This window comes from Pseudoalteromonas prydzensis (assembly GCF_001661495.1).
Classification (GTDB): Bacteria; Pseudomonadota; Gammaproteobacteria; order Enterobacterales; family Alteromonadaceae; genus Pseudoalteromonas; species Pseudoalteromonas prydzensis.
This window is the reverse complement of sequence record NZ_BDDT01000002.1, coordinates 1-57671: the sequence shown is the minus strand read 5'-3', so window position 1 is coordinate 57671 and position 57671 is coordinate 1. Positions and strand designations below refer to the sequence as shown.

At 39.5% G+C, this 57671-nt stretch carries 50 protein-coding genes, 2 tRNA genes and 2 pseudogenes (1 of these 54 running past the window's edge); 18 read left to right on the top strand and 36 right to left on the bottom strand.

The features are described from left to right. Positions 1 to 578, top strand: partial view of a hypothetical protein gene (locus A7968_RS04650; RefSeq protein ID WP_064665429.1) — the 3' portion only. 10 nt of this gene lie to the left of the window's left edge; only the last 578 of its 588 coding nucleotides appear in the window; the start codon falls outside the window, past its left edge; it ends in the stop codon at positions 576 to 578. A 16-nt stretch (positions 579 to 594) separates the two neighbouring features. Further along, the gene (locus A7968_RS04645) at positions 595 to 924 is read left to right on the top strand and encodes a 5-carboxymethyl-2-hydroxymuconate Delta-isomerase (protein WP_064665428.1); all 330 of its coding nucleotides are present in this window, start codon (positions 595 to 597) and stop codon (positions 922 to 924) included. Here the strand turns inward: A7968_RS04645 and A7968_RS04640 are convergent. Beyond that, a complete protein-coding gene (locus tag A7968_RS04640) occupies positions 921 to 3065 on the bottom strand; it encodes a winged helix-turn-helix domain-containing protein (protein WP_064665427.1) in 2145 nt (714 codons plus the stop codon). The genes A7968_RS04645 and A7968_RS04640 overlap by 4 nt on opposite strands. Positions 3066 to 3408: 343 nt before the next feature. Between A7968_RS04640 and A7968_RS04635 the strand changes: the two genes are divergently transcribed. After that, entirely contained in the window at positions 3409 to 6435 is a 3027-nt protein-coding gene (locus A7968_RS04635; RefSeq protein ID WP_064665426.1) for a TonB-dependent receptor domain-containing protein, read from the top strand. A 117-nt stretch (positions 6436 to 6552) separates the two neighbouring features. Here the strand turns inward: A7968_RS04635 and zapE are convergent, their stop codons facing one another. Continuing rightward, complete coding sequence (gene zapE, locus A7968_RS04630) at positions 6553 to 7665, bottom strand: cell division protein ZapE (protein ID WP_064665425.1); 1113 nt, start codon at positions 7663 to 7665, stop codon at positions 6553 to 6555. 58 nt (positions 7666 to 7723) lie between these two features. On the opposite strand from zapE, the gene rsuA reads away from it, so the two are divergent. Together rsuA and A7968_RS04620 are read left to right on the top strand one after the other, a co-directional pair. Continuing rightward, complete coding sequence (gene rsuA, locus A7968_RS04625; protein ID WP_064665424.1) at positions 7724 to 8422, top strand: 16S rRNA pseudouridine(516) synthase RsuA; 699 nt, start codon at positions 7724 to 7726, stop codon at positions 8420 to 8422. Positions 8423 to 8547: 125 nt separating this feature from the next. After that, a complete protein-coding gene (locus A7968_RS04620; RefSeq protein ID WP_193330410.1) occupies positions 8548 to 10176 on the top strand; it encodes a methyl-accepting chemotaxis protein in 1629 nt (542 codons plus the stop codon). 81 nt (positions 10177 to 10257) lie between these two features. On the opposite strand, the gene A7968_RS04615 is transcribed toward A7968_RS04620, so the two are convergent. Beyond that, a complete protein-coding gene (locus A7968_RS04615) occupies positions 10258 to 11031 on the bottom strand; it encodes a YggN family protein (RefSeq protein WP_064665423.1) in 774 nt (257 codons plus the stop codon). 134 nt (positions 11032 to 11165) lie between these two features. Beyond that, positions 11166 to 13595, bottom strand: coding sequence for a zinc-dependent metalloprotease (locus A7968_RS04610; protein ID WP_064665422.1), 2430 nt, complete (start codon positions 13593 to 13595; stop codon positions 11166 to 11168). Positions 13596 to 13757: 162 nt separating this feature from the next. Here A7968_RS04610 and A7968_RS04605 point away from each other — a divergent pair, with 162 nt between their 5' ends. Beyond that, entirely contained in the window at positions 13758 to 14726 is a 969-nt protein-coding gene (locus tag A7968_RS04605) for a class 1 fructose-bisphosphatase (RefSeq protein WP_064665421.1), read from the top strand. Between the two features lie 139 nt (positions 14727 to 14865). Here A7968_RS04605 and rpmG read toward each other — a convergent pair whose 3' ends face one another. The 3 genes from rpmG to radC form a co-directional block, all read right to left on the bottom strand. Next, positions 14866 to 15021, bottom strand: a complete 156-nt coding sequence (gene rpmG / locus A7968_RS04600; RefSeq protein ID WP_004335545.1) for a 50S ribosomal protein L33 — start codon at positions 15019 to 15021, stop codon at positions 14866 to 14868. 11 nt (positions 15022 to 15032) lie between these two features. Then, entirely contained in the window at positions 15033 to 15269 is a 237-nt protein-coding gene (gene rpmB, locus A7968_RS04595) for a 50S ribosomal protein L28 (RefSeq protein ID WP_016708423.1), read from the bottom strand. Positions 15270 to 15545: 276 nt separating this feature from the next. After that, positions 15546 to 16220, bottom strand: coding sequence for a RadC family protein (gene radC / locus A7968_RS04590; RefSeq protein WP_064665420.1), 675 nt, complete (start codon positions 16218 to 16220; stop codon positions 15546 to 15548). Between the two features lie 154 nt (positions 16221 to 16374). Here radC and coaBC point away from each other — a divergent pair, with 154 nt between their 5' ends. From coaBC to A7968_RS04575, 3 genes are all read left to right on the top strand, one after another. After that, positions 16375 to 17592: a bifunctional phosphopantothenoylcysteine decarboxylase/phosphopantothenate--cysteine ligase CoaBC gene (gene coaBC / locus A7968_RS04585; RefSeq protein WP_193330409.1), complete on the top strand. Its 1218-nt coding sequence runs from the start codon at positions 16375 to 16377 to the stop codon at positions 17590 to 17592. A gap of 115 nt (positions 17593 to 17707) precedes the next feature. Then, complete coding sequence (gene slmA, locus A7968_RS04580; RefSeq protein ID WP_064665419.1) at positions 17708 to 18295, top strand: nucleoid occlusion factor SlmA; 588 nt, start codon at positions 17708 to 17710, stop codon at positions 18293 to 18295. 142 nt (positions 18296 to 18437) lie between these two features. Then, complete coding sequence (locus A7968_RS04575; protein WP_064665418.1) at positions 18438 to 21212, top strand: S9 family peptidase; 2775 nt, start codon at positions 18438 to 18440, stop codon at positions 21210 to 21212. A 54-nt stretch (positions 21213 to 21266) separates the two neighbouring features. Here A7968_RS04575 and A7968_RS04570 read toward each other — a convergent pair. The 12 genes and pseudogenes from A7968_RS04570 to A7968_RS04515 form a co-directional block, all read right to left on the bottom strand. After that, positions 21267 to 22268: pseudogene (locus A7968_RS04570) on the bottom strand (DUF3362 domain-containing protein); the annotation flags it as partial. Positions 22269 to 22618: 350 nt separating this feature from the next. Further along, the gene (locus tag A7968_RS04565) at positions 22619 to 24037 is read right to left on the bottom strand and encodes an argonaute/piwi family protein (RefSeq protein ID WP_064665417.1); all 1419 of its coding nucleotides are present in this window, start codon (positions 24035 to 24037) and stop codon (positions 22619 to 22621) included. Next, positions 24027 to 25430 (bottom strand): SMEK domain-containing protein, encoded by a 1404-nt coding sequence (locus A7968_RS04560; RefSeq protein ID WP_064665416.1) that lies wholly within the window; start codon positions 25428 to 25430, stop codon positions 24027 to 24029. The genes A7968_RS04565 and A7968_RS04560 overlap by 11 nt, the downstream gene beginning before the upstream one ends. Before the next feature lie 256 nt (positions 25431 to 25686). Next, positions 25687 to 26166, bottom strand: a complete 480-nt coding sequence (locus A7968_RS04555) for a toll/interleukin-1 receptor domain-containing protein (protein ID WP_064665415.1) — start codon at positions 26164 to 26166, stop codon at positions 25687 to 25689. Then, entirely contained in the window at positions 26166 to 27197 is a 1032-nt protein-coding gene (locus tag A7968_RS04550; RefSeq protein WP_208855830.1) for a caspase family protein, read from the bottom strand. Before A7968_RS04550 ends, A7968_RS04555 begins: the two co-directional genes overlap by 1 nt. Next, positions 27139 to 27540 (bottom strand): TIR domain-containing protein, encoded by a 402-nt coding sequence (locus tag A7968_RS04545; RefSeq protein ID WP_064665414.1) that lies wholly within the window; start codon positions 27538 to 27540, stop codon positions 27139 to 27141. The genes A7968_RS04550 and A7968_RS04545 overlap by 59 nt, the downstream gene beginning before the upstream one ends. 109 nt (positions 27541 to 27649) lie before the next feature. After that, positions 27650 to 28186, bottom strand: coding sequence for a hypothetical protein (locus A7968_RS04540; protein ID WP_064665413.1), 537 nt, complete (start codon positions 28184 to 28186; stop codon positions 27650 to 27652). Positions 28187 to 28231: 45 nt separating this feature from the next. Further along, positions 28232 to 29317: a hypothetical protein gene (locus A7968_RS04535; protein WP_064665412.1), complete on the bottom strand. Its 1086-nt coding sequence runs from the start codon at positions 29315 to 29317 to the stop codon at positions 28232 to 28234. Positions 29318 to 29373: 56 nt separating this feature from the next. Then, entirely contained in the window at positions 29374 to 31881 is a 2508-nt protein-coding gene (gene hsdR / locus A7968_RS04530) for an EcoAI/FtnUII family type I restriction enzme subunit R (protein WP_064665411.1), read from the bottom strand. Next, positions 31881 to 33110, bottom strand: coding sequence for a restriction endonuclease subunit S (locus A7968_RS04525; protein ID WP_064665410.1), 1230 nt, complete (start codon positions 33108 to 33110; stop codon positions 31881 to 31883). Before A7968_RS04525 ends, hsdR begins: the two co-directional genes overlap by 1 nt. After that, positions 33110 to 34576 carry a class I SAM-dependent DNA methyltransferase gene (locus A7968_RS04520; protein ID WP_064665409.1) on the bottom strand — a complete coding sequence of 489 codons (1467 nt, stop codon included), beginning with the start codon at positions 34574 to 34576 and terminating at the stop codon, positions 33110 to 33112. The genes A7968_RS04525 and A7968_RS04520 overlap by 1 nt, the downstream gene beginning before the upstream one ends. Positions 34577 to 34728: 152 nt before the next feature. After that, on the bottom strand, positions 34729 to 34965 hold the full coding sequence (locus tag A7968_RS04515; protein WP_064665408.1) for a helix-turn-helix domain-containing protein: 237 nt from the start codon (positions 34963 to 34965) through the stop codon (positions 34729 to 34731). A gap of 100 nt (positions 34966 to 35065) precedes the next feature. On the opposite strand from A7968_RS04515, the gene A7968_RS04510 reads away from it, so the two are divergent. From A7968_RS04510 to A7968_RS04500, 3 genes are all read left to right on the top strand, one after another. Continuing rightward, positions 35066 to 35590 carry a VspR family transcription factor gene (locus A7968_RS04510; protein WP_064665407.1) on the top strand — a complete coding sequence of 175 codons (525 nt, stop codon included), beginning with the start codon at positions 35066 to 35068 and terminating at the stop codon, positions 35588 to 35590. Then, positions 35587 to 37020 (top strand): DEAD/DEAH box helicase, encoded by a 1434-nt coding sequence (locus tag A7968_RS04505; RefSeq protein WP_064665406.1) that lies wholly within the window; start codon positions 35587 to 35589, stop codon positions 37018 to 37020. The genes A7968_RS04510 and A7968_RS04505 overlap by 4 nt, the downstream gene beginning before the upstream one ends. 543 nt (positions 37021 to 37563) lie before the next feature. Next, positions 37564 to 37956, top strand: coding sequence for an antitoxin Xre-like helix-turn-helix domain-containing protein (locus A7968_RS04500; RefSeq protein WP_064665405.1), 393 nt, complete (start codon positions 37564 to 37566; stop codon positions 37954 to 37956). A 497-nt stretch (positions 37957 to 38453) separates the two neighbouring features. On the opposite strand, the gene A7968_RS04495 is transcribed toward A7968_RS04500, so the two are convergent. The 6 genes and pseudogenes from A7968_RS04495 to A7968_RS04470 form a co-directional block, all read right to left on the bottom strand. After that, on the bottom strand, positions 38454 to 38873 hold the full coding sequence (locus A7968_RS04495) for a hypothetical protein (RefSeq protein WP_064665404.1): 420 nt from the start codon (positions 38871 to 38873) through the stop codon (positions 38454 to 38456). Further along, positions 38870 to 41026, bottom strand: a complete 2157-nt coding sequence (locus tag A7968_RS04490; protein ID WP_064665403.1) for a hypothetical protein — start codon at positions 41024 to 41026, stop codon at positions 38870 to 38872. The genes A7968_RS04495 and A7968_RS04490 overlap by 4 nt, the downstream gene beginning before the upstream one ends. Beyond that, on the bottom strand, positions 41008 to 42792 hold the full coding sequence (locus A7968_RS04485; protein WP_064665402.1) for a hypothetical protein: 1785 nt from the start codon (positions 42790 to 42792) through the stop codon (positions 41008 to 41010). Before A7968_RS04485 ends, A7968_RS04490 begins: the two co-directional genes overlap by 19 nt. Then, positions 42789 to 44030 (bottom strand): tyrosine-type recombinase/integrase, encoded by a 1242-nt coding sequence (locus A7968_RS04480; protein WP_084448035.1) that lies wholly within the window; start codon positions 44028 to 44030, stop codon positions 42789 to 42791. The genes A7968_RS04485 and A7968_RS04480 overlap by 4 nt, the downstream gene beginning before the upstream one ends. Before the next feature lie 86 nt (positions 44031 to 44116). Beyond that, a pseudogene (locus A7968_RS04475) lies at positions 44117 to 45298 on the bottom strand (YgiQ family radical SAM protein); the annotation flags it as partial. Positions 45299 to 45403: 105 nt separating this feature from the next. Further along, positions 45404 to 47599, bottom strand: coding sequence for a bifunctional diguanylate cyclase/phosphodiesterase (locus A7968_RS04470; protein WP_064665400.1), 2196 nt, complete (start codon positions 47597 to 47599; stop codon positions 45404 to 45406). 269 nt (positions 47600 to 47868) lie between these two features. Here A7968_RS04470 and A7968_RS04465 point away from each other — a divergent pair, with 269 nt between their 5' ends. Together A7968_RS04465 and A7968_RS04460 are read left to right on the top strand one after the other, a co-directional pair. Next, positions 47869 to 48372: an SRPBCC family protein gene (locus A7968_RS04465; protein ID WP_371850142.1), complete on the top strand. Its 504-nt coding sequence runs from the start codon at positions 47869 to 47871 to the stop codon at positions 48370 to 48372. Then, positions 48341 to 49228, top strand: coding sequence for a TIGR03899 family protein (locus A7968_RS04460; RefSeq protein ID WP_064665398.1), 888 nt, complete (start codon positions 48341 to 48343; stop codon positions 49226 to 49228). Before A7968_RS04465 ends, A7968_RS04460 begins: the two co-directional genes overlap by 32 nt. Before the next feature lie 28 nt (positions 49229 to 49256). Here the strand turns inward: A7968_RS04460 and A7968_RS04455 are convergent, their stop codons facing one another. The 9 genes from A7968_RS04455 to A7968_RS04415 all read right to left on the bottom strand — a co-directional run bounded on the left by A7968_RS04455 (position 49257) and on the right by A7968_RS04415 (position 55404). After that, positions 49257 to 50018 (bottom strand): TIGR04219 family outer membrane beta-barrel protein, encoded by a 762-nt coding sequence (locus A7968_RS04455; protein WP_064665397.1) that lies wholly within the window; start codon positions 50016 to 50018, stop codon positions 49257 to 49259. 3 nt (positions 50019 to 50021) lie between these two features. Next, on the bottom strand, positions 50022 to 51008 hold the full coding sequence (locus tag A7968_RS04450; RefSeq protein WP_064665396.1) for a DUF2333 family protein: 987 nt from the start codon (positions 51006 to 51008) through the stop codon (positions 50022 to 50024). 8 nt (positions 51009 to 51016) lie between these two features. Continuing rightward, the gene (locus A7968_RS04445; RefSeq protein ID WP_064665395.1) at positions 51017 to 51535 is read right to left on the bottom strand and encodes a copper chaperone PCu(A)C; all 519 of its coding nucleotides are present in this window, start codon (positions 51533 to 51535) and stop codon (positions 51017 to 51019) included. Between the two features lie 102 nt (positions 51536 to 51637). Then, complete coding sequence (locus tag A7968_RS04440; RefSeq protein ID WP_064665394.1) at positions 51638 to 51961, bottom strand: hypothetical protein; 324 nt, start codon at positions 51959 to 51961, stop codon at positions 51638 to 51640. A 9-nt stretch (positions 51962 to 51970) separates the two neighbouring features. Continuing rightward, positions 51971 to 52174, bottom strand: a complete 204-nt coding sequence (locus A7968_RS04435; protein ID WP_064665393.1) for a PspC domain-containing protein — start codon at positions 52172 to 52174, stop codon at positions 51971 to 51973. An 11-nt stretch (positions 52175 to 52185) separates the two neighbouring features. Further along, entirely contained in the window at positions 52186 to 52854 is a 669-nt protein-coding gene (locus tag A7968_RS04430; RefSeq protein ID WP_064665392.1) for a PspA/IM30 family protein, read from the bottom strand. 234 nt (positions 52855 to 53088) lie between these two features. Beyond that, complete coding sequence (dusA, locus tag A7968_RS04425) at positions 53089 to 54048, bottom strand: tRNA dihydrouridine(20/20a) synthase DusA (RefSeq protein WP_084448033.1); 960 nt, start codon at positions 54046 to 54048, stop codon at positions 53089 to 53091. A 160-nt stretch (positions 54049 to 54208) separates the two neighbouring features. Then, entirely contained in the window at positions 54209 to 54676 is a 468-nt protein-coding gene (locus tag A7968_RS04420) for a hypothetical protein (RefSeq protein WP_064665390.1), read from the bottom strand. A gap of 104 nt (positions 54677 to 54780) precedes the next feature. Continuing rightward, positions 54781 to 55404, bottom strand: a complete 624-nt coding sequence (locus A7968_RS04415) for a MarC family protein (RefSeq protein WP_064665389.1) — start codon at positions 55402 to 55404, stop codon at positions 54781 to 54783. Positions 55405 to 55499: 95 nt separating this feature from the next. Between A7968_RS04415 and A7968_RS04410 the strand changes: the two genes are divergently transcribed. From A7968_RS04410 to A7968_RS22830, 4 genes are all read left to right on the top strand, one after another. Then, on the top strand, positions 55500 to 55934 hold the full coding sequence (locus A7968_RS04410) for a transcriptional repressor (RefSeq protein ID WP_064665388.1): 435 nt from the start codon (positions 55500 to 55502) through the stop codon (positions 55932 to 55934). A gap of 80 nt (positions 55935 to 56014) precedes the next feature. Further along, a complete protein-coding gene (locus tag A7968_RS04405) occupies positions 56015 to 56482 on the top strand; it encodes a chemotaxis protein CheX (RefSeq protein WP_064665387.1) in 468 nt (155 codons plus the stop codon). Next, positions 56479 to 56904: a secondary thiamine-phosphate synthase enzyme YjbQ gene (locus A7968_RS04400; protein WP_064665386.1), complete on the top strand. Its 426-nt coding sequence runs from the start codon at positions 56479 to 56481 to the stop codon at positions 56902 to 56904. Before A7968_RS04405 ends, A7968_RS04400 begins: the two co-directional genes overlap by 4 nt. After that, the gene (locus A7968_RS22830; RefSeq protein WP_084448031.1) at positions 56858 to 57046 is read left to right on the top strand and encodes a hypothetical protein; all 189 of its coding nucleotides are present in this window, start codon (positions 56858 to 56860) and stop codon (positions 57044 to 57046) included. Before A7968_RS04400 ends, A7968_RS22830 begins: the two co-directional genes overlap by 47 nt. A gap of 147 nt (positions 57047 to 57193) precedes the next feature. Here A7968_RS22830 and A7968_RS04395 read toward each other — a convergent pair. After that, positions 57194 to 57269, bottom strand: a tRNA-Gly gene (locus A7968_RS04395). A 46-nt stretch (positions 57270 to 57315) separates the two neighbouring features. Continuing rightward, a tRNA-Gly gene (locus tag A7968_RS04390) sits at positions 57316 to 57391 on the bottom strand. Between the last annotated feature and the right edge of the window lie 280 nt (positions 57392 to 57671).

Genomic DNA, 57671 nt, shown 5'->3' with positions numbered 1-57671 from the left:
TATTCTCATTACTTTGTTTACTGCTAATAAGTCACGGCGCAGTCGCAGGTTACTCACTCAGTGTTTACACGGGTAAAAGTTTTAATCAATCATTACAGACCGAAGAAGGCTTAGCGATTGAACTTGAAGATAGTAATCACCTGGCTTTTAGCATTGATAGAACTATCGATTCTGCTCGTTATGGGTTTTATTTTTCGAATACCAAAAGCGACTTTCAATCATCCCCTGGGCTTGATGTAGAAATGCAGTATTTTTTATTTCAAAATGCCGTTGAAGTCCCTTTAGGCAACCGTATCAACGGTTATGTTGGGGCACAAATTGGCGCAAATTATGTAAAGCCTAATTTTGCCAGCTCAGATACATTTTTTGCCAGTGGCTTATATGGCGGATTTGAATACCTATTTAACGACCAAGCACGGGTTTTATTTGAAACTCGTTGGCTAGCTACTATCGTTAATAACGCCAGTAACGTTTCTTGTACCTTACCGACAGATGAAGACAATCAATGTTTATGGCATTTCGATGGTGACGTACTTAATCAATTTCAAACAAGCTTAGGCTTCACATACCGTTTCTAAGGGAAGTAACTAGATCATGCCGCATATTATCATTGAACACTCAGAAGATTTACCGGTATTACCACAAGTGTTGGTTGAAAAAATACACAATGCCGCATTTGCGACCGGCTTGTTTGAACTGCCAACCATTAAAACTCGCGCTATAGCTTACACCCATTATCAACTAGGTGACGGTAAGGAAGGGTTTATCCACATTGCCGTGCATATTATGGCTGGACGCAGTATTGAACAAAAACAGCAGCTCAGTGAAAGCTTACTGCATTGCTTGCAAATTTATTGTCGGGACTCTGATAGTTTAAGTGTCAACGTACATGATATGCAGCACGAAATTTACCGTAAATGCTAAGGTAAATACTCCGCTTTAATACGCTTTATATCTATTTGCGGTGATTTATACGAGGTATACACCAACCAGTCCATCTCTTTGATATAAGTTAAGCCTGAGCTGCGGCTAAATGCCCGCTCAGGTAAACGCATTACATCATGGTGTGAGTGGCTCGTGAAGTCATAATAACTTATGCGATAATCCCCCTGTTCCACATTAAAATAATACACTCGCGAAGCCGTTTGGGTTGTCCCCTCATCGTAATACCATGAAAGGTGGTTCGATAAATTAATAGACTCAACTAACAGCTCTGCTTGGTCACTATCAGGGGGCTTTATCCATAGCTGCTGAGCATCAAGATTTGCAAAAATGATTGCGCCACGTTGGTCTTCATACCCATACAGTGTGGCTTGTTCTATAACCTTGCCTAAATTATTCCCCTTGAGGTCAAAACGATATAGCTCAGTGCCATTTGAGATCAAAATACTGCTACTGTCTTGGGCCCAACTAGGCTTACTGTGATAAGTAAAGTCTGTTTTAAGCTCTGTGGTCATTTGCGTAGTAAAGTTATAAAGCTGGAGAGTATTTACGCCGTTTTTCGAAGCATTAAAAGCAATATAACGTCCATCAAAAGACCAAACAGGATTGTAAATAGTGGCATTTAATTGGCTAAGTTTTTTTCGCTGCGTGCCATCTTTATTGGCTATCCACAACTCAGTAGTTCCTGATTCATTCGACACGAATGCCAATTTCTTTTTAATACTACTGTAATTAGGAAAGCGCGTATTAAAGTGAGTAGATAAAATCGGAAATGGCGAACTGGCAACAGCATTGTTAGTCTCTACCCGCATCAATGCTGAGTCGATATGCCATTGATGAAAATACAAACTACCATCTTGGCCATATTCGGGATAACTTAAGCCATCGATTTTCGAATCAATTAACCGCCCTGTTGCTAACTCATAAAAATAGCCATGGCGTTTGCCTTGCTCAACCCCCGAAAAAACCAATAACCCTTTGCTTGGGTGCCAGTCAACGCCGCGAATATCAACAAATCCAGAGGTTAATTGTTTCGCTTGGCCGCTAGCAATATCAACTAAAAAGAGTTCTTCATAGCCTGATGCTAAATTACGCGACACCAGCAGCTCATCACCTGCAGGGGAAAATACCACCGATTCATCATTAAACTGGCAATCACTCGGGCATGGCACTTGTTTAATTACTTTTTCAGCATTTTGTAAATCAACAATATTTAGCTGCGTCTGGCCTTTCGCTTTATTATTCTCACTTATAAATACCAGCTGGTTACCTGCTTTATTAATATCTAGATCAGAGCTACCACCTTGCCCACACGACGCTAATACGGTGATTTTTGCAGTCGCGATTTGTTGTTTTACTATTTCACAGCGAGCGTGTTCATCAAGGCGAAAATAAAAAATATCGTTAAGATCATCACTAAATACTGCGCGCCCTTCCACATAAGGGCTGTCAGTTAGCGCAATTGCGGCCTGCTCAGGAGAAAATAAATCCCGTAAATAAAGGTTTGTATATTGCCCAGGGCGACGCCATGAATAAGCCAGAAAATGACTGTCGTTTGAAATAGCCGGAAACAACTCACGTCCAGGGCTGGTGGTGATGGTCTCAATATGCTCGGATAACGGTGCCACAACTAGCGACTCTGAAATCGCTGGCGTACGTTGCAAATAAAAAAACGCAATGCATACCAAAGCCAAGGCTAACACTGTGACTATTTTAAAGTCACTCGCTCGCCCTTGCTGAGGGAGAGTTTCAATCGGTGACTGTGGCTTATCGAGTGCCGACTCACACTCTTGTGTCTCGTCAAATACTGGCGCTTGTGCTAAACGGTAGCCAGTCTTACGTAAAGTAGCGATATACGTGTGCTCTGGGTCGAGCTCTTTAAAGGTTTTACGTAGATGCCATATTGCATTCGTCAGCGCTTTTTCACCAACAAATTGATTACCATCCCACACTCCTGCAATTAGCTCTTCACGGGTCACAGCTTCTGGGTACTGTTTCACTAAAAAGCACAGTAACTCAGTAAATTTAGGTTGTAAAATGCGTTCTTGATCAGCGCAACTAAGCTTATTTTCAAACGCACAAAACAGGCACTGTCCAACAAGAAATGGCTGATTAGTTTTCATAAATAACGCTTTTATACCTTAATGTTTAGCAGTCTAGAAGGTTACCCCATTGTTAGTAGCAAAAGCAAAACAACACGATAAACAACACAATTATAATTTACTGGCATATTAATTAGAACAGCATAAGCACCTGATTAAAAAGAAATAGATATAAAATAGATGTAAAATAGGGATATAAACGAGATACCTTTCATTGTGTTTATGTTCACGATTACTTAAAACAGCTAACGAGTATGAATATACCCAAACCCATCCGCTGATGCATTAGTCGAAGTCGTTTGAACTGCCCGTCAAACGTGGCTAATGCATTAGCTTTATAATATTAAAAATATAAGGGAAATCTGTGAGCAAAATATCAACAAGAAAATGCGCACTAGCACTGGCGATCACAGCAAGTTTTTCAGGCCAATCATTAGCAAACAATGCTCAAATTGAACGCCAACTAACGCCTAACCAAACAACAGTAAACGAAGCTAAGCAAGAAGCGCCTGAAAAAATCGTGGTAACTGGTTCACGCCTAAAGCGCGATAGTTTTTCCGTTGCTACACCGCTAGTCACCATGGATCGCTCTGCAATTCAAGATACGGGTCTAGGTAACCTATCTGATGTACTGGTCGATAACATGCCAGCACTAAGTCAAAGTATTGGTAATAATACAAGTCAATCAAGCATTTCTGGCACAGGGCTTTCAACGGTGCAGCTACGTGATTTAGGTGCCAATCGTACTCTAACTCTTATTGATGGGCGTCGCGTGGTATCTAATAGTTACGGCGGTAACTATGTCAGTTTAAATACTATTCCAAGCGGTATGGTTGAGCGCGTTGAAATCATCAGCGGTGGCGCATCAGCAACTTATGGCGCCGATGCCGTAGCAGGTGTGGTTAATATCATCACCCAATCTAAGAAAGAAGGTTTTGATTTTCAAGCACGTGGTGGGCAAACGACCGAAGGCGGAGGTAAAGAGTTTACCTTAGATTTAAATTACGGTGATTCATTTGCTGATAATAAAGGCTATGTGTTTTTTAGTGCAAACTGGGATCGTGATTTTGGCATTAGCTACTATGATCGTGACCGTGCAAAAATAGAAGCGGCACATAGTTATAATAACGACTTAATGTGCAACCAAATGGTGACCGCAAGCGGCCCGCAATGTATGCGAGATATTACTCAAGCTGATTGGGTGAGTAAAAGCGATGGTACTTTAGGTGGCGTTTTTTTAGAAAATAGCAATAACGACACTCAATTTTGGTATGACGGCCAAACACTACGTGATGATTGGAAAGGGAACGAGGAAATATACGGGATTAACTCCAACCAGTATGTAATGCTGGAAGTACCCAGTGATAACTTTTCAACGGCTGTAAAAATCGATTTTGATGTCACTGACGACATCATGAGTTACTTTCAACTGCAATACAGTAAAAGTGGCTCATTCAACGATAAATCTCCTGAAGATGAATATGAAGGTGCATATGTTCCTCGCTATGACGCTGTAACAGGCGATCCGATTGCAGATATAGCACCAGGTTACATCCCAATTGATAATCCTTATGTACCGCAACAAATTTTAGATGCAAACCCGTACAAAGATCGCATTTATTGGGATCGTCGCTTTGGCGAAGTGGGTAATATCAGCACTGATAATGACCGTACTACCATTCGTACTTGGGCAGGCTTACAAGGTACTATGTTTGACCACCAATGGGATTGGGATGTATCAGCTGGTTACGGACAGTTCAAGCAACACCAAATTCGTAGTAACGAGTTAAATGTAGTTAACCTAAATCAAGCATTACAAGCTGAAAAGTTAGCTGATGGAACTATTCAATGTATTGATGACGCTGCACGTGCTGCAGGCTGTGTACCTATTAATTTATTCGGTGAAGGCTCTATCACACCTGATATGGCCAATTGGATCCGTGCCAATCCAATTATTGATACTAAAATTCAGCAATACACAGTGATGGGTTACATCACCGGCGATTTATTTGAGTTGCCAGCAGGTAATGTGTCTGCTGTATTTGGTGCTGAATACCGTAAGGACACCCAAAGTCTAGACACGAGTGATGATATGAAAGTCGGTGGCATTACGTTTAACGTGGTTCCTTCATTTTATGGTGAAGTTGAAGTTTATGAAGCTTTTGCAGAGCTAGCGATCCCTCTTTTACAAGATGCGCCATTGGCAAAAAGCTTATCTGCTGAAACCTCTTTACGTTTAGCAAATTACAGTATGGAGAACGTTAACACGGTAGCCAGCTATAAACTGGGTTTGCTATGGCAACCAATTGATGGCTATATGGTACGAGCTAATTATGCTCGTGCGCAGCGCGCACCAACTATCACTGAATTAATGTCACCACCACGTGGAGACTTCGATTCATATGATGACATTTGTGATGGCTTAACTGCCACTTCAACTAAACCGGGTCACGCTAATTGCCGTTTAGAGCCAACCTTGGCTAAACAACTAGCTGAAAATCCAGATTTCGTATTCGACAGTGAAGATAACAACTATTCACCGGGCACTGGTAATCCAAATCTTAAAGAAGAAACCGCTGATACCTACACCTTTGGGGTGACATTATCTCCAGAGTTCTTCCAAGGCTTTAACCTTGCGGTAGATTACTACGACATTGCTATCGTGGATGCCATTGACGAGATCAGTAACGAAAACATAATGCGTGAGTGTTACGACTCAGAAGCAGCGTGGGGCAGTGACAATGAGTTCTGTAATGATATTACCCGTAATAACGAAGGTAACATCATCAAAATTCTCCAACGCGAATATAACTTAGATGAGTTAACAGCCCGTGGTTATGACGTAGTTGCTACCTATGACTTTGAGCTAGGTAGCTATGGTAACGTCGCGTTAAAACTTGATTACAACCACGTTATTGAAAACTCACAAACTTATGAAGGTTTAGATGGTAACGATGTTGTAACTCAATATGCTGGATATGGCCGCAGTAAAGATAAAGCTGCAATGTCTATTGCGTGGAGCTTAGATGATCTACGTATTCGTTGGCGCACGAACTTCTTGGGCTCTTTTAAAGCAGATCAGCAAGACGAGAAAGACTACCTATTGGCTGTGGCAGACAACGATGAAAACTGTGCTGCTGCACAAGCAGACTGTATTACTAACCCTGAGCCTCTAGCTTATCAAGACTACGGGTCATACATAAAACATAGCCTATCAGCCTCATACACAATGGCATTAACGCCAAAAAGTGATTTACGTGTATTCGGCGGCGTTAATAATATTTTTAACAATCAAGGGGCATTCTACCCAAGCGGCAACGGCAACTACTACAGTGGATACGGCGGTGGCGCAGGTCGTTATGTGTACTTAGGTGCGCAATATAGTTTTTAAATGATAGCGTCTAAAATTTATTGCTAACGAAGCATTCTCATTCGTTAGCTCTATTCCTACTAGGTTGTTGTCAAAGGCACGTCTCGCAAGAGCGTGCCTTTTTTAGTTTAAAAAAGGCTAACGCCAATTTTGCATTTCAATTAATCGTGATTCTGTACGCGCATATTCAAAGGCTAACTTTTTCCCTTGATATAAATCAGCAATTCCTACCTCGCTACTTAGCACCAACAGCTTGCCACGATCGTAAAACTCATCTACCAGCGCAATAAAGCGGCGCGCTTCATCATCAAGTGTATGCTCTTGTAAGTCTTGATGTTCACGTTGATAACTGTCTTCAATACCATGCACTATTTGTTTTCCCGTCGCAGCCAACCCCATTACTGGAATATCACACACATAAATGCGTTGGTAATGCTGCGCTAAATAAATGTAATCTGCGGTGCTGCGCGGGCCTGAGCACAGCGCCATAAAATCGAACATAATGGCATTATTACTGCGTTGTAGACATGCAATGTTACGGCCACAAATAGTCACGCGCTTAGCTGTGAGTAGTTGATCTGCAAAAGCTAAAAAATTGCTGTGTAACTGGTTTTCAACAGCGCTATTAAAGTAATAAGTTGCATGCTTGCCAAATCGAAAACGGTGATCAACAACGCCTGCAATATTAATAATATGGCAATGAGTTTTTAATAATTCGATGGTGGGTAAAAATCGCGCGCGCTGTAAACCGTTATAATAAAGCTGATCTGGCTGGCAATTTGACGTAGCCACTAATACCACCCCTTTGGCAAATAGCGCCTTAAACAGCCCAGCCATGATCATCGCATCACCAATATCAGAGACAAAAAACTCATCAAAACAAATAAGCTTTAATGTTTTTGACCACTCTCGGGCTATTTGCTCTAGGGGATTTTGTAAGCCTTGTAATTGTCCTAATCGGGTGTGAACTTGCGCAATAAAATGATGAAAATGCAATCGTGTTTTTTGCTCAATTGCGACACGCTCATAGAACGAGTCCATTAGCATCGATTTACCCCGCCCTACTGGACCATATAAATAGATACCGCGCGGACTCACCGACTTACGCCACCAAACTTGTGGCCGTTGTAGCGCTTGAGCAAGTTCATCAAGCGCCTTTACAGCATTAAGTTGGGCATCATCGTGCTGAAGTTTGCCACAATTAATTTGCGTATAATAATGCTGTAATATTTGCCCGCTTGGCACTGTCATAGACTGTACTGATTGGTTATACTCGCCACCATTGTAGCTGACTAAAAATGTGAACCCAATGAAATTCCCTTGCCGCTTAGATAAATTTATTAGCCATTTAGCTGAAATACCGCGCACTAAGGCCAGAGCGGGCATTAAACGCAAAGAGGCAACAGTAAATGGCGAAGTGATCACCGCTTATGATCATCAAATTACAGCCGCTGATGCTATTGTTTTCCAAGGTAACTCTTTGGCATTTTTAGGAAAGCGCTATTACATGCTCAATAAACCAGTTGGCTATGTGTGCGCCAATAGTGATGATTTACATCCCACCGTATTTGAATTACTGGACGAACCTAACATGAGTGATTTTCATGTTGCAGGGCGTCTAGATCTGGATACCACAGGGCTGGTCTTAATCACTAATGATGGCGATTGGTCGCATAAGATCACCTCACCTAAACACAATAAATTTAAAACCTACTTAGTTGAAACACAAGAAGCACTCACTGATGAGGCACTAGAACAACTGCGCCAAGGTGTGCAATTACATAACGAAAAAGAGCTAACTCGCCCGGCAATCGCAGAGCAACTGGCCACTTACAGCTTACGGTTATCAATTTGTGAAGGTAAATATCACCAAGTCAAACGTATGCTCGCTGCGGTTGGAAATAAAGTAGTTGAATTGCATAGAGAAAAAATAGCAAATATTGAACTTGATGGCACTCTTAGCAGTGGCGAATATCGACTTTTAAGCGCCGCAGAGATCACGCTTTAGCGATCGAAAAGGGAAACTTGAGTAAAAGTCACGTCAAAATCCCTTATTATTATTAATTAAAACTAACATCTAGCCGATAAACATGGTAGAAATTTAAGGTCAATAAAAATAATAAGGGGCGCAATGTGCTGTCAGGTTTAGCATTAAGAACTAAAATAATCTTGTTTGCTGGAGCGATGTTTATAGCACTTAATGCTATTGCATTACTGGGTTTACAATCTCTTCGTCACGCCAGTGAAAACGATAATATCGCTCGTATCAATCAGCTGATGAAAAGCACTGCTAATATTGTTGAGCAGTTTGAATTACTCGCAAAAAATGGCCAGTTAAGTGAACAACAAGCGCGCGAATTTGCCACCCAAATGTTGCGTGAAAATAAATACCACGACAGCGAGTATGTCTATGTCGTTAATGACAAGCTCGACTTTATTGCCACCCCACACGATCCGCAGCTGCATAACACCAGCTTTAATGATTTTAAAGATGCCAGTGGTAATAGTATTGGCCGTATGGTTGAACAGTTAGTTGGCAGCCAAACCAATAAAATTATTACCTATCACTGGGATTCAGTGCGCGACGGTGAAACCGTTGATTTAACTTCTGTAGTACAAAAAACCCCGTACTTTGGCTGGTATGTGGGCACCGGGATCAGTGAAAAAGAAGTGGATGAGCGTTACTGGAATACCGCTAAGTGGTTAGTAGGTTTGTCACTTATTATTGCACTTGCTTTAACTGCTGCAATTGCGCGTTTTGGTATTTCACTCAGTAACGCATTAGGCGGTGAAGTAAATGAAGTTATTGATATTGTTAAGCAAGTTTCACGCGGCAATCTCAATTCACAGATCCGCACCGATGCCCAACCAGAAAGTATTATTGCCGCTATGCACTATATGCAACAAGGCTTGCGTGGCGTAGTTGGCGGCATTAAAGATGTCACTGACAGCTTAAAAAATCAAAGCCTCGATAACGAATCACGCTCTACGGAGCTGGATAAACTAACGCGCAGCTTGAATGAAGAAACCCACATGGTCGCATCAGCTATCACAGAGTTAACCGCATCCGCACAAACCGTTGTTGAACATGCCGAGCAAGCCGCTTACTCAGTGCAAGAAGCTGAACGCCAAGGCCAAAGTGCAAACCATTTGACAACGGAGGCAGCAGATACCATTGCTCTTTTAGAGCAACAAATTGACAGCGCTGGTAATAACATCCAACTCCTTGATGATGAAGTAAATAATATCGCAAATGTGTTAAGTGTGATTCAAAGTATTGCCGAGCAAACTAATCTCTTGGCACTCAATGCCGCGATTGAGGCAGCCCGTGCTGGGGAGCAAGGGCGAGGCTTCGCGGTAGTTGCTGATGAAGTACGTCAACTAGCGCAACGTACGCAAACCAGCACTGAAGAAATTCGCACTATGATAGGTAAGTTACAATCTGCGACCAAAGATGCTAAAACATCGGTAAATTTAAGTATTACTACCAGTGAACAAACCGTTGCTAAGTCTAAAGATGCCAGCGAAGAGCTGCAACGTGTTGCTTCATCGCTCAGTGCGATTGCTCAAATGAGCCATCAAATAGCGATTGCAGCCAAAGAACAACTGGATGCCGGAGAAGATACCGCAAGACGTATTGTGACCATCTCTGATACCGCGTCACAAACCGCTGATGTATCACATCAAGCCCATGCTGCAACAGACTTAATTAAAGGCTTAACCAACAACCTAGAGACTGAAACAGACAAATTTAGTTCTTAATCGGTTATTCACACAACAAAAAACCCGCATCGCCTGCGGGTTTTTTATATATCTAGCTTTTTATCAACGGTACAAATTAACCTAAGATTTAATCTGCACCAGATCAAAGTCAGCCATACTTGGCACGATCATTTGTAATCGCGATTCGGTGACATCCAGTGAGTTTAAGCATTCGCAGTATTCTGACGCTTTAAGCTCTAATTGTTGGGCTTTCTTCTGTAGTGACTTATCGATTTCTTTAGAAATAATATCCATGCGCAGCCCCATGTCATTGATGCGATCTTCGATATTACCTTCACGGGATTTAAACGCATCGCCAAGGGACACTAAAATAGCACCTAGAGAGCCGTGCACGGCAGAGTGAATTTTTTTGCTGATCTCTTCTGTAAAAAAATCATCAATCTTTGAAAGCGATTGTGGCGCGATAAAAAAGAAGTCATCACCACGTTTAAACTTGTCCATTAACGCACGTTCAACATATTGCAGTTGTGTTTTCAGCACTTCAGGCTCTTTGTCTGACATGCCTTCAACAACTTGCTCTATGGCACTCAAACCAAGATTCACGCCATCAGTTGCCAGCTCCACCAGCTCCGGCACAGTATCGCGAATACCCGCACTAAACTGCATTAACACTTGGCTTTCTTCAGGGCTCAAATCGATCCAATAACCGCGAATAAACAATTGATTATCGTTGTTGATTTGCACACGTGTTTGGCCTTTATCAACAATACGAATGACATCATCGGTGATGATCAAACCATGTCCTAGTTCAACTTCGCACACGGCTTTAGCGCAGACATGAAAGCTTGATAGTGCTATGGACATCGCCAATATTGAACGAGATAAAAACGCCATAAACACCTCAAAAAGACTAAAAATGGAAGGCGGCTAGGTTAACAAAAAACCAGTTTTATGCAAGAAAAATGGTAAGCGCGGTTTTACATCGCGCCTGGATGCCTCAAGTACGCGGGATAAACCCGCGCCTACATTTAAATAGGTGAGCCCGGAGGGATTGGTAATGCTTTAAAGTTTGTAGGCCAATTACCCGTTGTTAAGAATTGTTTAACTTGATCAGCTAAGTATTGCTTAAAAGCGCTTTCGCCAACATCCGCACTGCTAAGTAGCGATTCTTGTTGATAGGCCTTAGCAAGTTTTGTTAAGTAATAACGCAACTGAGCTTGCACTTCTGGAGCCACTTTATCACTGGCCACTAAGTCAGCAAATTGCTTAGCGGTAAGTAATTGCACTCGTTGCTTGATCTTCCCTGCCATGCCCTTTTTACTTTGGCTCAAAAACACCTGCTGATATACTTTTTCAAGCAGTTCATCCAAGCTAAAAAATGCCTCGCTACGCGCTTGCTGTTGCGCTAAACGGTTTAACCGCTGGCTATTTAGTAATAACCCCAAACTATGCTGTGCAGCGACTTCAGGCAGCGCCATTGCATCAAGGGTAAGCCCAGTGCGGCCAACAACACTTTCTCGGCTTTTCGATTCGCCATACGCTTTCGGCGGAATTAACGCTAAGACTGACTCTGGTAGCACCAAGTTGTCGGCATTTAAAGTCGTTAATAGCGCATTGAGTGCTTGCTGTTGAGTTTGTTTAGCGACCACTTGTGCACCTTTGACAGCGCCTTCCCCACGCACTTCGTAATCATAATCAACACCTGCTATCAGTTTTACTGCTGATTCAACTTGATAACGATGAAATAAATACAGTGGTACTAACATTTCTTCAAGCTGCGATAAAGAAGTACCAAACTTGATATTGTTAATGCCAAAATTAGCCAATGCTTGTTGTCTTACTTTAAGCACCCTTAACAGCTCTTCGCTTGCAGAGCTACCGTTATCCCATAAGTGAGCGGTTGGATGCGCCCCACCAGCAGCGCGTGCGTCACTGTCGGAAATAAACTCCAGTCCTTTGGCTTGGTTATCAGCTAAAATTGCAGCAAGTTCGGCAGCTTCATCAAGATTAGTAAAATCACTGTAACCATACTTGATCACTTGGTTGTCCCATTGCCCCATGCCATGCGCATAACCACGGCTAACATCCAGCTTTCCTTTGTCATTAAAGCCCACTAATGGGTGCGGGTAATCCATCACAGAAGCACGATCTGCTACTGACGCTGAGAAGTTATGCGCAATACCAAGAGTGTGGCCAATTTCATGGGCGCTTAACTGACGAATACGATCAAGCGCCATCGCCTGCAACGTTTTAGCAACTTCATTGCCTTGTAAATAAGGAGCGGCTAGCGCTTCGGCAATTAAAATATCTTGGCGGACACGCAGTGAGCCTAAGGTCACATGGCCTTTTAAAATCTCACCCGTACGCGGGTCAATCACTGAACTTCCGTATGACCAACCACGGGTTGCACGATGCACCCATTGGATCACGTTATAACGAATATCCATAGGATCTGCGTTATCTGGTAATACTTTAACAATAAAAGCATTTTTATAACCAGCTTGAGCAAAGGCATCATCCCACCATTTTGCCCCCTCGAGTAATGCTGTTTTTACCGGCTCTGGTACGCCAGGATCTAAATAATAGGTAATAGGTTCAATCGGTTCACTAATTGGTAAGCTTGGGTCTTTTTTACTAAGGCGATGACGCGGGATATAACGTACCGACATAGACTGATCTAATGGCGCAGCATAATCCTTATGTTCAATACTCCAATAACCTGATTGCGGGTGAAATGCCCGAGGTGTGTAATTGCCATCAGGTAATTCAATTAAAGAGTGATGCATATGCACAGTTAACGCATAAGGATCTGCACTAACTTGACGAATATATTCACCAGGTTGACTACCGTTAAAGGTCAATACCGCTTCCAATTCGGTGTTTTTCATAAAGGCTTTAGAGCGGTCCATATTTACCGCACTGCGACTTTCATCAAGACTAAAGCTACCTTGCTTACGTGCAGCTAACGTTCGGCTCACGCCATGCACATCACTTAATAAATACGGCGTGTAATCAATCAGTACGGCTTGCGGGCTTTGTGCCACCACTTTAAAGCCCGCTAAAATACTTGAAGCAAACGCTTCTTGAATACTTTTTTGCTCTGCTTTATTGGTCGTATTTGCGCGGTAATAAGTATTAATTGCTCGCAGCATCACTTTGTCACCAAAGCGTTCAAACTGCACTAAATGCGTATTACCCAATTGACCACGGTCAAGACCAATATCATTTGAGCCAACTCCATAAGGTAGGCTTTGCTGCAATAGAAACTGCTGTTCGAGTTTATCTACTTTTAAGTAGATTTTGCCATTTTGAGTATCATAATAAAAAGAAAAATAGCCCGGAAAATGATTCATTTGTTCAGTAAAATCATTAATAGACTTAATTGCTGCGTGCGCTTGGGTTATCATAGTCAGCAACACAGTAAAGAGTATGTAACGTATCGATGGTATTTTTTGCATAATCTTATCTTTGTTATTCGCGTTTTAAATACTTTCAAGGTGTCTCCAGTATAGGATATTGCACCTAAAATACAGTTATTTAAGACGAAATTCAGCGCTTGCTTTAATGATCCCTCTCACCCTTATGATCATTTCAGCTCAGAACGTTATCAGGAAAATAGAATGCGTAGACTACCTCCAGTATTACTTGAAGACGGTTGCCCAAGAGAACTAATCTCATTGATCCGAACAGTTTTAGCAGCTTGTAAGGAAATTTCTTTTCGCGTAGGCCAAGGTGCCCTATCGGGTGTACTCGGTTCCACACTTGATGAAAACATCCAAGGCGAGACACAAAAGAAACTCGACGTGCTAACTAACCAACTGTTAAAAGATATATTACTGGAATCAGGCTACGTAAAAGCCATCGCCTCAGAAGAAGAAGATTACACTGTTGCCGGTAACCCAGACGCTAAATATATCGTGGCTTTTGACCCATTAGATGGCTCGTCAAACACAGACATCAATTCATTGGTCGGCACGATTTTCTCTATCATGGAAGCGCCTGAAGGCTCTGATCCAGCAGATCAAAGTATCTTTATGCAGCCGGGTAAAAACCAAGTTGCGGCGGGGTATGTTTTATATGGCCCATCAACTGTACTTGCGCTAACCACAGGTAAAGGCACACGCTTCTTTACACTAGATAAAACGCACGGCACCTTTTTACTAACCCAAGATTTTGCCCAAGTGCCTGTTGATACCAACGAATATGCCATCAATGCGTCAAATCAACGCCACTGGCAACCGGCGATGCAAAACTACATTAATGACTTAATCGCTGGTGACACAGGCCCACGAGCGCGTAACTTCAACATGCGCTGGATTGCCGCCATGGTCGGCGATGTGCATCGTGTATTATGTCGCGGTGGTATTTTTACCTACCCTACCGACACTAAAGATCCAAACAAACCAAATAAACTGCGCCTACTTTACGAAGCTAACCCAATGGCGATGCTAATCGAACAAGCCGGCGGTATTGCATCAACTGGTACTGATCGCATTATGGACATTCAACCTGATGCCATTCATCAACGGGTAGCAGTGATTTTAGGTTCGAAAAACGAAGTAGAGACTTGTTTGGGATATCATAAGTAACTAGCTGTAAGCTGTGAAAATATAACCTTGTGGGTTTTGCCTGCAAGGTTTTTTTATATCTGAAGCTCGAGACTGACGGCCAATTTAAAACAAAAAACCCAGCCTAGGCTGGGTTTTTGATATTCATAGAAAACTAAAATTACTTGATTTTAGCTTCTTTGAAAAGAACATGTTTACGGATTTTTGGATCAAACTTTTTGATTTCCATTTTTTCCGGCATGTTACGCTTGTTCTTGTCGGTAGTGTAGAAAAAACCAGTACCAGCTGTAGAAACTAAACGGATCTTATCACGCATGACTCAGGTCCTTAAACTTTTTCGCCGCGAGCACGGATTTCAGTAAGAACCGTGTCGATGCCTTTTTTATCGATAATACGCATACCTTTAGTAGTAGTGCGTAATGTTACAAAACGTTTTTCACTTTCAACCCAAAAACGGTGTGTTTGTAGGTTAGGTAGGAAACGACGTCTAGTCGCGTTTCTCGCGTGTGAACGGTGATTACCAACCGCAGGACGCTTACCTGTAACTTGACATACTTTAGACATGTCTATATATCTCCAATAACTTCGCTCGAGCTTAATTTTCCCCTAGGCTATGTATTTTGTGCCCCAGGGATAAATCGAAGGGCGCTCTTTATACAGCTTATACAGGCAAAGATCAAGTGATTGATCTAATCCAATCAGCTCATGTGTAAATTTGATAGCGGCTAATTATAAAGATCGAATGCCCTTAGGGAAAGCAAAAACTGCATTTAAATTAAACTAATTTGCAAATAAGTGCTAAACCGCTCATTTTTAACACGCTTAGTGATTTGAATGCACTTAAATCAAGCCTCGTTCTGCGAACGAAACGCAATTATCGCCGCCAACAATGATGTGATCTAAAATATTTATATCAACTAATTGTAAAGCTTGCTGTAATTTAGTGGTAATTAATTTGTCAGCTTGACTAGGTTCAGCAATTCCGGAGGGATGATTATGTGCCAAAATTAGCGCCGCCGCATTATTTTTCAATGCAGCCTTGAGTACTTCACGCGGATAAACTGATGCGGCGTTAATTGTGCCGTAAAAAAGCGTTTCCTCTTTTATTAAGCGATTCTGACTATCTAAGTACAACACCATAAACACTTCTTGCTGTAACCCACGCAGTTCAAGGGTTAAATAGTCATACACTGATTGGGGGGAATTAAATACGGCATCCCGCTGACATTGTTCCATCATATAGCGACGACTCAACTCCAGCACAGCTTGTAATTGTACAAACTTGGCTGTCCCTAAGCCTTTTTGTGCGCAAAAATCATCAAGGGATGCATTAAATAAATTATGTAAGGTTCGATTTTGTGTCATCAAATGCTGCGCAAGCTCAACAACATTCATACCTGGCAAACCGGTGCGCAAAAATATGGCTAATAACTCAGCATCACTTAACGACTTAGCCCCTTTGGCTAATAACTTTTCGCGTGGCCGCTGGCTAGTTGGTAAAGAGGTCAATTGCATTATTTCGTCCCTGAAAAGTAATCTTATCTTCTAACTGTAATGCAAAAATAAAATTTCGCCTGTTAACTTCCAATAAAATTCCCTATTAAAACTTCGTCCGCAGCACAAAGATTTGCTATCGTTAGCGCATATCGACAAAGAGTTTCAGCAGAGTATGACAAAGTTAATGACCAATTTACCTACAGAACTAGCAAATAAAAAAATTGTACTGGGGATCAGTGGTGGTATTGCCGCTTATAAATGTGCCGAACTAGTTAGGCGTTTAAAAGACCACGGTTGTGATGTCAAAGTAGTGATGACTGAATCAGCCAAACATTTCATTACTCCACTTACCATGCAAGCGGTCAGTGGTGAAATGGTATCAGACTCTTTGCTCGACCCCTCTGCTGAAGCCGCTATGGGCCATATTGAATTTGCAAAATGGGCTGATTTAATTTTAGTAGCACCAGCCACCAGCAACATAATTGCTAAAATGGCCGCAGGCATTGCCGATGACTTACTCACTACCTTGTTATTAGCCACACCAGCTAAAGTAGCCGTTGCGCCAGCGATGAATCAGCAAATGTATGCTCACCCAGCTACACAAGCTAATTTAGCAACTTTAGCGCAGCGCGATATTGTGATTTGGGGCCCAGGAAAAGGCGAGCAAGCCTGTGGCGATGTAGGCGCAGGACGTATGTTAGAACCCCATGAACTGGTTGCTTTATGCACACAACCTGCACAGCCACAGCTGCTGGCGGGTAAAACCATTACAATAACCGCAGGGCCAACTCGCGAAGCGCTCGATCCAGTACGTTTTATCTCGAATCACAGCTCAGGAAAAATGGGCTACGCGTTAGCGCAAGCAGCCTTATCATTAGGCGCTAAAGTTAATTTAATTTCAGGCCCTGTGACAATCGCCGCACCGGCTGGGGCTAACCTTATAAAAATAGAAAGTGCTGAGCAATTACTTGAACAAGCCCTTATTTTTGCCCCTCAATCAGATGCCTTTATTGGCTGTGCCGCCGTTGCTGACTACCGCGCTGCTGCCGTTGCTGAGCAAAAAATGAAAAAACAAGGCGATGAGCTAACTCTTACATTAGTAAAAAATCCAGATGTGATTGCAGCCGTTGCCAACCTAACTGAAGGACGTCCATATACCGTAGGCTTTGCCGCTGAAACACAAGACGTTGCCAGTTACGCCAAAGGTAAACTGGCAAATAAAAACTTAGATATGATCTGCGCTAATGATGTTTCACAAAATGGCCTTGGCTTTAATTCAGATCATAATGCTTTAACATTATTCTGGCACAATAAGCAAAAAGAATTAGCTATTGATACCAAAAGCGCACTAGCGCTGAGTGTAATGACTGAGCTTGCGAAACGGTTGTAAAAAGGCTGGCAAGAAGCTGAATAAAACATTAACATAGCCTTAATCGCTTGTTTAAAAAGTGAGTGGTATTCAACCACAAAAGCTAAGTAAATTATTATAAAAGAAAGGAATGTTCATGCCTGCGACAAAAAGAAGTAATCGCAAAGAGCAAATACTACAAGCACTCGCACAGATGTTAGAAACCAGCCCAGGTCAACGTATTACAACAGCAAAATTAGCTGCTGAAGTGGGCGTATCTGAAGCAGCGCTATATCGTCATTTTCCTAGTAAAGCACGGATGTTTGAAGGCTTAATAGAATTTATTGAAGACACATTACTTTCGCGTATTAACTTGATTCTTGAAAATGAAAAAGAGACGCAGAGCCGTATCTATAACATTTTATTATTACTATTAGCCTTCGCCGAAAAAAACCCGGGCATCACCCGCATTTTAACAGGTGACGCCCTACAAGGTGAACAAGAACGTTTACGTGAGCGTGTACAAGGTTTGTTTGAAAAGCTTGAAACTCAGCTAAAACAAGTACTACGTGAGCGAAAGCTGCGCGAAGGTAAAACCTTTCAAAGTGATGAACTAACCATAGCCAACTTTTTACTTGCCTATATCGAAGGCAAAATGAATCAATTCGTACGCAGTGACTTTAAAGCCAAGCCGAGCGCACAGTTTGAAAAGCAGTGGCTTGAGCTGCAGAAGATCTGGCTTTAACACCTAAGTCTAAAATCATCAGCCTTGCGAATTTCTTCGCAAGGTTTAGTTCACCCTCGATTTTCGACCGCTTATCGTTTCTACTCGAATTGTTTAACAAACCCGTTATGATGGGGGTGATTAAATAACAAGAGAATAAATAATGAAAGCCCAACTTTCCTTACTGAGCCTTGCCCTCGTTGCAAGCCTTAGTAGCGCAGCAAGCCATGCAAAAGATGCGCTACAATTTAAAAATGTATTCGACTTTAAAACCGCTAAAGCAACACAATTATCTGAAAATGGCGAAATACTCAGTTTTAGTGCCACACCATATCGCGGCGATGCAACAGGCCAAGTTTATACTTTAAACAGTAATAAACTGCTTGCCGAAATTGAGCGCGGCACTAAACCTACCATCAATAAAGCAGCCAACTGGGTAGCCTTTACTCAGGTCCCTACTTTGCTTGAAAAAGAAACCAGTAAAAACAAAGACACCCTTAAAAATAATTTGGTTTTAGTTAATACAGCCACCGCCGAGCAACAGCTTTTTGAACACGTTAAAGACTATCAACTTACTGATGATGGTAACTGGTTAGCGTATCGCCTAGATAAAAAAGCCGATAAAGACGATGCAAGTACAGATAGCGATGACGCTAAGAACACAGATAAATCCAGCGAAATCAAACCAGATAAAAAAGACAAAGTATTTGACTTAGTCGTAGTAAATTTAAAAGATAAAACCACCCATACAATAAACAGTGTGTTTAGTTATGCTTTTAATAGCACAGCTAACGAGCTGCTTGTTAGCCAAAGCTACCCTGATGGCAGCGATAACCAAGTTGCGTTAATTACATTAAATAATACCTTTGCAACAAGTGTATTAATTGATGAGCCTGGGGTTGTGGCAAATAAAATAGCTTGGCATCCAACTAAAAACATTGCCGCATTTACACTTGGTAATTATGTGAATGACGATAAGCGTCGTCGTGACTACCAATTAAAGCTATGGCAAAACGAACAACTTACAGACATTAGCTCGCCTGAAAAAAGCTGGACTATCGGCAAAACGGCGGCACTAGAATGGTCTGAAGATGGCGAACGTTTATACTTTGAGAATCACCCTAAATTAGCGGCAAAAGTTAAAGAAAAAAAATACACGGATCAAGCCTCATTGTTTGATTACGATACAATACGCGAGCAAAAAGGCCTTAATGTTTGGCATAACAACGATGCCGAAATTAAACCCCGCGAACAACAACAATGGAACGAAACCAACAAGAATCGCCATTATCAAGCCGTTTATCACCTTAATGGTAAGCAAATTGCGCAGCTAAGCAACACTAGCATGCCAGACTTGGCGCTTAACACCAACAACCGCACCGCACTTCTTGGCTCATCGAACCTACCTTATCTTGAGCGCATTATGTACGGTGGTTTTTTTGCTGACTATTATTCGGTAAATGTACAAAGTGGCGAGCGGAAAACGATTGTCAATGACTACCCGTTTAGACCTAGCCTGTCGCCAAATGGCCAATACGCTACTTACTTTAAAGATAGCCAAGTACAGCTTAAAGACTTAAGCAACAATAAAGTCAGTACTTTAACTAAAGCTATTCAAGCCACATTTGCTGATGACAAACACGACTACCCATCTGCACAACCTGGGTATGGTGTTGCAGGTTGGCTAAACGACAGTAGCCAAGTGCTAGTTTATAGCAAATACGATATCTGGGCGTTTGACGTTAACACCCTCAAAGCCACCCGCTTAACCAATGGTAAAGCAAGTAATACCCAGTATCGGGTGATCAAACTTGATAAAGACCAAGTTGGCTTCAAGCAAGATGAAACTTTATTACTAAGCGCTACAAACTTACAGCAAAAACAAACAGAGATAGCTAAACTTAATCTTGCCGATAACTCTGTTAGTAAAGTATTAAGCGGCAAAAAACGCTTTGATGTAGTGAAAAAAGCGAAACACGCCGATAAATATTTATTTACCGAGCAAACATATCAGCAATTCCCTGATTTTTATCAAAGCGATTTTAGCTTTAACAAAGCAAAACGCGTTACTGATTTAAACCCACAAGTGAAAGATTTTGCATGGGGTCAAAAACCTGAACTCATTAGCTATAAAGGCTTTGATGGTGAAGACTTACAAGGGGTGTTAATTAAACCTGCGGGCTATAAAAAAGGCGATAAAGTGCCAGTAGTCGTGTACTTTTACCGTTATATGAGCCAACGCATGTATGACTTCCCGGCAATGGAATTAAACCACCGCCCTAACTTCCCTATGTTTACCTCAAACGGCTATGCGATTTTCTTACCAGATATTCGTTTTGAAATCGGTCACCCTGGTAAATCATCAACCCAAACCATGATCAATGCCACGCAAAAGCTGATTGATTTAGGTATTGCGGATCCTGATAAAATTGGCCTGCAAGGTCACTCTTGGGCGGGCTATCAAAGTGCCTTTATGATCACTCAAACCGATATGTTTAAAGCCGTCGTATCGGGTGCACCAGTGTCTAATATGACCAGTGCCTACAGCGGTATTCGTTTAAAATCAGGCTTAGCGCGTCAATTCCAGTATGAAACTGGACAAAGCCGTATCGGTAAAACCTTATTTGAAGCACCAGAGCTATATATTGAAAACTCACCGGTATTCTTTGCAGATAAAGTAAATACACCGATTTTAATCATGTTTGGTGATAAAGATGATGCTGTGCCATGGCACGAAGGCGTGCAATATTATTTAGCGCTGCGCCGTGCAGGTAAAGACGCTACATTCTTGCAGTACGAAGGTGAACCACATCACTTAAAGAAATTCCCGAACCAAGTGGATTTTTCAATTCGGATGATGCAGTACTTTGATCACTACTTAAAAGGCAAACCAGCCGCTAAGTGGATGACTGAAGGCGAAGCTTTCGTTGAAGAATAAGCTATAAACAAAAACGCCCAGCACATGCTGGGCGTTTTATTACTATATGCAAGCTTACCTTGCTCGTTGGCGATTACCACCCACTCTTGGCTTAGTATTGGCCTTTTTAAACTGGCTAAAACCGGTATGACGACTCAGTGCTGGACGCCCGCCCTTGCCTGCTTTAAGTGATTTTTCGTCACGCGTTTCCTCTGGCACTAAGCAGTTTGGCCCTTTACCAATCAACTTGGCTTTCCCCATATTGCGCAGTGCTTCACGGATCATCGGCCAACCTGCTGGATCGTGATAACGCAATATCGCTTTATGTAGACGACGTTGGCGTTCGCCTTTTGGTACCGGTACTTGCTCAGTATTATTTTTAATATTACGCAGCGAGTTCATCCCTGTGTGATAAATCGTGGTGGCATTGGCCATCGGTGATGGATAAAAATTTTGTACTTGATCAAGTTTAAAATCGTTCGACTTTAACCACAACGCCATATTTACCATGTCTTCGTCTTTAGTACCTGGATGCGCCGAGATAAAGTACGGGATCAAATATTGCTTTTTACCTGCTTCTTTTGAGTACTTATCAAATAACTCTTTAAATTGGTCGTACGCGCCCATGCCTGGTTTCATCATTTTCGATAATGGCCCGTCTTCGGTATGCTCAGGCGCAATCTTTAAATAACCACCAACATGGTGGGTTACTAATTCTTTAACGTAACGAGGATCTTGTACCGCTAAATCATAACGTACACCTGAAGCAATGAGGATTTTTTTCACCCCTTTTACTTCGCGGGCTTTTTTATACAGCTCGATTGTTGGCGTATGGTCGGTGTCCATGTGTTTACAAATATCAGGGTAAACACAGGATAAGCGACGACACGTACTTTCTGCTTTTTTGCTCTTACAACGCAGTTTGTACATGTTTGCAGTAGGGCCACCAAGATCAGAAATAACCCCTGTAAAGCCAGGTACTTTATCGCGAATTTGCTCTATTTCTTCAATGATAGACTCTTGCGAACGACTTTGAATAATTCGCCCTTCATGCTCAGTGATAGAGCAGAAAGTGCACCTTAATATTTTTACTTAGAAAAGTAGTGGAAGCCTATGTATAACTGCCTTATAGAAAGTTCTAAAAATATTAGTAAATAACAATGTTGAGGTATGAAAAATTAAATTGTTGGCGTAAATTTCTAAAAAAGATATCTATGAATCACACTTGAATAAATAGTATCTGCTGTGATTCAATGAAACCTTTGGGGAAGCGCTTTCTTAACCTTAGTGAAAAGCATGATTTAAATTTATGGGAAACTATAAAAATTTTATTTTATAAGGACAAATAAAAACACCAAATTCAACAGTAAAAATACTATTAAATTTGTTTTATAATAGTGAATCTAAGTCATGCTTTAAAATGAGTATTACATATAAAAACTATAGCTTACTTGTGGTTTTTCATTTCCATCAACATATTTCATTATTTCTCCAACTTTTTTTGCACATTCTATAGTAATAGGTAGTCGACCATCGAGCTGAGTATTGTTCCAGTTCATTTTTGTGAGCCCTAAAATCTCTTCACATAAATCCTCAAGAGAAGAGTCATTTTCATAAGCTATTATTCGCAATGGGCTAGGAATATACATACCTGGATATGTTTTATAAAAATCGACAAACCCCCGAGTATATAAAAGCCCCTCACTCTCACTTACGGTCAGCAATGTTCCTCGTTTAGGTGGATAGTTATTTTCGCTAAACAATCTCAAATCGGAAGTTGTTATAGATACATAATCTCTTGATCTAATGACTTTCTCTTCAAGCGCTTTATTAAAACCTTCAACTTCACACGGCCTAAACTGACTCGATTTATGTATAACCACTCGCGCTGGCATTTGCATTAATGCCTTATCGTACTCTGATAATGCGTTATTTAACAACTCATATGCTTGCTCTTCTGACATATAGGGTCGCCTATCATTTTTATCTAGCGCTACAGGAGTACCTCTCAGAATGACACCATGACCAAACTCATCAAATACTTGTGCTAGGCTCGTTGAAATTGTTTCTCCATCACGACTTTTATAAAAACCAATCCCCACATAACAAGACCGTGGCTTATATTTTTCTTCAACAAGTCTCCATGGAACTGTCCTATTACCTTTGTAATAGAGGGCTGTGCAGAAATTCCAAGCCTTAGTTGCTTCATCTTGCTGACCTTTAGCAACCTTCACGTCGTCAATTGTATTTTCAATAATCAACTGCAACGGAACTCCTAAATGCATAGACTTTGCTTTTAATAACCGTCTAAAGTTATGTTCTGAGTAATTATCTAGTTGATCGTTATCTTCAGAGTCTTTTGAATTTAATTTGGTAACATATTCAAACAGATCTTTGGGGATAACGCAGACAATAACATCGACGGCTCTATTCTCGGTTAAAAATCTTATTTGATCGTAATACAAATCAACAGCACAATGAACGCGCTCTTCTCTAGCTTTAATTTTACTAACTTTATTGAGGGAGGACTTTTGAATAGGCCGCGTATAAGTCGGCGAAGAAAGTAACTTAGAATGAAAACCGTGAGACTCTGTAACTCCACCAAACCCTTTAAAAAGATTGGCTAATTTGGATTCTTTGGCAGCTATTCCTGAGCGACATTTATCTAACCAAATATCAAGTTTATCAATACCTTCTCCACGTCCTACTATACCTAAAATAAGCTGGTTCTTTCGGAACTCATCCTTGTTGTCATAAACACCTAAGCGTTCAATTCCTGAACGAGGGCATATATGTGTCCCTTTTCCAAACTCTAGTAGTGGTTCTGATAAGACTTTAACTTTCATCCTCATTCTCCATAACGTCATCAGTATTTAAATCAGGATATTCACATTCCAATTGTGCTAAATTTGATATGGAAAAAGGTGAGCCAATTTTTGTAAGTTCCTCATTAAGAAAATATGCAATAAATCGAGTCAAGTTTCTAACAGTTCCTGATGTCTCTAGCCGTTTCTGTTGCGAAAGGTGTTTCTCATGGTAATAAGATTTTTTATAGAGATTGAAAGTAAATAGCCAACTTGGAACAATCAAGCAATACCACTTTATACCAATGTTATAAAAGGAAATTTCAAAGCTAAGATGTTTAAAATAAAGAACTTTATCTATGTCTTTAGTATTCATTTTTTTCTCAAACACTGTTCTTGTTGCCTTCTTTTTCCCAACCCAATCTTGTTTTCTAAAATCATCTTTTTCGTCAAATGGTAGAAAATAAAAGCAGCGCTCAGAATTATTATAATTAATCGCAAAGCTGCTCATTTCATCTTTTAAACTGCTTTTTAATAACTCTTTAAAAATATTATTGTATTCAACAAATTCAGATTGATTAAGATCAATTGTATTTAGCTTTTCAATAGAGCCTGTATCTACTAAATTTAGTAACCTTTCATCATACTCAGGGTTTACAAAAGTAAACAGCTTCCCTTCATGGAAAGCCCAACCATCAAATACAGGGCCATTTAACACCATAGCTAACTTAATAAGTGTTTTTTTATTGTGTTTTCGTTTGTTAAACCCTAATTCGGCCTTCGCTCTCTCAAGAGTATCTTTGAAATCAATCGCGACTTCTGAAACATACACCTCATCTGGAAAGCTTATTTCTGCTAAATTTGTTGTTAGTAGTTTTTGTTCGGGCTGCTCTAAAGTAGTGAATTGTAAATACCCATCAATATCACCTAGTATAAGCTTAAACTCATGCAACATACGTTTTTGTGCCGTCAGCCTCATAGAGGTTATTTCGGCTAATAGATCTGATAAATCAATAATGTTAGATTTAACAGAGAAGTTGAACTTATCCGTTGTGATTTTATCAATGGCGCTTTGAGAATAAGATTTTTGCTTTTCAGTTAATATAAGAAGGTATAATTCATCAAAATTACTATCAAAACCTTGATCTAAAAATACTCGCAACGACTTTTTAACTTTTTCTATATTTGTCGTTGAAGTTACTTGGAATGCAACTCGATCATATTCATCGCCTAAATCAATGCCTGGGAAATTTTTCTGCTTCGCATTGAGGTTAATTAATTTAGGAAGTTGATAAACCTCTTTAAGGATGGGTATAATGGCATCTTCCAATGTTAAATTTACATCTATCTTCCCTTGCTTAGTTGCTAAATTAACCTGAATTATTATTCTGCTTACTACATCTCTTAGTTCATTTTCAATAGATATGGCTTCCAAAGCTAAAGCTCCTATTTTTGATTTTTATCTAGATCCCGCTCTTCCTCAGAAAAAGCCTTATAAAGTTAATAAGAGCGTTTATAAATCATACAACAACAAGAAAACTACCGTTACTTCTGATGCTTATTACATAAATCTATATATCCTCACTTATTTAGGTCTACCTACTTAAAATTTTTATCAGAGGAACTTGGCATAACCAATGGTTCGAATTTTTATACTGACTATTGAGCAATCAATGGCCAGTCCAAAACTTTTAATAACCACGGCGAATTTTAGATTTTAAAGTACTATGGAAGTCGCTTGCAGATTTAACTCCTACAGACCCTACAGACTCAAACATATTTCGGTTATAAACTGATTCTCGCTGCTCATTTTTGTATGTTTCAATAAACAAATCCAAGTGTTGCATACTATCCATTTTCGGCCACATTTCTAAATATTCCGGTAGTGAGCTAAAGCTAGAACGATAAGAAGCAATCCGTTTAGCTGATATTGTTGCCTCACCGATTTCAAAAGGGACCCACCAAGATGTAGCAGTCTCTTTCGATACTACAGCAATTAAGTGAGTACACTTTGCTATATTCTTTGTAATAACTGTTGTTATATCCACTGTCGATTGAGATTCGGCATCTAGAACATCTAAGTAAGTAGTAATGTTATCAAGCTTCAATCGACGATCAATTTGCATAGCTAAATCACGATCTAAATGTTTATAACTAATAAATACACTCATTAAAAATGTCCTTTCTTTGCTAATTCGCGGTAATAAGATCCTAGAGCAGTCAAACGACATCCTTTAGAGTTTATGGCTGCAAAGTACATATGCTCAGCATCGACAGGCTCTATTAAACTATGCCTATTACATTGCTGCAGTTGAGAAAAGACTTCTCCCAACTTAGGATCAAAGTCAGGGTGCTCAGGCTCATAAGCTGGTGTCAAAGCGAATACAGACTCAGCTTCAGGAAACCATTCAGGTAATCTTCTCAGTGTTTCTAAAGGTACAAGTGGTGTGTGCTCTTTTAAAGAAATAAACTCAGAAACATTTGTTTTAAAAACAGGTCGTTGTTCCCAAGGACCAAGTGCATTATCAACAAAAGAATATAAGCTACCGGGGGTAACGTGACCAAGAACATTAACAGCCCCCCCGTGCAATGCTTGAAGTAACAGTCTAGTGAAAACGCCATGTCCGGCACACTCTTGTGCATACTCATCTTTTCTACATGCCGTTAAGATAGTAATACCATCACTAATTATGCTTGAGCCACCTTTCAATTGCTTACTTTCTCCAGCTCCGCCAGCTTCACAGCAGTCAAGAATAATAATTTTATTTTTTATCTCAGTTGCATTACTAGCCCAAGTAAGAATGTCACTTACACGAATACCGTCGCTTGTATTTCTATAATCTTGGGGCAGAATCATTCCTTCATGAAGATTTGTATCGAAGCAACCATGACCAGCAAAATAGAGTAATGCAACATCGCTAGAACCTGAAAATAGCTCTTGAATTGACGTTTCTAAGGTATGCCTACTAAGACTATCTTCTGCAGTAGTAAAAGTTTTACTGTGAAAATTAGGAGTACCTGATGCATGTCTTGTTAAAACAGAAGCCATCTCTATTGCATCATTATTGCAGCCACTTAATGGGTTAATGAAGGTATAATCGTTTACACCTATAAAAAGAGCTTTTCTCATTTTTTTATCTCCCTTAAGCCAAACGACGAATTGCTGAAATAACGCTTTCAGTAGACCAGTTACATATTTCATCTGCTGCACCTCTAACTACTGAAGACATATTCGTTGCCCCATATGGTTTTACAGCTAAAATTGGTTTTCCTAAACGTTTAGCTATAGCGATTTCTTTATTTATCCATTTACTATAAGTTGAGTACACGCCCGTCATTATTATTACTACTGAACTGGCTTTAACTTTATTCTCAATAGCCGCCTCAAGCTGCTTATCGGTCCTTGCTCCAATAATAGGATTTGATTCAGGAACAGAATAATTCCTAAAGTTAAAAAGCGCTCTATTTCTAAGTAAGGTAGTTAAGCTGCTGTATTGATGTCCATAATTCCATGAATGGGAAATAAATAAGTGGTAAGTTTTCATTTGGAACCTCGTTCTGATTAATAATGTTTTTTTAACCAGACCTTAGGGCTTTGGTTAATAGAATAAGGTTAACTCATAAATCTGATTAAATAAAGTTTTTTAACCAGATTTATTTAATTAATTTATAGACAAACTCTTTACCGCCAGATTCAGCTATTTCTTCAACTCTTTTGGCATAGCCCAATTTGAAAATATTTTTGAGGCGAGTGCTTGCGTTTTGCGTTGTAATATCAAAATGAGTAGAAACTTGATTAGTTGTTACTTTTTGCTTAATTATTAAAAAATCTGTCAGTTCTTTAACAGATTTAGCCATATCAGGCCCTATGAAAGATACCTTTTTATTATTCCAAACAGTCATAGGTTGGTTTTTGGCAATAGCACCATAAGTCCAATTATCAATTAAATCCTCATCCTGAAGATCTGTGAGGTAGATAAACTTTTCTCCTCTGTAATGCTTTGCTAAAGCCATAACACTTTCTCTCGGAAAAGAAGCGTCGGTAGCTTCAATACCTTTTAGTGAAACCCCAAATGTATCCAGCTCTTGTCTGGACTCAATCATTTTATGTAGTTTAGAATATACATCTTTACCCTTAACATTCCCATTGGGGAGAGCATCGGCTGTTATATCTAATAATTTTATCAACATAATTCGTTCTGATTAATTATATTTATTTAACGAGATTCTAGCATACTAACGCAGAAAAAAGTCAAAACATATATGGGTTCCAGATATTTTTTTGAGATCTGAGCTATAACTGGATTCATCAAGCTTACCATCGACATATTTTAACGTAAGTTCAAATGTTTCTTGTCTTACACAAATTGTTGCATCAAACTTTGCAGCTTGTTTCGCACTAAGTTTAAGTCCTAGACCTCGGCCTAAATAATTAGCATCATTGGCACCACTTACACCGCCAGACTGCAGAACCTCATTTAATAAATGGATGTCTGAATTTTCCTTGTTTGGAGGATACTTATTATGTAATTGAGGGTATCGTTTGGCTAAAACAGGCCTCAACGTACCAATGATACCTTTTCCGCTATCAGAAAAAACAGTCTGAACTTTCGTCCTATTTTTACTTTTACCATAGACTTGAAGTGCTGCCACTCCTGGGGTTGGAGTTTGTGAGTGCTCAATAATATTGTTAATAAATTCAGCTATAAAACCAAATGCCGCATTGGAATGTTGCTCACCCGCTAATTCGATAAACGAGTTTTTTAGCTTTACAGGTAAGTTCGTTTGCTGTGTTTCAGCTGGTATTAAAACGAACTCCATTACTTTATTATTACCACCATAATAGGAAGAACTATCTTTTATCTGAGGAAGTACAGTTACAGACTCATGAAAAGTTTCAAATAATCCAATTCTACACAAATATGAAAATGACTTTTTGCACCCAGTAAAATCAAGAGTAACGTGCTTACCTATTGATGCTAACTGATTAACTAAAGATAATAGTCTAGAAATAGCACCTAATAATATTGAGCAGTTATAAAACTCAAACCTTACAGTTTCTATAGAGTCACACCAAACATCACTTCCTTCTTTGAGAAGTGCTTCAAAGTCACAAGTAGTTAGCCAACCACTCTTTTCAAATCGAAGTACGGCACCTATATTAGCTAAAAACCATTCATTTTTTCGTTCAATAAAAGTACCGCTTTTGTCATGGTATAAAAAAGAATTTACGCTCTTTTTTTCAAGGCTTAGTTTTCTAGCTATTTCTTTACCTTTTAACCCTGGATTATTAGTGAGCAACTCAACTATTTTCGCTTTCATACAACCTCACTACTAGCGACTAAAAAATTAATAAGCTTTTCCCGAACGGAGCTTTCTTATTCATATAAATACTTCTGAAAACCAATAAATGTGTCGCGTATCGCAGCTGGTGAGCCAAACTCAATCGCTGCATCATTAATGGTGTTGTATTTAAGCTCTACTAAGCTGCGCATTTTTTTAGGTGCCAGTTCTTGAACGCCGTCTTCAATGTATTTACTTAATATAAAGTTGATAAACTCTTGTTGTTTATAGTCAGTAAATGCAGAGTTTATTTTAGGTTTTGCTTGTTGAGCTCGCTCGGTACGAGTTTGTGCCTCTGAGGCATACGCTACGTAGGATAAAACATCATATACATCGCTGTCTTGAGCGTCGATTACTGCCTTCATGCTATCGAGTTTTTCACTGTCGTAACCCGCTTCAGTTAAATCTTCTAATAACTTTTCGCGAGTGGTTGGGTCACTCCATATTTCGCGTAGTTGATCTTCATTTTCAAAAAAGCGCGGTAAGTCGTCAAACATACGTTCAACAAACTCTTTAGCGGTAATCGGCTTGCCTTCAGCACTCCAGTACATTGCTGAGGAAATATGCTTAATTTGTCGTGTACGGCCGTCTGAGAGCTTTATTTCGAGCTTTTCGCATACACATGGTCTTTCACCGCATTTTTCACAGCCTTCAGGCTCTGGCTTTTCACAAACACATGGCTTTTGTTCACACACTTTACACGGTTTCTTCTCACCGGCTCCATCGCCGCCAGTGTCTTCACATTGGCACGGCGTTGTGCCGCACTCAGGGCATACTTCGCTGGGTATTGGCTCACCATCCCAAGCAGGATCAGCAAAGTTATGGTGCGCTTTTACAAAGTCGTAAATGGTAAAATAGTCTTTGCCATCGTATGTGCGGGTTCCTCGGCCTATAATCTGTTTAAACTCAATCATATTGTTACAAAGGCGCATGAGCACAATGTTACGTACGTTACGCGCATCAACGCCGGTAGAGAGTTTGCGTGATGTGGTTAAAATTGTCGGAATGGTTTTTTCGTTATCACAAAAGGTTTTTAAGTCGTTTTCACCCGCTACGCCATCGTTAGCGGTAACACGAACACAATAGTTAGTGTTGGTAGTCCAGCCTTTTTTAACTGCATACTGATTAATAAAATCGCGCACCATACCGGCATGAACTTGTGTTGCACAAAACACGATGGTTTTTTCTTTAGGATTAAAGCGATCCATCCAATAGTGTACACGGCGCTCTTCGCGCTGAGGTATGGTAATAATGCGGTTAAAGTCACCTTCTTTATACAGTTTACCAGGCTCAGGATCGCCTTTTACAACAACACCATCCCCCTCTATATACTTGTACTCATCCATAGTGCCAACGATTGGTAACACTTTAAATGGCGTTAAAAAACCATCGTTAATGCCTTCTTTTAGAGTATAGCTGTAAACGGGTTCGCCAAAGTAACCATAGGTATCAGCGTTATCGGTACGCTTTGGTGTGGCAGTTAAGCCTAGCTGTACGGCAGGGGAAAAGTAATTAAGAATATCACGCCATGCGCTTTCATCATTTGCGCCGCCACGGTGACATTCATCAATAATAATTAAATCAAAAAAATCAGTTGGGTATTGCTCGTAATACGGGTTTTCTGACTTTTTGACTGGCGCGTTATCATCTTCTTCAGTTGTGGCTTCTTTTAATTCGGTTTTAGGCCCACACATAAGCGTATGAAAAATAGTAAAAAACACACTCGCATTTTTAGGAACGCCGCCTCGTTTGCGAATATCTTCAGGAGTGATGCGCACAATGGCATCTTCACCAAACGGCCCGAAATCATTAAATGCCTGATTAGCTAGAATATTACGGTCGGCCAAAAATAAAATACGTGGGCGCTTTTTAGCAAGGCTTATATCTTTCTGCGCGGTCAAACTCCAACGGGTTTGAAATAACTTCCACGCTGTTTGAAAGCCAATACAGGTTTTACCTGTACCTGTAGCAAGCGTTAACAGAATTCGTGGTTCGCCCTGAGCAATGGCTTCAAGGGCATTGTGAATGGCGTTTTCTTGATAATAACGCGGTGCCCAATCACCTTTGGCTTCAAAGGGAATGGTAGAAAACATATCACGCCAAGCTGTCGTATAATCCGCTTCTGGTGTATCGCCTTTTTGCTCAAAGGTTAAATCCCATAGCGCTTGCGGAGACAGGTATTCATCTACCAGCTTCTCTTCGCAAGTGAGCATATCAATCTGGTAAATCTCATGGCCGTTGGTGGCATAAGCAATACGGCATTGTAGGCGTTGTGCGTAGTCTTTAGCCTGGCGTACACCTTCGCTGTAGGTTAGGCTTTCTTTTTTGGCTTCAACTGCGGCAAGCTTGCGGCCTTTGTATACCAACACATAATCACACGGGACTTTATTAGCCCGTTTACCACCGGCCATAATTTGGCCAGGGCAGATAAGTTCGCGGCGAATAAAGCTGTTATCGACTTCACCCCAACCCGCAGCGACTAATTTAGGGTCTATTAAATCAGCTCTCGTGTCGGCTTCATTACGCGTCCTTGCTTGAGACATTAGGCCACAACTCCTTCTTTTTCTTTGGTCAACTCGCCTGAAAAGGCTTTTTGTAGAATGGATTTTTTAAGTTCCTCTAGTGCGGTTAACTTTTTCTGGTAAATCAAAGCGACTTTTTCGGTTTCCGCTGAAAGAATATCTATAAACCCAAGAATCTCAATTTGCTTTTCTATAGGTGGAAACAGAATTTCAAAATTACTTAAATCTTTATTACTTAAGTTTGGCATAACCGCTCCGCCGGCAATTTTTTCTAAACGAGCCACACAACTAGCAGAGCGTAAATACCTAACCAAATAACCACTATCGCACCGACTGGATGATTTGATAAAAAAACTACCCGTCCCACAAAGAAAACCAGACTCTTGACTAGTAACTGAAGCACAGCGACCCATTTCGCCTCGTCGCCCTATAACCACATCCCCCTTTTCCATAATGTAACTTGATAGGCGCTCAGCAGTCTCTTTAGAGACGGTTTTTCTATTATCAACCTCAATACCCAAGGCTGTTATATGAGCAGGGTTCACCAAGGGTATGCCATTTTCAATATAATCACTTTTATGAAGCAGTGAACCAAAAGGGCCTGTATATATCCCACCAGTGATCTCACCCAACGTTGATTCAACCCAACCCTCACCACGCTTGTTAAACACTTGATGCAAATAGCTTTCAAACAGCTCGCGGGCGTTTTTGAGATTTTGTTTGGTCTTGGCGCGGGCTTGTTCTATATCGGCAAAGGCTTGTTCGAGAATAGCGACAATACGTTTTTGTTCAGGGATACTTGGTAAGTCTACAACTAAGCTTTGTAGTTTCTTAATTGTTAAAGTATCAACAGTTGCCCCGTTACCTTCATCCAGCTGACTTTTCATTAAAGGTGATTTCAACCACAAGTTAATATATTTACTATCAACCTCCGACGCTTTCTTAAGCCATAGTACGCTTGCATCTTTAAAGTAAAATCTATCACCTTCTGAAACAATGTAAGAGTTGCCAATAGTCCCAATAGCAGTAATTACTATGTCACCAGCAGCAGGCACACCATATTTATCAGCGTATTCAGCATAAAGTTCTTCCGTAATGAACAATTCATTATCAACAGAGCCTAACTGCGAAAGCTTTGTTATTTCGCGACCTCTATAAAAAGGAACTCCTGTTTTCTGCCATTGAGCCTTAAGAACCCTTTTGCTAGAGCCTATCTGAAAAAGATCGCTAAGCTTTACCCTCTGTCCCATTACAACAACTCCTGAATTTTACCCAGAATTGCTTCACTTTCTTTATCCAGCGTGATGATTTCTTCAATAATGGCTCGGGGTTCACGTAGGGGCGCTTCTTCCGCTTGATTCGGATTTTTTACCGATAAATCCCATGTTGCATCATCTAGAACTGCTGTAGCCAATGACCAAGACTTTGCACTGGCTTCAAAGCCTTTTTGTAACTCTACAAATTCTTTTAAGTCTTTATCGTTGAGTGGGTTAGTTTTGCCCAAGCTGCGGCCAGGGTCTAGCTGGTAGAACCATGTTTTCTGTGTTGGCTCGCCTTTAGTGAAAAACAATACGACGGTTTTTACCCCAGCACCTAAAAAGGTTTTGGCAGGGCAATCGAGTACAGTATGTAGATTGCAGTTTTCTAATAGCTCTTTACGCAAGGCAATGGCGGCATTATCAGTATTCGATAAGAAAGTGTTTTTAATAACGATAGCGGCGCGGCCACCAGGCTTAAGCATTTTGATAAAGTGCTGCAAAAACAAGAAGGCGGTTTCACCGGTTTTAATCGGAAAGTTTTGCTGAACTTCTTTACGCTCTTTGCCGCCAAACGGCGGGTTAGCTAATACTATGTCGTGCTGGTTGCTTGGGGTAATGTCTTGTAGGTTTTCACCCAGTGTATTGGTGTGAATAACGTTAGGTGCTTCAATGCCATGTAGAATCATGTTCATAATAGCGATAACGTACGCTAAAGACTTTTTCTCTTTGGCGTAGAAGGTGTTTTCTTGCAGTTTTTTTAAGTCGCTAGTTGAAAGCTGCTTGTTACTGGCACCACCTTGGCGAAGGTAGTCGTAGGCTTCACATAAAAACCCCGCCGAGCCTGCGGCACCGTCGTATATGGTTTCGCCAATTTGTGGCTGTAATACGTCTATCATCGCACGGATCAATGGGCGTGGTGTGTAGTATTCGCCCCCGTTGCGGCCAGCATTGCCCATATTTTTAATTTTTACTTCGTACAAGTGAGAAAGCTCGTGCTTTTCTTCTTGCGAACGAAAACGTAATTCGTCTACTTTTTCGAGCGCGTCACGAAGTGAGTAGCCACTTTGAATTTTATTTTTGATTTCGCTAAATATCTCACCAATTTTGTATTCAATAGTGTCTGGGCTTTTGGCACGAAGTTTAAAACCTTTAAGGTAAGGAAATAACTCGCCATCAACAAAATCCATTAAGTCGCTACCGGTTAAGGCCTTGTCGTGATCAAACTCACCTTTAGCGGTTTTCGGTGCAGCCCACGAACTCCAACGGTACTCTTCATCAATGATATATTGGTAGTCTTCAGCCATTAGCTCGGCTTCTTGAGATTTAGTAAACTCTAAATCATCAAGGTATTTTAAAAATAGCATCCACGACGATTGCTCGGTGTAGTCTAGTTCGCTAGAACAGCCAGCATCTTTATGGAAAATGTCGTCGATGTTTTTAAAAGTTTGTTCAAACATATAAGTTAAGTCCTTGTTAGCCAGAGAGTTAAAGATGATTTATTTTATTAAAAACAACTCTGTAGCTAATAGTTATTCCTAAGGTAATGGTGATTAATATACCCTAAATATTTAAATTATTGATAAAAAATTAATACCCGAAAGTTTTTTAGCTAACCTAGATCAATTTTATATTTTTGTCTTGCCGGTAGTATCTCTTCAAACTCGCAATTTAATGCATTCACTAACTTGTAGAGAGTTTCGAGCTTAATGTTAACATTACCTCTTTCCATTTTTCCGTAATTACCGCGTTCTATACCAACATAGGCGGCAAAACCTTCTTGCGAATAGCCGGCTTCTTTACGTTTTTCTCGTAGTTTTTCACCAAAATTTTTAACTAAATCACTCACCTGATTTTCCTCAAGGCAAAATGATTAGATTTTCATGTTGAGCGCTTAACTACCACGCCCTATAATACCCATTATTATAAGAAGTTCATTAGGATTTACTTTGAAATTTGACCCTCTCGTAGCTCAAATTATTGTTGCACCAAATTTTGATAACTTTACAACAAGTGATGTACGCTCGGCGTACTTAACATTAAAAAGTGATGCTTCGTTGATACCTACCGCAGTTAGGCGAAGTATATACGCAGAACTGCTCAAGCTTGTTAAAAAAGGCTGGCTGAAAAAGGTGGTATCAAATAAAAAAGGATTTACGCGATTCAATAAAACAGAGAGCTTTGATGTTGAGGTAATTACTCACTTAGCTAGTTCAATACCTATTTCAATCACAGAAAAAGAAAATGATAAACATGCGCTGTTACTTAGTAAGTTAAACCATTACAAAGCCGAGTTATTATTGAATATGGGGGAATCAGAGGCATATAAAGAGCTCTATTTGGAGTCACCCGAACTGGTAGATGAACTACAGCCACAATACAACAAAGCAAGAGACAACAATACCAGAATACTTGGCAAGATTAGAGCGATTGAAGGCTTACTGAAGCAAAACGAAGCATTAGAAAAAATATGAAACTAAGACTATGGCAAGCCGAATGTATTAATTTTGCGCTTACACAATATCAGAACGGCAATAGCCACTTTTTAGCCTTGGCAACTCCTGGGGCGGGTAAAACTTTGATGGCTTCAGAATTAGCTAACCAGTTATTAAAAAGCAATATGGTCGATTTAATCATTTGTTTTTCACCGTCGTCTATTGTTTCCCAAGACTTTAAGGAAAGCTTACAGCTAAAAACGAATGAACGATTTGATGGGTTTATTGGCGCTAAAGGTAGAGCTTTAACCTATCAAAGCTTACAGTATTTAGATGTGCACTTTTGGCAACTATTTGAACGATATCGTGTTTTTGTAATATTTGATGAAATTCATCATTGTGCAGGCTCTAATATTGACAATGCCAATGCATGGGGTGAGCAGATAATACTTAACATTCAAAATAAAGCACAGTACACATTAGCCTTAACAGGCACTCCTTGGCGCTCTGATGCTGCTCCTATTGTTCTTTCATCGTATCAACAGCCTAACAATAAAATAGCGTGTGATTACGTTTATGGGCTTTCTGAGGCTATTGGAGATAATGTTTGTCGGGTTCCACAAATAGTAGCTGTTGATAATAGCCGCATTACAGTTGTAGATGACGCTGAAACCAAAACATTTAACTGCTTTAAAACGTTATTAAACGACTCTGGCGTTTCTTATCAAGAAATTATTGAAAATGAAGCGGTAATAAAATACATGATTTCTTCAGCTCAAAAAAAGCTGACTTCAATAAGAGTGAAAAACCCCGATGCAGCGGGGTTGATTGTTGCATCGTCTGTTGAGCACGCCCATCAAATCTCTATGTTAATGCAAACTTACTTTGAAGAGGATAGCATTGTTGTAACCTACCGAGAAAATGAACCTACAAGTATTATTCAGCAGTTTAGGTATGCACAAACTAAGTGGATTATTTCTGTTGGTATGATTAGCGAAGGCACAAACATCCCTCGCTTGCAGGTTTGCTGCCACCTTACAAACATAAAAACAGAAATGCATTTTAGGCAAATATTGGGCCGTATACTGAGGGTAACAAACTCTAAAAACCAAGAAGCGATTATGTATATGCCTGCCGAGTCTAAGCTTTTAGAGTACGCGTATAGAGTTAATCAAGATGTTCCATTTGAAGCTGATGTAGTTAAGTTTGAAAAGATGAAAGCTGCTGCTGGAAAAAACACCGCAGATACAAGTTCAAGCGATATCACTTTTAATAAACAAAGTAAAAAACCTTCCAAAGCTCAGTTTGATTTTGATAACTTTGCTGACTTTTTTGATCAGCCAGTTGTGAGCAATAGGCCTGAAGCGACAGAGGAGCATTTTTTAACCGGTGCCTATGAGCGAATTATTAATATATCAGGCCGCTTTCAGCAAGAGGCGATTGCTTTAGGGTTAAGTGAATTGCAGTAAATACGCTAAAATTCACCTCTTGTAGACCTCTACAGGTAACATCTATTTCAGTTACTCGAGGACATATAACTTTATTTAAGGTGTTGTTATGTATAGTTCCTCTGAAGCTCAGGTAAAAAAGACTATATAGAAATTTTAACCAATTGGAAGAACAGTGAAAAATCAAGTTATCTTGACAGCTTGAACCAAGGCTAGACAGAATAAGCCTAGCTGATGTTATTCACTACTAAATATTCCCAATTCGCCTTTCACTGTCTTGGAGTACTTAGAAATGAAAAGTAACTTCACATCGCCCCATTTTAGTATGAATTTTTTAAAGTGTTGCCCAAATTTACTCTTGAGTACAGTACTGCACTCACTGAATGAATTTAAAAATGTAATTATCTGAACTATCCTTGTAATCGGCTTCTAAAACACTGTATATATCTTTTAATATATAAGTATCCTTCAGTTATTTAGAATTAAAATCTAAGAGGCTAATGTTTATAATTATATTTTTTGCTAAGGTTATTCTAAGTAGGCACTCCTAGTAGAAGATTTAATATGAATGCACATTCTGATCCAAAGAGTCATATAGCAACATTATCTATAACGGGCTTTAAATCAGCTCAAAACATCCTTGCATCTTGGGGTTGTAATTCAGAACAAACTAAAAAGATACTTGGACTAACAGATAACGCTTTTAGAAAATTAAAGTCAGCTTCTGACTCCGCTAATCTCGATAAAATTCAGCTTGAACGTATTAGCCATATACTAAATATCCACAGTACGTTACGAAGTGTATTTAGTAACCCTAAAAACGTTAAAAACTTTATGAAGATGAATAATCACAATGATTTTTTTAAAGGCTTAGCTCCTATCGAAATAATTGAAAGTGGTGACTTCATAAAACTTCATGAAACTTCAATCCATATTAACTCACTAAGAGAAAACTAATAGTTAAAGCAACGTAGTAACGCATTCCTTTCTATAAATAATTACAATGAAGTAAAACCTCCTTCTGCTAGCACCTTAACAGAAGTCCCTTCATTTTCTGCGCGGTAAGACTCTAAGCTTTGTTGCGCAATAAGCAAGTGTCCTAAACGCTTGCGTTACTTGGTCGATCTGGCATTGGGTAACGCTGTAGTTGAATCATCCTTAACTCCTTAAATTTTCCTTTTATTTGAGCATAAAATAGCAAATAGATTATTGAGGCGCGATTATAAACGTTATCCACCTAATAACTGTAATCAGTTTATTTGCTAACAATGAATAACATAGCGGTCAAATTTTCAGCTCATACCGCACAATTTTTGAATGGCTGGTTTTCGCTGCCAGTATGACTATTCTTCAAAACTGTAAAAGCAAGTATAGCTACTACAACTAAACATTATCATCCGGTAATCCCTTTTTAAATTATCTTTTTATCTCCATAACAATATTCATTAAAATCTTCAGTCCTCTTTTTTAAACCGTAAAACTGTAAAATCAACAACATTTGTTTCTTTAATTGCTATCATTTCTTTCTGTAATAAAAAAAGTTGGTGTAATAACTCTTTATTCTCTGCATGAAGTTCTACGTTTTCTTGACGCAGCTCATCTCGCTGAATGCGATATTTATCTTTAAGTTCGGCTTGGCGTGCGACTTCTTTTTTTAGTTTTTTTTGCTGCTCGTCAACTTGGATTTTTGGTTCATTTATTTTTATAAGTCTGTTTTTAAATTTTTCATAAGGTTCGCATTTGTAATTTAGTGTTCCATTCGATAGGCCAGCTACTTTTTCTACTGAATGTTGATTAACTCTCTTCCCTTCAGCAAGAAGCTCTTTTACCGCAGCCTCGGCGGCTAAAATGTTAAGCTCTATTTTGCTAGTCATATCGACACTCCGCAGCTTTCAAGAAACTCTTGGTGCGATTCTTGTTCAAGTTTAAGATATTCAATTTGCGCCTCAGTTCGCCTATGCTTGATACTATTGCTGATGAGGTTGGTATAGTAGTAGAACCGATTTTTATGGTATGTGATTGCACTTTCATCAGCAACAAAGTTTTCGCATTCAGGGTTGCATACTGAGGAATGTATAAGTGCTTGCATTTTACAGCTATCTCCATTTAAACAATACATTCCATGCCCTAAAGCTTTTAATTTTGATTTACCTCGTCTTGCCATCTGTTTTGCTTTTTTAATGCTTGGATAAACTTTAACGCTTTGGTCTTGACCTTGTTGTGATTTAAGTAGCTCCCCACCTTTACCAAAAAGATTAGGATTTTCTTGAAGCTCAACAGCTATTTCTGCATTCGCAGTAAGCTCCTCGCGCTTCCAGTTACTTTTCAGCTTCTCTGACACACTATTTTTATATATGCTATTTGCACTTCCACCTTCGGTATACCAGTCGGTTTGCGTTCTTGAACGGTGTTTAAACTGAAACGCTAATGTGCGGTCATTTGCTGCACCTAACCTCTGACTATGGACAGCAATAGAACGTCGGTATTGATGTGAGCGTAATGGCCAATAGTTATTAAGTACAATTTCTTCTTTAATAATATCAAAATTATTAAGATTTTTATTAAGTCGATAAAATTCACTGACCTCTTCTTTTGATATTTTCATATTAGTAACTTGTGTGAGCATAGTAAGTTCTGGTATTTGAGTTTGTTTATTAGTTTTTCCTGACAACTTTCTAATTACATTACTTGATACATAAGACGTAATGTTGCTAGTGAAATTTAACTCTCTAATTTCTTGTTCGCTTAAGTGTCCAAAAATTGAACTGGCAATTTTATTTGCAACACGAAACATAATTTCAACCCACGGGGCTGCCGCCCATATTTCATCCGAACCACGCTCTGGGGCAAATTTAGTGAGCTTGGAATGAACACCAATATATCCATTATCTGTATCAACTATTAGTCCTCCTAGCTTAACATCTTTGGATTCACTATCTCGCATACCAGTATACGCTTGAACTCCTACCTTAAGAACACGGTTAATGCGGTGAAATGCACTAGCTAATAGAGGGTAATCAAGATAATAATCTATCCCCACTTCTTTGAGTGAAGTCCAGTATCTTTTTGCCTCTACTGACGCCCCTAAAGCTCTTTGCTGTGACTTTTCTCTATTAATAACGGCATGGTCATCAGGGTATTTCTCATTGTATGCTTTTAATAAAGATTGATTTTCAGCTTTTGCCCAATAAAGAGTCCATATTTTTTCCTTTGGCCGAGATCCTATTTGCCTTTTTTCCTGCGGATATTCGCGACAAAACTCACCTAGTTTGGAAAGTATCGGTAAGGCTTTGGGTAGATATTCTAATTCAATATCCTCAGCGTATTCTTTTAATCCGCTCCACAGTTTACTTAGAATAGAAAAGGGCATGCAGTAGGTCTGATTTCCGTCATTTCGCCCGTCAATAAATTGTTTTATATTTGTATTAATATAAAAACCATATGTTTGAAAAGGCGTGTGTTGAAGGTCATTCAACCCTACGAGAGCTAATAGAATATTTCTAGCTGAATCATGCGACATTGTTTTACGGAAGCTTCTGTAAATTCTTTCAAATAAATTCTGTTGTCCTAAATGAAATAGCGACAAGATTCCTTCTTCTTGACATACTTCTGCGCATTTTATTATATGATTACACTTTCTTAGTAGGCTATTAAGTTTACTTCTTCTTTGGAGCAACCATAGTTCAGCTAAACATACAATTTTAGTTTCAAACTCTAAGCGCCCACTCAATTTATTAAAATTGGCTGACCGTTTATCATCTATCTGCTGCCAATCTGCTTTCCATATATCCATTGAAAAATTAACTGCTTCACATTTAGCATTCTGACCCTTTGTATTAATATATTCTTTAGCAGGCATAACCACCATTAGCTGTAAATCACGACTTATTTCTCCAGACTGTTTATAATATTGCAAGCCGCTAACAATACTAGACCATGTTGGAAGGGAGTTTCTCGTTCCGCCATTCGTTTTATCTAATCCAAACCGCTCTAAAGTAAGCAAAGATATTAGATTTTGATTTGCCATACTTCACTTATACCTTCTTTGTTAATTCTATTTTGAGCATTTAGAAGTTTTTTAGGGGAAACAAACTGAAGCGCTGTATTTAATTTATCTAATAGAGATGTATAGGATTCCTCTCCTACTCTTGCACCAGCATATCCAGCTTTATTTAGCATAATTGCTTGTCGAAACGAAAGTGTTTCATACAAGCAATCTTCATCATCAATAAGAGTGCATTTATTGCACTCTAAACAGCTTAGTAAGTCTGTGCATTGCTTAGGCTCTTTATTTTTTTTCTTCATTTTATAATAGAAAGCCTGTTCTTGTGGCGATGGTGGTAATGACTGGTTGCAACCGAGTCCATTAGCGCTTACTGAACACTCCGTATCATGATTTTCTTGTAAACGAAATCCACTTTTCTCTGCCTCTATTTTTCTTTCTTCGAAATCTTTGTGAACTTCAGTTCCGCTCATAATTACGGAAAGGGCTTGACTCATTGACTTAAGATTAGTGATAGGATTTCCACGACCATAGTTATTTTCATATGTTTCATATTCATGCTGAGACTTTTCAGTTAAAAGGAGAGGATCTTTACTTTCATCTTCAAGGGTCATTTCTACTGATTTAATTAAGGTCTGTAAGTTTATACGAGGTAAGGAGATGCCTAACTCTTCAATTAACCAGATGTGGTCTTGATCAAAAATTGCTTGGCTATAGTTTTTAGTATTAAATCCATTGAACTGACGCAGCTTAGTGTTAACAGAGAAAAATAAATTGTCGGCATACTCCTGATTGTCAAAATTTAGCCTCTGAAAAACATTAATTATACGCAGCCGAATACTGCTAAAGCTGTTAAACCATTTCAAACCGGACTTATCTATATCAAATTCATTATTGCCGATACCAAACCGCACAAACTTAAACCCACGTCCCTTCATTAACGGCTTGGTCTCTATACTTCCTGAATCAGTAAATATTATGTCACTATATTTAAGAGAAGATGTGATTGATTTACGAGAAAGCGTATAATAAGTAAACAAGATAAACGACAATGCCATATATGTATTCACATGATTCTTTGTCACAATCATATGATCATGCTTATCGCCATTAATAAAAAATGTGATTGGAGTTATTTGGCAAAAATTATTTCTACCCAGAGTGCCACTTGGTAATTTTTCACTTTCAATATAATCGAGAGTATCTATTAAATATTTCTTATAGACTTCATACAGTCGTGTAACGAAATGCATTAATAGGCTTAATTCATGAGGTTGATAATATATTGAATTAGTATATTTTTTTTGAGAATTTGTATTTGAGAAGACGTATTCAAAGTTTGCCACAAATACGCCTAGATATATAAGAAACTTGTTTATAATGCTCAAATTACTTATAGCTGTTGATTCTTGCCAAGCGAGAGTCCGTACTTTTGTCTTCATCATGTGACAATAAGCTTCAAGTGCATCACTTCTTTTATAATCAAGCTCATGCTGCGCGACAAAATTAAAATAGTCGCGAATCCCTCTAAAAATGGTGTTTCGCCCACCTTTCCCAAACGATTTTAAATAATTTTTAATAGAAAGTGCCAATTTATAGGTGTCTTGGCAGTAATCTTCTTTGGGAATGTTCACAAAGTTGTTGTACTGATACCCAGTTTTGAAATAACTTCGAAAAAAATTTTTAGAAGCTCCCATGTTGAAATCAATCACAGAGCAACCTGTTCCATGCGCATTAATCTCTATTGTATTTTTTGCATTATACTCAGTTATACCGTCTATATTTATCATCCTAGTACCACTCCCTGATAAAACTTTGATGCCGCTCTATCAAGTATATTTGCAGCTTTAGTTAGCGTACCTTCGCGGGTAAAGTGACTAATATATTTCATTGTTTGCGAGACAGACTTATGGCCCATAGCAACCTTCACAAGGTTGAGCACCTGCTCCATATCAGAAATATCTTCTGATAATAGCCTTAAAAGATTTGTTCCAAAGGTTGCGCGTAAATCATGAGGTTTATGATCAAGTTTTTTTCCAGTCCTTGCTAAATAGCATTTTTTAATTTTCACCCATAGATTATTGATTTTCATAGCACTCGCTTGTTGACCTGGGTTTACAATAAACAATGGGGAATAACCGGGAACTCTTGCTGTATTCTTATGATAAGTGGCTAGTTTGGATTTGTATTCTTCGCCTTCTACATAGTCCAAAACCTCTTCGTAAAGTGCTTTAGTAATAAATAACTCTCTCGGGATGGAAAATTTAGTTTTTACTCCTTGTTTAGGCCCGATAGTGATATCTCTCATAATAAATGATTCATTTTCTGCAAATAAATCAGAAGTAAAAAGCTCACTATTCATCGTATAAACTTCTTTTCCACGCAGCCCACAACCAATCATAAGCATAATCATTAAATATTCTTGAGTCGGTAGCTGTTCGATAATTTTTAAAAGTTCTTCACACTCATTTCGAGTAAAAGGATTTAACGGAGTATGGTTATGTTGTTTAACAGGCCTAATTGCCAAGTCTGTTGAATTAGTTTTAACACCTCTACCTGACATACGCAAGCTGCTTTTATAAAAGTTATTTTTGTCTACTACATTGTTTTCATTTAGAAAATCATAAAAAGCTTTGATGGCGTTAATATAGTTGCTTGCTGTAGTATATGAAAGCTCAGTAGCCTCATCATGAACTCTAATTAATAGCTCTTCACGGAAGCCATAGCTTGGACTTTGGTAATGAAAAATAGATGGCTCGAAAGCATTTATATTTTTATCTTCTAACCAACGCACCCACTGAAGCAATGCTTTGCTTAGTGGCTTAGTATCAACTGTTTTACTGGCCTTTTCCATAATGAAGATATTTACAAGCTGTGAAAGTTGAGTGTCCTTGATACCTGAAATAGCATCAATAACAGCTGTTTTACGTACTTTCATATCAAGTGATTTTTTTTTCATATTTACAAGGTTTACTTCCCCAAATCTGACAGTAGTAGTTACAGTCTTTATTGTTTTAGTTATCAACATAGGAACCTCTATTATCTATTTTATACGACACTGCAGTTCTAAATATAAATATCAGGGTATCAATTCTAAGAAGCAAATAAAAGAGTGAATGAACAACCGCCAAAACAACCTCGCATAATATTCACTGATGTTTTGATCATATCGTATGCTGGGATCTTCGCATCACCATAACTTGGGTGAGGAATACGCTGATACGGCAGGCCAAATACGGCATCCATTTCATGTGTTTCAAGCGGAAACGCAGGTGGATTTACCCAAATAGAGCGATCTCCATGACGTTGAAATAACGCTCGTGCACAACCCGGGTTGGTTTCTTGGTGTAAAATACGCGATGCATGAGCATACAGTGGTTTATTAACACTGACTTGTTCAAACGCAGGCAGCTTAACGTAGGTTTTTTCCCAAGGTTTGGGACGCGCTGGCTGAATGGTTATTGGTTTTGCCGCTTCAGCTTGTAAATCAATACCCGCTTTTTTAAATTCGCTTTTGCTACAACCCACATCATCGGCACCATATGGGTTTGGAATTGGGTCAATTTTACCAATTTTATCAATCGCGGTGGAATCACTACCACGCCAGCCCGGTAATGGCTCTTTGCGGATAACAGCAGTACCACGAATATCTTGAATAGTATCCATGGTTTCGCCTGCGGCGATACGGTGCGCAACTTCCACCAGCGGACGTTCAGCATTACCGTAAATAAGAATGTCAGCTTTAGCATCAAATAAAATACTACGGCGTACTTTTTCTTGCCAGTAATCATAATGGGCAATACGACGAAGGCTGGCTTCAATACCACCAATAACAATAGGTACGCCTTTATAGGCTTCACGACATTTTTGTGAGTAAATCATCACAGCACGATCTGGGCGTTTACCGCCGATGTTACCTGGGGTATAGGCATCATCATGGCGCATTCGTTTTTCAGCCGTATAACGGTTGATCATCGAGTCCATATTACCAGCGGTCACACCAAAAAATAAATTAGGTTTACCAAGTGCCATAAAGGCATCTTTGGACTGCCAATCAGGCTGCGCGATAATACCAACTCGAAAGCCTTGCGCTTCGAGAACACGCCCTATTACCGCCATACCAAAACTAGGGTGGTCAACATACGCATCGCCACTAATTATGATTATATCGCAGCTATCCCAGCCAAGTGCATCCATTTCTTCGCGTGTAGTTGGTAAAAATGGTGCGGTGCCGTAACACTCAGCCCAATATTTAGGGTATGAGAATAACGCTCGCTTGGCTTTAAGTGCGCTCATAAAAAGTAACCAATTGCTTTAAAAAAGGTCGCAAAGTATACCCGAATAAATGAATAAGCGATATTAGCTATTTACGCTTGCACTGAGTATATTGCAACAATAGTGCTATTTTTTACTTTCAATATACTGAATAAGCTCAACTTCTGGCATTGGTTTAGCGTACATAAAACCTTGCACTTCATCGCAACCTAATTGTTTCAGGAAATCGGCTTGAGCTTGCGTTTCAACCCCTTCTGCAATAGTTTTTAGGCCAAGCTTAGCACCCAACGCAACCACTAACGCAGCAATTGCGCCGTTGTCGTGATCGGGAAGATCTTTAATAAATGCGCGGTCGATTTTCAATCTATCTAATGGTAACTTTTGCAAGTAACTGAGTGATGAAAAGCCTGTGCCAAAGTCATCAATAGCCACTTCAATACCAAACGCTTTTAGCTCATTTAAGGTATTAATCACCATGCTCAGCTCATCCATAACCACACTTTCGGTAACTTCTAACTCAATATTTTGTGGTTTGACTTGGTATTTTAATAACGTCTCTTTGACTTGTTGGGCGTAGCCTTTCACTTTAAATTGCGGCACCGACACATTCACTGCAATACGGATCTCAACACCTTGCGCTGCTAAGCGCTTTTGCTGTTGGCAGGCCTGCTCTAACACCCACTGACCAATAGCAACAATTAACCCGGCATCTTCAGCTAGGGGCACAAAAATCGCGGGGGAAATATAATTACCATTCCCCGACGGCCAACGCAGTAACGCTTCACAACCCACAATTGATAAATCATCAAACTTCAACTGCGGTTGATACCACACTTCTAATTTATTGTTTTCAAAATCTTGGCGAAGTTGACGGATGATCCCTAATCGCCAAGCCATTTGCTCTTCCATATCAGGTGTGTAATAAACAGCATTACCTAACTGACCTTTTTTCGACTGATTAAGTGCGATATAAGCAAGTTTAAGCGTTTCGATACCACTGGTTTGAAAGTCTTGCTGCTCACACAAACCAATTTTAAAATTAACCGGTAACAAATGCTCAGCAGCACTAAAAGGGAGATTTAAATTTTCATGTAATTCATTTAAATCAAATTCGCTGCGTGCAATTAAAAAACCAAATACATCGGCGCCAATGCGTGACAGTAATTTAGCCTGTGGATATTCTTGTTTCAGCCGCTCAACAATTGCAATAAGTAAGTAATTACCTACTTCCTGCCCCAAACCATTATTGATATCTGAAAAATGGGCGACATCAATTAAAACGAATACGTATTCATTACAATTTAAACGGTGGTATTTTTCAACCTGCTCAATAAAATCGGTTCTATTCGCAAGCCCAGTTAGCACATCTTTATAGGCGGCATCTCTGAGCTTATTAAACAACCTAACATTATCTAGCCCCACGCTGACATTCGTTAAGAATATTTCAGCAAATTGCAGTTGGGTTAAACTTGGTGGGCTAATATACTCTAAGTAAATAGCGGCTTGGCGATTTTTACTTTTTAATAAGAAAGTGGTGTCGTGTTCGGTGTGTTGATGCTCGCCAAATTCAAAACAATTCTGCACCTGTAGAATAATACGTCCATCATCTAACTGCTCAACACCTTGGCCAATAAAAGCACTAAACTCAGCACATCCACCAAGCACTCGAACCAGGTTACTGTCATCTAAACTGCCACACACCACACCTCGGGGTACACAATCTAAAATCACCGACAGTTGCTTAATCACTGCCATAGTAAAGGCTTTAATATCAGTAAAACCTAAAATAGCTTTTGATGCTAATAAGATATTATTTAACGCTTTGCTTTGGAACTCAAGCTGACAAACTTGCTCATAGGAGCGAATTGCAGTGACCAGTGATGTCACCAACTTACTGCGAGTAAGTTCTGTTTTAGTTTTATAATCATTAATATCGTATTCGCGAATAACTTTTTCTTCAGGGGCATAACCTGGTTGGCCAGTACGTAAAATGATACGCACATTATGGTTTTGCAACGTATCACGTACTTCTTTAACTACTTTTAAACCAGCATCATCAGATTCCATGACGACATCTAGCAGCAAAACCGACACATTATGAGTATTAGTTAATACTTCGATAGCCTCAACGCCTGAATAAGCATGATGAAAACGCAGTGTTTTACCCCAAAATTCAACGCCTGATAAGGCAAGTTCGGTTACCGTGTGGATTTCTGGCTCGTCATCAACGATTAAAATATCCCAATAACCTGCTGGCACAATGTCCTCGTTCAGCTCTTCCTCATGATTGAAAAACAAAAAATCATTGTGTTCTGACGTCATTCCAAATCCTTTAAATTCTTATATTTTGCGCCATCATTTAATATTGAGACAATTCAACTATTGACTAATAAGTTATCACTATTTAGCTTATGATACAGTATTAATGTTGATAATTAATGAAAGGTTGATTAACTGATTATAGTCGATATTCAGCGTCTCGTTGTATAACTGTGGAATTTATCATTTAAGGAATAACCATTAAGATTTTGCCTAGAGTTACTAAGTTTATTTTTCTTATTACTTTGATTCTTTTAGTAATTGGCTTGCTATTGCCGCAGCAATATCAAGTTCAAAAAAGCATTACTATACATGCCCCGCAATCACATATAACTCCCTTGATCAGTGACTTTACCAAGTGGCCTAGCTGGTCACCTTGGCAAAAAGTAGATCCAAGTATTGTTTTCACCCTTGGCGAGCCAAGCGCAGGCGTTGGTGCTCACCAGTTTTGGCAAAGTAGCTGGGGGTTTGGTGAAATGACCATTACCAATATAAGCGGCGCTAAAATTAATTTTAATATTCTATTTAATGAAGAGCATATTGTTGCCGGAGACGTTTCTTTTTCCTCTCTAGCAAGCGACAATTTAGTAACATGTACATTATCAGGCGAAGTTACTACACCAATCTTAGGGGGCTATTTAGCGCTATTTAGTCAATATGTTTTACAAAACACCCTAAGACTTGGACTTAATAACTTAAAAACAGCAGCACAACTACAAACGATACCCCAGAGTGAGAAAGTTGATGACGATTCAAACAGCCCAAGCAAAAATTAATCTCGCTCATATAATTGAAACTAAGCTTGGTTTCTCTATGAGTAAAACCAGCTCAACTCGTCTTACCAATGCCAGTGACGATAGTTATGGGCCGCAAGGGCAAAGCAAACTACCGTATCAAGTCAATAGTGATCACTCAACACTCGCCAGGGCGCAACATCGCCAACAATTACTATTAGTAAAGCAACAGCAAAATATTGAAGCAATTATGGCTATGGCAATGGACTTTTGCCCTGATGTAACCAGTAATGGCCAACCAGACGGAGATTGGGTTGAGCGTTTTATTTCACTATGTGAAGATACTTCCAATGAATCAATGCAAAAACTGTGGGCAAAAATTTTAGCCGGAGAAACTGTATCCCCAGGTACATTTTCAATTAAAAGCCTTCAAACGCTCAAACAAATGACCCAGCGAGAGGCCGATGCACTGCAAAAGTGTACCGCCCTGTGTGGCTATAATGAAAAAGATCACAGCCATCTAATTCTATTAGGCTTTTATAAAAAACCCTCCTTGTTTGATTTGCTTCGCAAAGGCAATAAGGTATCGTTCAATTTAGGTAAAGCTGGGATCAGCTTTCCTGATATTTTAACTTTGATGGATATAGGCCTGATCTACCGCAAAGAGATTGAATCTGCGGCGCTTAAAGCTGGCCAAGAAATAAACCTAACATTTTTAACTCAACGAGTAGCACTTAAGCCAAAGAGTAACGATTTAGTACTGAGTTATTATAAATTTACACAAACGGGTGATGAATTACGAAAATTAATCAACACGCCTATAAATAAAGCCTATAAGCAATTATTAAACAGTGCGCTTGAGGAAGAGTTTGAAGTAACGTGGCACACAATTAAATAGCGGTGCCACGTACGTCAAAGCAAACAAATTAGAAGTGAATTTGTACGCCTGCAAATGGACCCGATGCATCAATATCAGTGTACAAATCATCAATATCATCAAGTTCAAGTGTCATTTGACGGTAGCCCGCTTTGATATCTAAATCAATTGCTAAGTTATCAAGTAAAGCCCATGCAATACCCGCTTGGTAGTCTTGCACTTTGCTATCATCAATCGCTAATAAGCTGCCTTCAAAAAATACGCTTAAACCCGTTAACGGTAAGCCCACTTCAGCGCGGCCATAAACTAGCGGCACAAGGCCTGAAAAATCAACTGTCTCTGTCGTTGCTAAGCCATTTGAAGTACCACTTACGATAATATCGCCATCAAACTGCTTTGCATTAACCCCTAAATCGATAGACACTAAGTCATTATCGAAAATTTCATAGTAAAGAATATAATCAACATGAGATAAGTCAGTGATCGTAGTTGCAGGCGTATTGGTAGTAAACGTTGTATCACCAAATACAAAGCTTTCATCTAACAAGGTTGAGCCATTTAGTTCAAGCTCGGTGTACTTTAATTTAATATTTGGTACAAGAGGAATTGGATGCTCAAGGGCCGCGTAGTAGCTAGTAAAAGTTTCATCTTCAAAATTAAAATTTTGCATTTCGCCTCGATCAGCAAAACTACCTGAGTTATCAGATTGCCAGCCATCAACACCAATATATAAGCCTAATAAAGTGTCAGCGTGTGCCGCTGGGGCTAAACATGCCATCGAAAGGGCGGCAGCTAAACAGTACTTTTTCATGTTTTATCCTTGCGCTAAAAGTTCGCTAAGTTCAATAAGAGCCGCGTTGGCTCTTGAGATATAATTTGCCATTACTAATGAATGATTCGCAACAAAACCAAAGCCATTACCATTTAGAATAATTGGGCTCCATACAGTTTCTTGCGTGGCCTCAAGCTCACGTATAATTTGCTGTAAGCTTACTCGCGCATTCTTTTTCTCTAATACATCTGCAAAATCATATTCTACCGCTTGCAAAAAATGTAATAAAGCCCAAGTTGCGCCACGTGATTCATAAAAAACATCATCAATTTCCCACCAAGAGGTTTTCACTTGGTTTTGTAATGGTGCATAGGTGGCTTGGTGCGCTTCCTTATCACCAGCTAAATCTGTATTTAAACGCTCTTGACCAACACTGGCACTTAAGCGCTGACTTAAACTACCTAAGCGTTTTTCAGCTTCTTTTAACCACCCACGCAAATTATCAGCACGTGCATAAAACTGACTCTCGCGGTCGTTTTGATCGGCTATTTGCGTACGGTAAACAATTAAATAATCGATACCTTTTTGATATTCACTTTCTGCACTAGGCCACGCCCATGCTTCTGAGCTGATATTAAATTGCGGTTGCGCCTTTTTTAACGCTTCGTGTTCAGTTGACTGTGACTGTGAACGGCTAAAATCTTTACGCATTGATAGCGCCAAATCGCGGGTCATTTCAAGTGCACCATATTCCCATGCAGGCATATTGTCCATCAACACGCTTGGCGGCATCATATCGTTAGATAAATAACCTCCGGGTTTATTTAATAAGGTAGTCGCAACGTTGATTAATGCTGACGTGGTTGTATAACCGGTAACGAATTTTTCTCCGCGAATTTGTGCATCCTGTTTCGCTTGATTGATCACATTTACGCGGCTAGGTTCAACGCTCCAATAAACAGATATGGCATAAAAAATAACAAAGACTAATAGTAGCCCTGTAATAATCTTCCCTTTATGTTGTGACATTTAACCTCCTAGTGATGTGTATGATGCTGCTGAGATTGTGGTGCTTCTGCTATTTGGCTTTCTAATGAAACCACCGAAGCTTGAGTAAACACCCGATCGCCATTGCTAAAATATAGCGTGAGTTTAAGTTCTTGCCCTATTTTTAATGGCTCTTTTGGCTCAAATACCATTAAGTGATAACCACCTGGCTTAAAATCGAGTTGTTGATGAGCCTTGATCTGTAGCGTATCTACTTTTTGCATTTTCATCATGCCATTAACATGCTGATGTTCATGGATCTCAACACGCCCTAAGCTCTCAACCGTTACCTTGGTTAGTTCGATAGCTGTGTCACCATGGTTTACCAGTGTTAAATAACCAGCGCTGGATTTACTCCCCGGTAGAAAGTCTCTTATTTGAGCATTGTTAACAACAATTTCGTTAACCGTATCATGTTGGTGATCTGCATGAGCTAATAACGCAGAAGAATAAAGACCCATAGCTAAAATAGCAGGCGTGAGCATAGTAAGTAATGACTTAAACGACATTTCGATCCTTGTTATATTTAATCACTTTAAGTTCTAAATTTAGCATATTTGCGAAAAAATAGTCAGCTAAATTAATATCGAAGGTAATTTCAGTGGCTCAAATTAAGCCACTTTATGATTATCAGTAACAAGCCAGCATAAGCAAACGATCAGTAATAATGGCCAAGCAATCATTAAAGATCCAAAAAGCAAGGCTAACATCACACCAACCCCAACAATAAGACCCGCTCCAAGCACGCCAACGCTGACCAGTGCTATTACCGCTATAACCACGATCACCGCCACTAATGCACCAAATAATTCAATGCCAACCCAACTTAGGTCTGCAATCCATAGAGGTAATTGCCATGAATCAAATCGCACCACCTCAAATGGATTAAATGCTATGCACAACACTACCAATAAGCAAAACGCAATAATTTTCATGGCTCTTCCCTAGTACGCTTTATTGTCTAAACAACAATGAGCAATTAAGTAACCTGCACCGATAAAGACAGGAAACTGGATAAAAAGTACAATCGTTGCAAGCCTAGTCGCCCAGATAGGAAAATCGAACCGGCGTGCTAAGCCACTACATACACCCGATATTTTTTTATTTAACGGATCTTTACCCCAACGAGTATGGTTATACGTGTTCATTGTCATTACTCCTAGGCGGTCTGTTTCAATTTAGCTTTAAGCTCTGCAAGCTCATTCTCTAACGCTTCATCTTTTACTAATGCGTCTATTTGCTCTGCAGTTGAATGCTGCTTCGCTGTTACATCATAAGCCTCAACCTGCGCTTCTATTGATTCCACGCGTCGCTCAATGACATCAAAGCGAGAAAGTGCGTGCGCGACTTTATCGCTATTCAATTGTTGATTAACACGCACCCGTGCATTCAATACATGGTGAACCTGCGCTAGGCTTTGCTGCTTAGCTTTAGCCGCAGTTAGTTTGTCTTGTAAACGCTGCGCGTCATCACGTAACTTAGCTAATGAATCGGTTAATTTAACCAGCTCTGGTTCAATCGCCGCTAATTCTGTTGCAACACGTTGTTTTTCTTTAAGTGCTGCTGTGGCTAAATCATCTCGCCCTTTGCTCACTGCTATCTCAGCTTTTGCTTGCCATTGTGCTATCGAGGTTTTTTTATCCGCTTGCTGGCGCTGTAACGCTTTTTCTTCGCAAAGAATAGTCGCCGCAGTCGTGCGACACTCATCCAGTGCTTGCTGCATTTCGTGGATTAATAAGTTAAGTAATTTTTCTGGATCTTCCGCTTTATCTAAAACTGCAACGAGGTTTGATTGAATTAGATCATTAACGCGATTAATTAAGCCCATGGTTTTCTCCTGTTGATTATGGGTGATTACAACAAAGAGATTCCAAGACTTGTGCCAAGTAATGAAAATAAAAAATTAAACAATATAAAACAAAAGGATAGGATTTTAAAGTAGAAATTAAACTGACTTTGACATGAATGTAATTAAGTTAATTTGACTAAAAAAATGATTTTTTAACCACTATTTAGGATCAAAAAAGCCACTAAAAAGTGGCTTTTTTAGCTACTTGTTTATCTACTCAGGCACAAAACTAAGCGCTTTATCCATCACTGATAAATCAGCCTGTTTGCCATGGCCGTTTTCAGAAAGGTGACGTCTGTAACCTCGAGCGCCGGGTTGACCTTGAAAAATACCTAACATATGTCGTGCAATATGCCAAAAATTAGCACCTTGGCGCATTTCATCTTCAATGTAATCATACATAGCGCGCACCACATCATGACGAGAAAGTGTAAATGGGCTATCACCATAAATTTTTTCGTCAACTTCGCTTAAAATAAACGGATTACTGTAAGCTTCTCGACCTATCATTACACCATCGATATGAGCTAAATGCGCAAGACTATCTGCAATCGTTTTAACGCCACCATTTAAGCTCAGATCAAGTTGCGGGTAATCTTTTTTTAATTGATAAACTCTTGGGTAATCAAGTGGTGGCACTTCGCGGTTTTCTTTCGGACTTAAACCACTGAGCCAAGCTTTACGGGCATGAATAATAAAATCGTCGCAACCAACCTTATGAGTGGCCTCAATTAGAGCACATAAAAACTCATAAGAATCTTGTTCGTCTATACCAATACGCGTTTTAACTGTAATAGGGATATTAACTTGCGCTTTCATAGCTGCAACACATTCAGCAACCAATTGCGGCTCCGCCATTAAACAAGCACCAAAACGTCCATTTTGTACGCGATCAGATGGGCAACCAACATTTAAGTTTACTTCATCATAACCACGCTCTTCGGCAAGTTTTGCACACTGTGCCAACGCTTGCGGATCAGAGCCACCTAATTGTAAGGCAACAGGATTTTCATGGTGGTTAAAATGCAGGTAATCACCGCGACCAAATAGAATCGCTCCAGTGGTCACCATTTCGGTATAAAGCACCGCATGCTTAGTCATTTTACGATGAAATGTACGGCAATGACGATCTGTCCAATCAAGCATGGGGGCCACAGAAAAACGTCTATTCAAAGTAAAATCCTCAGGTTAATTAGTCACAGGTGGTAGCGACGTAAAAGCGCTGCATTTTACACAAATAGCTAGGCTGCTTCAATGATAAGCATTGAGCCACTTACAAGCCCAAAGCAACAGCTGTAAATGGCTCAATTAAGATTTATTATCTAACCTCAGGTTATTTAACTAAGTAATCATAATTAACACCGCTCACTTCAACAACGGTTACTGCAAGTTCGGTGTAATTTTTAATTTTAGGGTTTACCAGTTTAGCTCCGACAGCTATTTTCGCAATTTTATTGGTTTTGTCTAACTCCACAACCTGCAATGATGCGGACGTAGCAAAGTCTGCTGACTGAGTATAATACTCTGAACCAACGCTTGCACTAACAGCTAGATTTGGCTCACTGTTTGAAGTTGATTGCAGCAAGGTCCCTTTTTTCAAATCACTTTTTAACATTGTAAAACTAAACTTGGGGGTATTCTTCTCTCCAACAAAAATAGTTACTGCGCTTTGTCCATTTAACTCAAAACCATGCTCTGTAACTTCCACCACCCTTACCGCATCTCTATCGTAGTCTGGTTCTAAACAGCCTACGGTCCCAAACAGGATCAACGTAGATAAAACAATACTTTTAAGCTTCATTTCCATTCCTTAAATTAAAAAACCTATAGAGTAAAACTAGATAACACTTAGCGATATTTCAATAATTAAATCATTGAAATATATTTAATTCCATTTATTACTTATTAAAGCGAAGCAACAGCTAAGCCAAAGTAGTGCGCAATGCCATCTAATATATTAGTAACAGCGACTGATGATAATATTAACCCCATGATCCGGCTAATAATACTCGCCCCGCTATCACCAATTAATTTATGTACCTGGGTTGCTAAAAGTAATAAGACTAAGACCACGCCAAGCACTGCAATCATCATTGAAGAGGTAATTAATTGCTCAACCCAAGTGTATTCTGTATTTCGGGTCATTAATACCGCGCCTAGCATAGCTCCGGGGCTAGCTATAGATGGCATAGCCAAAGGAAAAATGGCTGTTTCAGTACTATTTGGCAAACTTTTAATTTCACGTTCGGGCTTACTTTCGCCAAAAATCATCGACAATGCGAACAATAATAAAACAATGCCGCCGGCAATTTGAAACGCAGATAATGGAATATTAATTGCGTTAAGTAACAACTCACCCGCGACAACAAAAAATAACAATACCAAAGCTGAAACAGCCACGGCTTTAAGAACAACTTTACGTTTAAACTTTTCGTCATGACCACGCGTAACTGCAATAAAAACAGGTACAGTACCAATTGGATCAATTACCGCAAAAAAGAAAATAAATATAGCTAATAGCTCATTCATTGCTAGATTTCCTAGAATAAAACTGTTGAATAAAAACGCTGCAACTACAATACAGTATGATAGTATATCACGGGTAGCGTAAGGATAAGATGAAGATGAATATAGAATCACTCGTTAGTAAAGCCAAGCAAGTGTGTGACAATCGCGGTGCGCGATTTACACCAATCCGTGAAAAAGTATTTCGCCTATTAGCAAGTGCTCAAGGGGGGGTGGGTGCTTATGATTTATTAGAGCAACTAAAACTGACAGAATCAGGAGCAAAACCAGCCACCATTTATCGTGCTTTAGACTTTCTAGCCGAACTTGGTTTTATCCACAAAATTGAAAGCACTAACGCATTTATGTTGTGCCATCATTTTGATCATATTCATCCTGTGCAACTTTTAATATGCGACAGTTGTGGTTTTGTCAAAGAACTACATTCAAGTGTCATTTCGCATGAGCTTAATAGTCTTGCCGCTGAAAGTGGATTTATCGTATCTGGACAGACTATTGAAGCCCACGGTAAATGTGGACAGTGTAAAGAATAATTAAGTGCAGAGCTAAAATTAGTCACTACACTTTAAAGTATAACCGCAGTAAAACTGCTAAATTCGAGGGATAAACAGCAATGAATGTAGAGTTCATCAATCCTTTTTTATCATCTTTGTTGAATGTGCTCAGCACAATGGCGCAAACCGAGCTAAAACCGGGGAAGCCAAAAATTAAAAAAGATGAAGTTGCCTGTGGCGACGTTTCTGGATTAATAGGCATGGTAGGACCACAAACTAAAGGCTCATTCTCAATCACATTTGATGAGAGCCTAGCACTGACTATAATGGAGAGAATGCTTGGTGAACGCCCGGATTCAATCAATGAAGAAGTAACTGATATGGTTGGTGAAATTACCAACATGGTTACTGGCGGTGCAAAAAATCTACTCGGCGAAAAAGGCTATGACTTTGATATGGCAACCCCGATAGTTGTCTCTGGTCACGGTCATACCATTACCCATAAGAGCGAAGGGGCAAAAATATTGATCCCATTCACCTCTGATGCAGGTAATGCCAATATTGAAGTTAGTTTCGATAAAATATGAACTGGTTACAAAAAACCATTCAATTAAAGCCTCGTCCTAGAGGCTTTCATATTATTGATAATGAAATAATCAGCCAACTACCCGAGCTAGCCCATTATCAAATCGGCTTATTACACCTCTTTATTCAACACACTTCAGCAAGCTTAACCATCAATGAAAATGCCGACCCAACGGTTAGAATGGATATGGAAAGTCACTTCAATAAATTTGTTCCAGAATGTCAGCCTTATTATCGCCATGATTACGAAGGCGCTGATGATATGCCTGCGCATATAAAGTGCAGCACCTTAGGCTGTGAACTCACTATTCCAATCAACCAAGGGCGCCTGCAGCTTGGTACATGGCAAGGTATCTACTTAGGCGAGCATCGTGATCATGGTGGCGCAAGACGTATTGTCGCAACACTGCAAGGGCAAGTTTAAAAAGCTATCAGCTATCAGCTATCAGCTATCAGCTATCAGCTATCAGCTATCAGCTATCAGCTATCAGCTATCAGCTATCAGCTATCAGCTATCAGCTATCAGCTATCAGCTATCAGCTATCAGCTATCAGGAAACACTCTAAATCAGCTTTTTAAATAAAGGAAGTCGTTTATATTGAAGGACTAAGTATTTAACACGATTGGTAATGTATTTAAAAGGTTGAAGCTGTAGCTTGAACTGCTATGACTTAGTTCGACCTTGGGATGTTTTTTTGATGTTTGATGAAGATTGGAGCGGCACACGAGGCTCGAACTCGTGACCTCGACCTTGGCAAGGTCGCGCTCTACCAACTGAGCTAGTGCCGCATTATATTTTTACTTTAAACTTACTGCAATTTCTTTGGTGAGAAATTGGAGCGGCACACGAGGCTCGAACTCGTGACCTCGACCTTGGCAAGGTCGCGCTCTACCAACTGAGCTAGTGCCGCATTATAACTTCTAGGTTCTAGGTTCTAGGTTCTAGGTTCTAGGTTCTAGGTTCTAGGTTCTAGGTTCTAGGTTCTAGGTTCTAGGTTCTAGGTTCTAGGTTCTAGGTTCTAGGTTCTAGGTTCTATGTTCTAGGTTCTAGGTTCTAGGTTCTAGGTTCTAGTTTCTCGGTTCTAGGTTCTAGGTTCTATGTTCTAGGTTCTAGGTTCTACATTCTAGTTTCTATGTTATAGTTTCTACATATTCGTTTTTAACTATACAATTCACTATTTTCTGTGTAAA

What these genes read in the sequence shown, in the direction of transcription:
- A7968_RS04565 (WP_064665417.1), bottom strand. Translation starts at nt 24,037, where the DNA reads ATGAAAGTTAAAGTCTTATCAGAACCACTACTAGAGTTTGGAAAAGGG.
- rpmB (WP_016708423.1), bottom strand. Translation starts at nt 15,269, where the DNA reads ATGTCTAAAGTATGTCAAGTTACAGGTAAGCGTCCTGCGGTTGGTAAT.
- A7968_RS04405 (WP_064665387.1), top strand. Translation starts at nt 56,015, where the DNA reads ATGAATGTAGAGTTCATCAATCCTTTTTTATCATCTTTGTTGAATGTG.
- A7968_RS04455 (WP_064665397.1), bottom strand. Translation starts at nt 50,018, where the DNA reads ATGAAAAAGTACTGTTTAGCTGCCGCCCTTTCGATGGCATGTTTAGCC.
- A7968_RS04400 (WP_064665386.1), top strand. Translation starts at nt 56,479, where the DNA reads ATGAACTGGTTACAAAAAACCATTCAATTAAAGCCTCGTCCTAGAGGC.
- A7968_RS04640 (WP_064665427.1), bottom strand. Translation starts at nt 3,065, where the DNA reads ATGAAAACTAATCAGCCATTTCTTGTTGGACAGTGCCTGTTTTGTGCG.
- A7968_RS04450 (WP_064665396.1), bottom strand. Translation starts at nt 51,008, where the DNA reads ATGTCACAACATAAAGGGAAGATTATTACAGGGCTACTATTAGTCTTT.
- radC (WP_064665420.1), bottom strand. Translation starts at nt 16,220, where the DNA reads ATGCAATTGACCTCTTTACCAACTAGCCAGCGGCCACGCGAAAAGTTA.
- A7968_RS04485 (WP_064665402.1), bottom strand. Translation starts at nt 42,792, where the DNA reads ATGATAAATATAGACGGTATAACTGAGTATAATGCAAAAAATACAATA.
- A7968_RS04505 (WP_064665406.1), top strand. Translation starts at nt 35,587, where the DNA reads ATGAAACTAAGACTATGGCAAGCCGAATGTATTAATTTTGCGCTTACA.
- A7968_RS04430 (WP_064665392.1), bottom strand. Translation starts at nt 52,854, where the DNA reads ATGGGCTTAATTAATCGCGTTAATGATCTAATTCAATCAAACCTCGTT.
- A7968_RS04460 (WP_064665398.1), top strand. Translation starts at nt 48,341, where the DNA reads ATGACGATTCAAACAGCCCAAGCAAAAATTAATCTCGCTCATATAATT.
- A7968_RS04605 (WP_064665421.1), top strand. Translation starts at nt 13,758, where the DNA reads ATGCGTAGACTACCTCCAGTATTACTTGAAGACGGTTGCCCAAGAGAA.
- A7968_RS04610 (WP_064665422.1), bottom strand. Translation starts at nt 13,595, where the DNA reads ATGCAAAAAATACCATCGATACGTTACATACTCTTTACTGTGTTGCTG.
- A7968_RS04415 (WP_064665389.1), bottom strand. Translation starts at nt 55,404, where the DNA reads ATGAATGAGCTATTAGCTATATTTATTTTCTTTTTTGCGGTAATTGAT.
- rsuA (WP_064665424.1), top strand. Translation starts at nt 7,724, where the DNA reads ATGAAATTCCCTTGCCGCTTAGATAAATTTATTAGCCATTTAGCTGAA.
- A7968_RS04550 (WP_208855830.1), bottom strand. Translation starts at nt 27,197, where the DNA reads ATGAAATATGTAACTGGTCTACTGAAAGCGTTATTTCAGCAATTCGTC.
- A7968_RS04645 (WP_064665428.1), top strand. Translation starts at nt 595, where the DNA reads ATGCCGCATATTATCATTGAACACTCAGAAGATTTACCGGTATTACCA.
- A7968_RS04495 (WP_064665404.1), bottom strand. Translation starts at nt 38,873, where the DNA reads ATGACTAGCAAAATAGAGCTTAACATTTTAGCCGCCGAGGCTGCGGTA.
- A7968_RS04470 (WP_064665400.1), bottom strand. Translation starts at nt 47,599, where the DNA reads ATGACGTCAGAACACAATGATTTTTTGTTTTTCAATCATGAGGAAGAG.
- A7968_RS04445 (WP_064665395.1), bottom strand. Translation starts at nt 51,535, where the DNA reads ATGTCGTTTAAGTCATTACTTACTATGCTCACGCCTGCTATTTTAGCT.
- rpmG (WP_004335545.1), bottom strand. Translation starts at nt 15,021, where the DNA reads ATGCGTGATAAGATCCGTTTAGTTTCTACAGCTGGTACTGGTTTTTTC.
- A7968_RS04490 (WP_064665403.1), bottom strand. Translation starts at nt 41,026, where the DNA reads ATGGCAAATCAAAATCTAATATCTTTGCTTACTTTAGAGCGGTTTGGA.
- slmA (WP_064665419.1), top strand. Translation starts at nt 17,708, where the DNA reads ATGCCTGCGACAAAAAGAAGTAATCGCAAAGAGCAAATACTACAAGCA.
- A7968_RS04410 (WP_064665388.1), top strand. Translation starts at nt 55,500, where the DNA reads ATGAATATAGAATCACTCGTTAGTAAAGCCAAGCAAGTGTGTGACAAT.
- zapE (WP_064665425.1), bottom strand. Translation starts at nt 7,665, where the DNA reads ATGACAGTGCCAAGCGGGCAAATATTACAGCATTATTATACGCAAATT.
- A7968_RS04535 (WP_064665412.1), bottom strand. Translation starts at nt 29,317, where the DNA reads ATGAAAGCGAAAATAGTTGAGTTGCTCACTAATAATCCAGGGTTAAAA.
- A7968_RS04615 (WP_064665423.1), bottom strand. Translation starts at nt 11,031, where the DNA reads ATGGCGTTTTTATCTCGTTCAATATTGGCGATGTCCATAGCACTATCA.
- A7968_RS04440 (WP_064665394.1), bottom strand. Translation starts at nt 51,961, where the DNA reads ATGAAAATTATTGCGTTTTGCTTATTGGTAGTGTTGTGCATAGCATTT.
- A7968_RS22830 (WP_084448031.1), top strand. Translation starts at nt 56,858, where the DNA reads ATGGTGGCGCAAGACGTATTGTCGCAACACTGCAAGGGCAAGTTTAAA.
- A7968_RS04520 (WP_064665409.1), bottom strand. Translation starts at nt 34,576, where the DNA reads ATGTTTGAACAAACTTTTAAAAACATCGACGACATTTTCCATAAAGAT.
- A7968_RS04500 (WP_064665405.1), top strand. Translation starts at nt 37,564, where the DNA reads ATGAATGCACATTCTGATCCAAAGAGTCATATAGCAACATTATCTATA.
- hsdR (WP_064665411.1), bottom strand. Translation starts at nt 31,881, where the DNA reads ATGTCTCAAGCAAGGACGCGTAATGAAGCCGACACGAGAGCTGATTTA.
- A7968_RS04435 (WP_064665393.1), bottom strand. Translation starts at nt 52,174, where the DNA reads ATGAACACGTATAACCATACTCGTTGGGGTAAAGATCCGTTAAATAAA.
- A7968_RS04545 (WP_064665414.1), bottom strand. Translation starts at nt 27,540, where the DNA reads ATGAAAACTTACCACTTATTTATTTCCCATTCATGGAATTATGGACAT.
- A7968_RS04525 (WP_064665410.1), bottom strand. Translation starts at nt 33,110, where the DNA reads ATGGGACAGAGGGTAAAGCTTAGCGATCTTTTTCAGATAGGCTCTAGC.
- coaBC (WP_193330409.1), top strand. Translation starts at nt 16,375, where the DNA reads ATGACAAAGTTAATGACCAATTTACCTACAGAACTAGCAAATAAAAAA.
- A7968_RS04480 (WP_084448035.1), bottom strand. Translation starts at nt 44,030, where the DNA reads ATGTTGATAACTAAAACAATAAAGACTGTAACTACTACTGTCAGATTT.
- A7968_RS04555 (WP_064665415.1), bottom strand. Translation starts at nt 26,166, where the DNA reads ATGAGTGTATTTATTAGTTATAAACATTTAGATCGTGATTTAGCTATG.
- A7968_RS04575 (WP_064665418.1), top strand. Translation starts at nt 18,438, where the DNA reads ATGAAAGCCCAACTTTCCTTACTGAGCCTTGCCCTCGTTGCAAGCCTT.
- A7968_RS04540 (WP_064665413.1), bottom strand. Translation starts at nt 28,186, where the DNA reads ATGTTGATAAAATTATTAGATATAACAGCCGATGCTCTCCCCAATGGG.
- A7968_RS04420 (WP_064665390.1), bottom strand. Translation starts at nt 54,676, where the DNA reads ATGAAGCTTAAAAGTATTGTTTTATCTACGTTGATCCTGTTTGGGACC.